The organism is Planococcus sp. ANT_H30, assembly GCF_008369335.1.
Taxonomy (GTDB): domain Bacteria; phylum Bacillota; class Bacilli; order Bacillales_A; family Planococcaceae; genus Planococcus; species Planococcus kocurii.
On record NZ_VOBJ01000007.1, the window covers coordinates 1 to 57,671 of the forward strand.

The 57,671-nt window shown below is 39.3% G+C and carries 50 protein-coding genes and 1 riboswitch (1 of these 51 running past the window's edge); of the genes, 21 read left to right on the plus strand and 29 right to left on the minus strand.

The features are described from left to right. The first annotated feature begins 326 nt into the window (after positions 1–326). Complete coding sequence (locus FQ085_RS13695; RefSeq protein ID WP_058383986.1) at positions 327–1,553, plus strand: dicarboxylate/amino acid:cation symporter; 1,227 nt, start codon at positions 327–329, stop codon at positions 1,551–1,553. Between the two features lie 86 nt (positions 1,554–1,639). Here the strand turns inward: FQ085_RS13695 and FQ085_RS13700 are convergent, their stop codons facing one another. Continuing rightward, complete coding sequence (locus tag FQ085_RS13700; RefSeq protein WP_149456866.1) at positions 1,640–2,209, minus strand: class I SAM-dependent methyltransferase; 570 nt, start codon at positions 2,207–2,209, stop codon at positions 1,640–1,642. Positions 2,210–2,368: 159 nt separating this feature from the next. Here FQ085_RS13700 and FQ085_RS13705 point away from each other — a divergent pair, with 159 nt between their 5' ends. Continuing rightward, on the plus strand, positions 2,369–2,962 hold the full coding sequence (locus FQ085_RS13705; RefSeq protein ID WP_149456867.1) for a histidine phosphatase family protein: 594 nt from the start codon (positions 2,369–2,371) through the stop codon (positions 2,960–2,962). On the opposite strand, the gene FQ085_RS18330 is transcribed toward FQ085_RS13705, so the two are convergent. Both FQ085_RS18330 and FQ085_RS18335 read right to left on the minus strand, forming a co-directional pair. Beyond that, positions 2,956–3,477 carry a protein phosphatase 2C domain-containing protein gene (locus FQ085_RS18330; RefSeq protein WP_262499804.1) on the minus strand — a complete coding sequence of 174 codons (522 nt, stop codon included), beginning with the start codon at positions 3,475–3,477 and terminating at the stop codon, positions 2,956–2,958. The genes FQ085_RS13705 and FQ085_RS18330 overlap by 7 nt on opposite strands. Beyond that, a complete protein-coding gene (locus tag FQ085_RS18335; RefSeq protein ID WP_262499805.1) occupies positions 3,464–3,769 on the minus strand; it encodes a hypothetical protein in 306 nt (101 codons plus the stop codon). The genes FQ085_RS18330 and FQ085_RS18335 overlap by 14 nt, the downstream gene beginning before the upstream one ends. Positions 3,770–3,928: 159 nt before the next feature. On the opposite strand from FQ085_RS18335, the gene FQ085_RS13715 reads away from it, so the two are divergent. Together FQ085_RS13715 and FQ085_RS13720 are read left to right on the plus strand one after the other, a co-directional pair. Beyond that, a complete protein-coding gene (locus FQ085_RS13715; protein ID WP_149456868.1) occupies positions 3,929–4,273 on the plus strand; it encodes a heme oxygenase in 345 nt (114 codons plus the stop codon). Between the two features lie 99 nt (positions 4,274–4,372). Next, positions 4,373–5,572, plus strand: coding sequence for an MFS transporter (locus FQ085_RS13720; protein ID WP_149456869.1), 1,200 nt, complete (start codon positions 4,373–4,375; stop codon positions 5,570–5,572). Between the two features lie 157 nt (positions 5,573–5,729). On the opposite strand, the gene FQ085_RS13725 is transcribed toward FQ085_RS13720, so the two are convergent. Further along, positions 5,730–6,779, minus strand: coding sequence for an NAD(P)/FAD-dependent oxidoreductase (locus tag FQ085_RS13725; protein ID WP_149456870.1), 1,050 nt, complete (start codon positions 6,777–6,779; stop codon positions 5,730–5,732). Between the two features lie 131 nt (positions 6,780–6,910). On the opposite strand from FQ085_RS13725, the gene FQ085_RS13730 reads away from it, so the two are divergent. The 4 genes from FQ085_RS13730 (at position 6,911) to FQ085_RS13745 (ending at position 10,725) form a co-directional block, all read left to right on the plus strand. Further along, entirely contained in the window at positions 6,911–7,702 is a 792-nt protein-coding gene (locus FQ085_RS13730) for an ABC transporter ATP-binding protein (protein ID WP_149456871.1), read from the plus strand. A gap of 5 nt (positions 7,703–7,707) precedes the next feature. Further along, entirely contained in the window at positions 7,708–8,634 is a 927-nt protein-coding gene (locus FQ085_RS13735) for an iron-hydroxamate ABC transporter substrate-binding protein (protein WP_149456872.1), read from the plus strand. 88 nt (positions 8,635–8,722) lie between these two features. After that, complete coding sequence (locus FQ085_RS13740) at positions 8,723–9,721, plus strand: FecCD family ABC transporter permease (RefSeq protein WP_149456873.1); 999 nt, start codon at positions 8,723–8,725, stop codon at positions 9,719–9,721. After that, positions 9,718–10,725, plus strand: a complete 1,008-nt coding sequence (locus tag FQ085_RS13745) for a FecCD family ABC transporter permease (RefSeq protein ID WP_149456874.1) — start codon at positions 9,718–9,720, stop codon at positions 10,723–10,725. The genes FQ085_RS13740 and FQ085_RS13745 overlap by 4 nt, the downstream gene beginning before the upstream one ends. 47 nt (positions 10,726–10,772) lie before the next feature. On the opposite strand, the gene FQ085_RS13750 is transcribed toward FQ085_RS13745, so the two are convergent. Further along, the gene (locus FQ085_RS13750) at positions 10,773–11,132 is read right to left on the minus strand and encodes a potassium channel family protein (protein ID WP_149456875.1); all 360 of its coding nucleotides are present in this window, start codon (positions 11,130–11,132) and stop codon (positions 10,773–10,775) included. Between the two features lie 120 nt (positions 11,133–11,252). Then, a complete protein-coding gene (locus FQ085_RS13755; RefSeq protein WP_149456876.1) occupies positions 11,253–12,245 on the minus strand; it encodes an EAL domain-containing protein in 993 nt (330 codons plus the stop codon). A gap of 228 nt (positions 12,246–12,473) precedes the next feature. On the opposite strand from FQ085_RS13755, the gene FQ085_RS13760 reads away from it, so the two are divergent. After that, complete coding sequence (locus FQ085_RS13760; RefSeq protein ID WP_149456877.1) at positions 12,474–13,010, plus strand: dihydrofolate reductase family protein; 537 nt, start codon at positions 12,474–12,476, stop codon at positions 13,008–13,010. Between the two features lie 328 nt (positions 13,011–13,338). Beyond that, the gene (pepT, locus tag FQ085_RS13765; protein ID WP_149456878.1) at positions 13,339–14,574 is read left to right on the plus strand and encodes a peptidase T; all 1,236 of its coding nucleotides are present in this window, start codon (positions 13,339–13,341) and stop codon (positions 14,572–14,574) included. A 434-nt stretch (positions 14,575–15,008) separates the two neighbouring features. On the opposite strand, the gene FQ085_RS13770 is transcribed toward pepT, so the two are convergent. The 5 genes from FQ085_RS13770 to FQ085_RS13790 form a co-directional block, all read right to left on the minus strand. Next, positions 15,009–15,860 (minus strand): sensor domain-containing diguanylate cyclase, encoded by an 852-nt coding sequence (locus FQ085_RS13770; RefSeq protein ID WP_149456879.1) that lies wholly within the window; start codon positions 15,858–15,860, stop codon positions 15,009–15,011. Between the two features lie 6 nt (positions 15,861–15,866). Beyond that, positions 15,867–16,649 carry a PAS domain-containing protein gene (locus FQ085_RS13775; protein ID WP_149456880.1) on the minus strand — a complete coding sequence of 261 codons (783 nt, stop codon included), beginning with the start codon at positions 16,647–16,649 and terminating at the stop codon, positions 15,867–15,869. Between the two features lie 411 nt (positions 16,650–17,060). Then, positions 17,061–17,549 carry a hypothetical protein gene (locus FQ085_RS13780; RefSeq protein WP_149456881.1) on the minus strand — a complete coding sequence of 163 codons (489 nt, stop codon included), beginning with the start codon at positions 17,547–17,549 and terminating at the stop codon, positions 17,061–17,063. Between the two features lie 199 nt (positions 17,550–17,748). Next, positions 17,749–18,942: a chromate efflux transporter gene (gene chrA, locus FQ085_RS13785; RefSeq protein ID WP_058386815.1), complete on the minus strand. Its 1,194-nt coding sequence runs from the start codon at positions 18,940–18,942 to the stop codon at positions 17,749–17,751. Positions 18,943–18,965: 23 nt separating this feature from the next. Next, positions 18,966–19,274: a PadR family transcriptional regulator gene (locus FQ085_RS13790; RefSeq protein ID WP_058383971.1), complete on the minus strand. Its 309-nt coding sequence runs from the start codon at positions 19,272–19,274 to the stop codon at positions 18,966–18,968. Between the two features lie 288 nt (positions 19,275–19,562). Between FQ085_RS13790 and FQ085_RS13795 the strand changes: the two genes are divergently transcribed. Further along, on the plus strand, positions 19,563–19,862 hold the full coding sequence (locus FQ085_RS13795) for a hypothetical protein (RefSeq protein WP_058383970.1): 300 nt from the start codon (positions 19,563–19,565) through the stop codon (positions 19,860–19,862). Positions 19,863–20,374: 512 nt separating this feature from the next. On the opposite strand, the gene FQ085_RS13805 is transcribed toward FQ085_RS13795, so the two are convergent. Beyond that, positions 20,375–21,058, minus strand: a complete 684-nt coding sequence (locus FQ085_RS13805; RefSeq protein WP_058383969.1) for a hypothetical protein — start codon at positions 21,056–21,058, stop codon at positions 20,375–20,377. A 261-nt stretch (positions 21,059–21,319) separates the two neighbouring features. Between FQ085_RS13805 and FQ085_RS13810 the strand changes: the two genes are divergently transcribed. Then, positions 21,320–21,679, plus strand: a complete 360-nt coding sequence (locus FQ085_RS13810) for a hypothetical protein (RefSeq protein ID WP_058383968.1) — start codon at positions 21,320–21,322, stop codon at positions 21,677–21,679. Between the two features lie 346 nt (positions 21,680–22,025). On the opposite strand, the gene FQ085_RS13815 is transcribed toward FQ085_RS13810, so the two are convergent. Next, positions 22,026–22,274: a hypothetical protein gene (locus tag FQ085_RS13815; RefSeq protein ID WP_058383967.1), complete on the minus strand. Its 249-nt coding sequence runs from the start codon at positions 22,272–22,274 to the stop codon at positions 22,026–22,028. A 468-nt stretch (positions 22,275–22,742) separates the two neighbouring features. Between FQ085_RS13815 and FQ085_RS13820 the strand changes: the two genes are divergently transcribed. After that, complete coding sequence (locus FQ085_RS13820) at positions 22,743–24,092, plus strand: transposase (RefSeq protein ID WP_149456882.1); 1,350 nt, start codon at positions 22,743–22,745, stop codon at positions 24,090–24,092. Positions 24,093–24,507: 415 nt separating this feature from the next. Here FQ085_RS13820 and FQ085_RS13830 read toward each other — a convergent pair whose 3' ends face one another. Further along, positions 24,508–26,220, minus strand: coding sequence for a sensor histidine kinase (locus tag FQ085_RS13830; RefSeq protein ID WP_058383965.1), 1,713 nt, complete (start codon positions 26,218–26,220; stop codon positions 24,508–24,510). Next, the gene (locus FQ085_RS13835; RefSeq protein ID WP_058383964.1) at positions 26,207–26,923 is read right to left on the minus strand and encodes a response regulator transcription factor; all 717 of its coding nucleotides are present in this window, start codon (positions 26,921–26,923) and stop codon (positions 26,207–26,209) included. Before FQ085_RS13835 ends, FQ085_RS13830 begins: the two co-directional genes overlap by 14 nt. 176 nt (positions 26,924–27,099) lie before the next feature. Between FQ085_RS13835 and FQ085_RS13840 the strand changes: the two genes are divergently transcribed. Both FQ085_RS13840 and FQ085_RS13845 read left to right on the plus strand, forming a co-directional pair. Further along, a complete protein-coding gene (locus FQ085_RS13840) occupies positions 27,100–27,789 on the plus strand; it encodes an ABC transporter permease (RefSeq protein WP_058383963.1) in 690 nt (229 codons plus the stop codon). Continuing rightward, entirely contained in the window at positions 27,789–28,694 is a 906-nt protein-coding gene (locus tag FQ085_RS13845) for an ABC transporter ATP-binding protein (RefSeq protein ID WP_058383962.1), read from the plus strand. The genes FQ085_RS13840 and FQ085_RS13845 overlap by 1 nt, the downstream gene beginning before the upstream one ends. A 300-nt stretch (positions 28,695–28,994) precedes the next feature. Here the strand turns inward: FQ085_RS13845 and istB are convergent, their stop codons facing one another. The 4 genes from istB to FQ085_RS13865 form a co-directional block, all read right to left on the minus strand. Next, the gene (gene istB, locus FQ085_RS13850; RefSeq protein ID WP_149456883.1) at positions 28,995–29,768 is read right to left on the minus strand and encodes an IS21-like element helper ATPase IstB; all 774 of its coding nucleotides are present in this window, start codon (positions 29,766–29,768) and stop codon (positions 28,995–28,997) included. Further along, complete coding sequence (istA, locus tag FQ085_RS13855; protein WP_058383960.1) at positions 29,765–31,297, minus strand: IS21 family transposase; 1,533 nt, start codon at positions 31,295–31,297, stop codon at positions 29,765–29,767. Before istA ends, istB begins: the two co-directional genes overlap by 4 nt. Before the next feature lie 393 nt (positions 31,298–31,690). After that, the gene (locus tag FQ085_RS13860; protein WP_149456884.1) at positions 31,691–32,728 is read right to left on the minus strand and encodes a hypothetical protein; all 1,038 of its coding nucleotides are present in this window, start codon (positions 32,726–32,728) and stop codon (positions 31,691–31,693) included. A gap of 406 nt (positions 32,729–33,134) precedes the next feature. Continuing rightward, positions 33,135–34,001 (minus strand): helix-turn-helix domain-containing protein, encoded by an 867-nt coding sequence (locus FQ085_RS13865; protein WP_058383952.1) that lies wholly within the window; start codon positions 33,999–34,001, stop codon positions 33,135–33,137. Between the two features lie 538 nt (positions 34,002–34,539). Here FQ085_RS13865 and FQ085_RS18475 point away from each other — a divergent pair. The 3 genes from FQ085_RS18475 (at position 34,540) to FQ085_RS13875 (ending at position 36,504) form a co-directional block, all read left to right on the plus strand. Next, positions 34,540–34,662 carry a DUF5412 family protein gene (locus tag FQ085_RS18475; protein WP_169793191.1) on the plus strand — a complete coding sequence of 41 codons (123 nt, stop codon included), beginning with the start codon at positions 34,540–34,542 and terminating at the stop codon, positions 34,660–34,662. 21 nt (positions 34,663–34,683) lie between these two features. After that, entirely contained in the window at positions 34,684–35,544 is an 861-nt protein-coding gene (locus FQ085_RS13870) for a polymorphic toxin type 44 domain-containing protein (RefSeq protein WP_058383951.1), read from the plus strand. Between the two features lie 507 nt (positions 35,545–36,051). Further along, a complete protein-coding gene (locus FQ085_RS13875; RefSeq protein WP_058383950.1) occupies positions 36,052–36,504 on the plus strand; it encodes a DUF5412 family protein in 453 nt (150 codons plus the stop codon). A gap of 1,104 nt (positions 36,505–37,608) precedes the next feature. Here FQ085_RS13875 and FQ085_RS13885 read toward each other — a convergent pair. Beyond that, complete coding sequence (locus FQ085_RS13885; protein WP_058383948.1) at positions 37,609–38,352, minus strand: amidohydrolase family protein; 744 nt, start codon at positions 38,350–38,352, stop codon at positions 37,609–37,611. A gap of 1,096 nt (positions 38,353–39,448) precedes the next feature. Next, on the minus strand, positions 39,449–39,799 hold the full coding sequence (locus FQ085_RS13895) for a hypothetical protein (RefSeq protein ID WP_058383947.1): 351 nt from the start codon (positions 39,797–39,799) through the stop codon (positions 39,449–39,451). Positions 39,800–40,910: 1,111 nt separating this feature from the next. On the opposite strand from FQ085_RS13895, the gene FQ085_RS13900 reads away from it, so the two are divergent. After that, positions 40,911–44,108: a hypothetical protein gene (locus FQ085_RS13900; protein ID WP_149456885.1), complete on the plus strand. Its 3,198-nt coding sequence runs from the start codon at positions 40,911–40,913 to the stop codon at positions 44,106–44,108. A 105-nt stretch (positions 44,109–44,213) separates the two neighbouring features. On the opposite strand, the gene FQ085_RS13905 is transcribed toward FQ085_RS13900, so the two are convergent. After that, positions 44,214–45,083 (minus strand): amidase, encoded by an 870-nt coding sequence (locus tag FQ085_RS13905; RefSeq protein ID WP_149456886.1) that lies wholly within the window; start codon positions 45,081–45,083, stop codon positions 44,214–44,216. Positions 45,084–45,130: 47 nt separating this feature from the next. Further along, positions 45,131–45,218, minus strand: a riboswitch (cyclic di-GMP riboswitch). Positions 45,219–45,348: 130 nt separating this feature from the next. Here FQ085_RS13905 and mgtE point away from each other — a divergent pair. Together mgtE and FQ085_RS13915 are read left to right on the plus strand one after the other, a co-directional pair. Continuing rightward, a complete protein-coding gene (mgtE, locus tag FQ085_RS13910; protein WP_058383945.1) occupies positions 45,349–46,707 on the plus strand; it encodes a magnesium transporter in 1,359 nt (452 codons plus the stop codon). Between the two features lie 136 nt (positions 46,708–46,843). After that, the gene (locus FQ085_RS13915) at positions 46,844–47,257 is read left to right on the plus strand and encodes a DUF4395 domain-containing protein (protein WP_058383944.1); all 414 of its coding nucleotides are present in this window, start codon (positions 46,844–46,846) and stop codon (positions 47,255–47,257) included. A gap of 49 nt (positions 47,258–47,306) precedes the next feature. Here the strand turns inward: FQ085_RS13915 and FQ085_RS13920 are convergent, their stop codons facing one another. From FQ085_RS13920 to FQ085_RS13950, 7 genes are all read right to left on the minus strand, one after another. Beyond that, a complete protein-coding gene (locus FQ085_RS13920; protein WP_149456887.1) occupies positions 47,307–48,584 on the minus strand; it encodes a glutamate-5-semialdehyde dehydrogenase in 1,278 nt (425 codons plus the stop codon). A gap of 28 nt (positions 48,585–48,612) precedes the next feature. After that, positions 48,613–49,383 carry a glutamate 5-kinase gene (gene proB / locus FQ085_RS13925; protein WP_058383942.1) on the minus strand — a complete coding sequence of 257 codons (771 nt, stop codon included), beginning with the start codon at positions 49,381–49,383 and terminating at the stop codon, positions 48,613–48,615. Positions 49,384–49,928: 545 nt separating this feature from the next. Next, the gene (locus FQ085_RS13930) at positions 49,929–51,326 is read right to left on the minus strand and encodes an alkaline phosphatase (protein ID WP_149456888.1); all 1,398 of its coding nucleotides are present in this window, start codon (positions 51,324–51,326) and stop codon (positions 49,929–49,931) included. A 174-nt stretch (positions 51,327–51,500) separates the two neighbouring features. Beyond that, positions 51,501–52,706, minus strand: a complete 1,206-nt coding sequence (locus tag FQ085_RS13935) for a multidrug effflux MFS transporter (RefSeq protein ID WP_058383940.1) — start codon at positions 52,704–52,706, stop codon at positions 51,501–51,503. 211 nt (positions 52,707–52,917) lie between these two features. Further along, on the minus strand, positions 52,918–53,991 hold the full coding sequence (locus FQ085_RS13940; protein ID WP_058383939.1) for a branched-chain amino acid aminotransferase: 1,074 nt from the start codon (positions 53,989–53,991) through the stop codon (positions 52,918–52,920). A gap of 142 nt (positions 53,992–54,133) precedes the next feature. Next, the gene (locus FQ085_RS13945) at positions 54,134–54,748 is read right to left on the minus strand and encodes an NUDIX hydrolase (RefSeq protein ID WP_058383938.1); all 615 of its coding nucleotides are present in this window, start codon (positions 54,746–54,748) and stop codon (positions 54,134–54,136) included. Positions 54,749–54,834: 86 nt separating this feature from the next. Beyond that, positions 54,835–57,671, minus strand: partial view of a DEAD/DEAH box helicase gene (locus FQ085_RS13950; protein WP_149456889.1) — the 3' portion only. Its footprint extends 316 nt past the window's final position; the window shows 2,837 of its 3,153 coding nt (coding positions 317–3,153); its start codon lies off the right edge, out of view; the stop codon is at positions 54,835–54,837.

Genomic DNA, 57,671 nt, shown 5'->3' on the forward strand with positions numbered 1-57,671 from the left:
TGAGTTTGAGCCATAGATAAACCTCCGTATCGATTGATGTTTCGTCGACTTAATCATACACGGTTTATCTGTGGCTTTTTCTGTTTTTCTAGCAAGTTAGCTGTTGCATTTGATTATACAACTAGCCGATTCAATTTTTATGAACTTTTACCGAAAAACAATATCATTGAAAATCGTTAGTGGGTGTCTCCGTGCTTGTCAGTCACAAATTTTAGTGTTTAGGCAAACAGATGCTTTGACATTAAGCTATAGACTGTTATAAATTAATGAAATGAATCCCGATAGATTTTATAAGGATTAAGAGTAATTGAAATAGGAGTGAAAATATGAAAGCTGTATGGAATCGATACCTTACGACATCATTGATTTTAAAAATCACAATTGCACTTATACTCGGCGTTGCCGTTGGACTAATTTTTGGAGAGCAGGCGGCTGTTTTGGCTCCGCTTGGTGATTTGTTACTGAACTTGTTAACTTTCTTAATCATTCCGTTAATTCTTTTCACAATGATGGTCGGCATTAACCAATCATCCATTGGGGATCTTGGACGAATGGGTGGAAAAGTGTTTATTTACTACACATTGAGTTCTGCTTTTGCCATTATTGTGGGCCTCGCAGTGGCTAGCTTGCTACAGCCTGGCATGGGGATGCAATTACAAGGCAATGAAACCTTTGATGTTCCAGAAAACCCAGGAGTCATCAATGTGCTATTAAACATTGTTCCTTCTAATATTTTCACAGCTTTTACTGAGCTTAACTTGCTCGGCATTATTTTTACCGCTTTTGCTTTTGGTATTGCATTGTCTTACATGCGCAATTCCACTGAATTGGGAAGCTTAGGCGAACATTTGTATAAAACCGTTAATGCATTAAACGAAATGACGTTGATTGTACTGAAAGCGGTTCTGCAGTATGTACCGATTGGAATTTTTGCTATTATGGCAAAAACCGTTGGAAGCCAAGGCTTAGATACGTTGTTTTCCCTAGGTGAGATGATTTTAGTGTTATATGCCGCATTACTTGTTCAAATTCTGCTCTATGTATTGCTTCTATTCGTGTTTAAAGTGAATCCGTTAGAATTTTTCAAACAAGCACGTACGCCGATGCTGACTGCGTTTGTGACACAAAGCAGTTCTGGTACGTTGCCATTAACTTTGAATGCTGCTAAAAACTTAGGATTATCAAAAAGTTTATACGGCTTTAGTTTACCGCTCGGTGCCACGATCAATATGGACGGCGCAGCAATACGAATTGCCGTTTCTGCCGTTTTCGCAGCAAATCTTGTTGGAGACCCACTGAGTCTTTCTGAAATGCTGATGGTTGTCCTTGTCGGTACGTTGGCATCTATCGGAACTGCCGGCGTTCCAGGTGCTGGGATTGTCATGATTGCTACCGTATTCGTCCAGCTAGGATTGCCAATAGAAGCTGTCGCATTACTAACAGCTATTGATGCAATTGTGGGGATGGGTGCTACAGGGCTTAATGTTACGGGAGACCTAGTGGGTACGACAGTGATTGATAAAAATGAAAAGAAACGACAAACTGTATCATGACTGCTAAATAGATAAAATCCCCCGAACTGAGCTAGTGCTCAGTTCGGGGGATTTTTTAATGTATTTCTATAAGTTGCTAGTATGTTCTACAAATTCTTACTAGGCTTTCCTTTTTTAACAGCAAGCAGATGATATTCCACACTCGCTTCACGATAGTCTGTATACTCATCGATAAGGATTTCCCATTCAGATGGCGACTCGTCAATAATTTTCTTTAAAATCTTTTCACCTTTATCGCCTTTAATGATACAGTTCACGAAAACTCCGCCTTCTTTAAGCTGAGTTAGGATCATCTCTACAAATTCGGTTTCTTTTTTTAAATCATTTTTGTAAAAATGCAACATCGAATCTAGTAACACCACATCGACATCTTTTGAAATTTGATATGTGTATACATCACCAACTATTCCTTCTACAGTTAACTCTCTCTTCTTAGCTTCTCGATTCAACTGTTCGATACCAACAGCCGAATGGTCAACTCCAATTACGTTGTAACCAAGCTCGCCTAGTGACAATGCATCTCTTCCTTGCCCACAACCTAAATCAACAACAGTTCCTTTAGGTTGAAAAGTCGAGAAAAATTCCAGTAGCCCCGGATAAGGGTTTCCAAAATAGTTTTCTTCTTTATAATAACCATCATATGCTACTTTTTTCATCTGAACCCACCTCTATTAAAATCTTTTTTTCACTTAGAAAGCAACAAGTCATTCGCTAGGATAAATCGACTCTTAATCTTTCTCCTAACCTATTCGCCTTGTTGTATCCAATCTTTTTCAGTTATCCTATTACAGAGTATAACAAAGGAGTTGGCTTGAATGACAACTATTGGATTTGTACGGCATGGTATCACAGATTGGAACATACAAGGCATCGCGCAAGGTTCTGCAGACGTTCCCCTCAATGAAACCGGCAGACAACAAGCCGCGTCACTTGCAGAACGACTCGTTTCTGAAGAAAAATGGGACGTCATCATCTCTAGTGATCTAGCACGTGCTAAAGAAACAGCTGAAATTATTGGTAACACGCTTGGTTTACCCGTTCATCATTTTGAACCACGGCTGCGTGAGCGAAGTGGTGGCAAAATCGAAGGCACAACAGAAGAGGAACGTCTTGAAAAATGGGGAACCGATTGGCGTACCTTAGATTTAGCGATGGAAAACTTGGAAGACGCTGCTGAAAGAGGACTGGCCTGTGTTCAAGATGTCTTAGAACATTTCAATGATCAACGTGTATTGCTTGTCAGCCACGGCGCTTTGATTGGTCTAACGTTGCAAAAACTGATGCCTGAAACGTTCCAAAAAACGTCTATGGATAATACCTCTATCACGTTATTAACGCATACTGAAACTCAATGGCGTTGCTCTCTATTTAACTGCACGACGCACTTAGTAAAAAGCGAAAGCTATTGATTGCTAGCGTAACTTGCTGCTTCTGCAATAGTTACTTTCCACGAAACCACTGTCGTGCTGTCACGAACGTGGTTTTTTTGAATTGTAGCGAGTAGAGCACTTACGCTATCAGTGGTAGCGGTGTCCTTGCATTGTTGCCAAATACTGTCGGGTTCAGAAAATACGGCGCCAGGACATTCTACCAGTCCATCTGTCGTCAGCAAGAGCTGATTTTCTCCTTGCCGTAATTCTCGGACACCGCTACTAAAACAGGGCACCGCTTGTTCAAAAGTATTTACTTGACCAATCCATTCATAAAACTGTCGTTGGTTAAGTTGATACTGTCCAAAATCGATCAATTCGGGATGAAACAAGTATAGTAGGCAATCACCGACAGAAAACCAGTAAAGGTACTTTTCTTTTCTCACCGCAATTAGACAAGCTGTCTCGCCTTCAACACGACGACATGCCTCTAAAAAACTGTCTTCTTGAAACAGTTGCAGCAACCTTTTTTCTAATTCACTAAAAAACCCCAACACTAACCTTACCAGATAGTAAAGAAGCGACAATACTCATATTTTTTTGAAATTGCCTAACAACCAATTCAGCACTTTCAGCTGAACGATGGGCATCCAAAATCATAACAAATTCCCAATCTTCTTTTTCGTCCATCCAAATCAAGCAACCGTCTTCATTTTTAACTTGGCCAGCTGTAGAATTTCCACCGAATCGGCCGAGTACCAAATGGTTGAATTGCTGAATGTCTAGTTGATCGATATAAGCGTTATTGCTCCCTATCCAACTGATGATTTCTCTTTGACGTGGCATGAAAACCCTTCTTCCCCTATTCTTTCAATTATAAATGACGGCTAGTAAATTAAATAGAAAAAGAATTCGGTACTAACAGCACAGACATTTATATCCAAAATGTGATAAAGTGAATAGCAGTGAGCAACTCAAATTCGAACGCAAAAGGAGAGATTCTTCATGTATATCGTAACCAACCGCATCAAAATGAAATCCGGATTCGCAGAAAAAATGGCGCCTAACTTTTCACGACCTGGTGCTTTACAAGAAATGGACGGATTTATAAAAGTTGAAGTCGCAATTACACAAGATTCGACTGAGTACGATGAATTGAATGTCAGTATGTACTGGGAGACTCTTGAAAATTATGAAGCATGGAAAACGAGCGACGTCTTTAAAGAAGCACATAAACGTCCTGCAGCAAGTGCTGACAGCAACGAACCGAAAAAAGAATCGCCAATGCTTGGCAGTCAACTGACTATTACGAAAATCGTTGGCCTACTTGAAGCCAAAACTTCAAACTGATAAAAACTAACAGATAGCCTCGAGTTGGCTGTCTGTTTCTTTTGTGCCTATCTACCTCCCAGCCTTACGAATTATTTTACTTAGCAAGGAGCATTTCTATTGAACACTTCAAAACCTACTTTATGGACAAGAGATTTTATCCTCACTTCGTTAGTGAATTTCTTTTTAATCCTTATTTTTTATTTATTAATGGTAACCATCGCAGTTTATGCGGTTGCAGAATACGGCGCTTCAACAAGCGAAGCTGGACTAGTGACAGGAATATTCATCTTAGGTGCATTGACGGGTCGAATTTTTATTGGCCGCAGCATCGATAAAATTGGCCGTAAAAAAACGCTGATTATCGGCACGACCTTGTTTACATTGACAACTTTTTTTTACTTCTTAAATTTCGGACTGCCGTTTTTAATGGCCAACCGCTTTCTTCACGGCATGACTTTGGGAATGGCGAGTACGGCTGCAGGAACGATTGTCGCACAAATTATTCCCATGACCCGTAAAGGTGAAGGCATCGGCTATTTTAGTATGAGCTCAACATTGGCAGCTGCTTTCGGACCATTTATTGGCTTGATGTTGAGTCAATATAGCAGCTATGAAATGATCTTCTCTGTTTGTCTAGCTCTTGGTGTGGTCAGCCTAGTCGTCTCTTTGTTAGTTTATGTACCACCAGTTGAAGTACCACTAACAAAGAACGTTACGAAAGGGTTTAAAATCTCGGAATTTGTTGAACTGAAAGCAGTTCCTATTGCCATCGTTTGTTTAGTGGTTGCGCTTTGTTATTCAAGCGTCCTATCATTTATCAATTTTTATGCGATGGAAGAAAACCTTGTACAAGCTGCTAGTTACTTCTTCTTGGTTTATGCAATTGCGATTTTGCTATCTCGTCTATTTACAGGACGACTTATGGACCTAAAAGGTGCTAATTTTATTATGTATCCAGCGTTCGCTCTTTTTGCAGCGGGATTATTTTTATTAAACGTCTCGAGTAGCAGCACCGGATTATTGGTCGCAGGTGCTTTAATTGGATTGGGATTTGGTAATATGCAGTCAACCACTCAAGCTGTCGCGATCAAACTGACACCCACGCATCGTATGGGGCTTGCCACTTCAACATTTTTCATTGCGATGGACGCTGGATTAGGTTTTGGTCCCTATCTTCTCGGCTTTATCATTCCGGTGATCGGCTATAACTCACTCTATGGAATACTAGGGTTTGTGGTACTTGCAACTGCATTTTTATATTATGTATTGCACGGTAAAAAAGAACGAGCTGATGCAGTAGCATTAGGGTATAAATAATTAAAAAAGAGGCTGTCACATAAGCATCTAAAATAGAACAGACGGAGAAAAAGAATACTTTTTCTCCGTCTGTTTTTTGAATTGTTGCCGAGAATGGATAAAATAGCTGTTTTCCAATTTAACGATGAAAGATAGACGTCGACTAACTTCTACCTTCTCATACTAACAGTTGCTTAACCAATTCTTTGTTGCGTTTTTTGAACACTTCATTGTGAGAAGAAACCATTGCGATTTTATTCGCATCCGGCTGAATATATTGCTTGGCTTTGTTGACTGCATTTGCCGCATCGTGGAATGTCCCAGCAATCAAATTCAATTTCCCTTCATGCTGCAGAATGTCACCGGCTGCAAAAAGACCTTCCTCTGAAGATTCACTATTCGACGTACCTGCGATGTAATAATCATCGGCAACTTCAATGTTCAATGGGCTGTTGCCGAGTAAACTAATGTCGCGTTCATACCCGTGGTTGATAATCATTTCATCGATTGGCAACAGCTGTATTTCTTTTGTTTCCTGATGAGTGAGTTCAACAAATTCAATGACATCTCGATCGTCTGAAGCGATCAAACGTGTAATATTCGTATGAAGGCAACAAATAGCCGATCCATTCATCAACTGTGTCACCTGTGCTTCGTGTCCGGCAAGCTCTGGTTTCCGATAAGTGACATACACTTGTTTGGCAAGTGGCTCAAGCTCATTGGCCCAATCGATTGCCGAATTTCCACCGCCCGAAATGAGAACGGTCTTGTCTTTGAATCGTTCAAGGGATTTGACCGTATAATTCAAGTTCGACACTTCAAAACGTTCGGCCCCTTCAATCTTCAGCTTTTGAGGGTTCAAAATACCTCCACCCACAGCTACAATAACCGTTTTTGATAAATGAATCTGGCCGGAAGAGCCAATTAGTTCAAAAAAACCATTCTCGTTTTTCGCTATAGCCTCTATTTTTTCATTCAATACGACTTCTGGTTGGAAGGTTAGCCCTTGTGCAACTAGTTGATCAATAAGCTTTGCTCCTTGAATTGGTGGCTGTCCTCCTACATCCCAAATCATCTTCTCCGGGTACACATGAATTTTACCGCCCAATTGTGACTGAAATTCAACAAGCTTGGTTTTCATTTCTCGTAAACCACTATAAAAGGCTGAATATAAACCCGCAGGACCTCCACCTATAATCGTTACATCAAAAAGCTCTTTTTCCACCATCTATCTTCACTCCTATCGCATTGTATTTCTATTGACAACCTTATAATTTAGTCTTATAGTGTTGATTGTACTGAAAATGATAATCATTATCAATGAAAAAGATAATAAATTTAAATTAGGAGGTTTTTTGGATGGTGCGTTTGTTCGCCGAGGAGCTAACTATTAGCTATGGAGACCGCTTGATTGTCAAAGATTTGACTGTCCAAATTCCAGACAAAAAAATTACGACGATTATTGGTTCGAATGGCTGCGGCAAATCAACGCTGCTAAAAGCGATTACTCGTGTGATTCCGCATCAATCCGGAACAGTCGTATTAGACGGTAGTAATATTGCACAGGAGAATACGAAGTCGCTAGCCAAAAAAATGGCGATTCTTCCTCAAACGCCGGATAGTGCCGCCGGATTAACCGTTGGCGAGCTAGTTTCTTACGGACGATTTCCTTATCAGAAGGGCTTTGGCCGACTTTCTAAAAGAGATTATGAAATCATCAACTGGGCGCTTGACGTCACCGGCACGCAATTTTTCAAATATCATCCGGTTGACGCTTTATCGGGTGGCCAACGCCAGCGTGTCTGGATTGCCATGGCTCTGGCACAGGAAACCGAAATGATTTTTCTAGACGAGCCTACCACATACTTGGATATGGCTCACCAACTGGAAATTCTCGAACTGCTTCAGCAGCTAAACCGGGAACAAGAGCGGACCATTATCATGGTGCTCCACGACCTGAACCAAGCAGCACGTTTTGCAGACCACATCATCGCCATGAAAGACGGACAAATCATTAAATCTGGCAACTGCCATGAAGTCATTACTCAACCTGTTCTAAAAGAAGTATTCCGCATCGACGCTGACATCGGGCTCGATCCGCGAACACAAAAACCGATGTGCATAACATACAACTTAGTTAAAGGAGTTTAACCAACATGAAAAAAATCATTTTACCGCTATTCTTATTTACGTTACTGCTAATCCTGGGTGCCTGTAATTCTGACTCAACCACTGAGGAAACGACTGCTGGAGAAAATGACAAAGCTCCTGACACAATTACATATGAATCTGAAAGCGGTCCTGTTGAAGTTCCTGCGGATCCACAACGCGTTATTGTTCTTTCCACGTATAGCGGTGATGTGATGTCTCTAGACGTTCCTTTAGTAGGCGTCGATTCTTGGTCAAAAAACAACCCGCGTTTTGAAGAAAAGTTAGTAGATGTAGAAGAAGTGGCAGACACAGACCTTGAGAAAATCATTGAATTAGAGCCTGACTTGATCATTGGTGGCTCAACCATTAACAACATCGACAAATTAAGCAAAATCGCACCGACTGTCACGTTTACTTATGGCAAATTGGGTTATTTGGAGCAACACCTTGAAATCGGTAAAGTCCTCAATAAAGAAAAAGAAGCACAAACTTGGATTACCGACTTCCAAGAACGCGCACAGCAAGCGGGAGAAGACATCCGCGCTGAAATCGGTGAAGATGCAACCGTTTCGGTTATTGAAAACTTTGATAAGCAACTGTATGTTTTCGGAGACAACTGGGGCCGCGGAACAGAAATTCTTTATCAAGAAATGAAACTAAAAATGCCTGCAAAAGTGGAAGAAATGGCTTTAGCGGACGGTTATTACATGTTGTCTCAAGAAGTGTTACCGGAATACATGGGCGACTACGTCATCTTTAGCAAAGACAGCACACAGGATAATTCGTTCCAGGAAACAGACCTGTACAAAAATACACCTGCTGCCAAAAACGGACAGATTTTTGTGGCCAATGCCAAAGAATTTTATTTTAATGATCCGATTACACTGGAATACCAATTGGAATTCTTTATTGAAAACTTTTTAGGTAAGTGATGGAACATCGATGGGTTTAACGTATCTAACAAAAAAGAGGGATTCTGCTGAAGAATCCCTCTTTTATTCTTAGGAAAAGATGATGACAATGACACTTAAAATTCCCTTCCCAATTAAATTAACGTTGAGTCTAGCCTTACTTGTACTAACCTTAATTGTTTCATTGATTTTCGGCGCAGCAGATATTAGCTTAAAAGAAGTCGCACTCGCTTTGTTTTCGACTTCTTCTAGTGATGGCATCGGGGTAATTCGCGAAATTCGACTGCCTCGTGAAATTGCTGCTGTTTTTGTTGGCGCAGCACTCGCCGTTTCGGGTGCCATGATGCAAGGCATGACTCGCAACCCGCTCGCTGACCCTGGGCTACTCGGCTTAACAGCTGGTGCTAATGCTGCGCTTGCATTTACTTTAGCGTTTGTTCCTGCTGCTAATTATTTCGGCATCATGATTGCTTGCTTTATCGGTGCGGCAGTCGGTGCAGCGTTAGTGTTCGGGATTGGTGCTGCTAAAAAAGGTGGGTTTTCGCCATTTCGTATCGTGCTCGCTGGTGCGGCCATATCTGCGTTTCTGACAGCGATTGCGGAAGGCATTGGTCTTTACTTTAATATCTCTAAAAACATTTCACAATGGACAGCAGGCGGTTTGATCGGTACCTCCTGGGGACAACTGCAAGTAGTTGTTCCTTTTATCGCTGTGTCTTTATTGATTGCTATATTGCTGTCACGGCAATTGACCATTCTCAGTTTGAGCGAAGAAACCGCCATCGGTCTTGGGCAGAAAACAGCACAAATCAAAGCCATTCTCTTTGTTATCATCACATTACTTGCGGGGGCTGCTGTTGCACTTGCTGGTAATATGGCCTTTATCGGCTTAATGATTCCTCACGTCGTAAGAGCCATTGTGGGGACTGATTATCGGTTTATCATCCCCATGTCTGCAGTAGCTGGAGCCATTGGGATGCTGTTGGCTGATCTGATCGGCCGAACAATCAATGCACCGTTTGAAACGCCAGTCGCAGCAATTATTGCGATTATCGGTTTGCCTTTCTTCCTCGTTATTGTCCGTAAAGGAGGCAAAGCATTCGCATGATTCATCCAAGCTTACGAAAAAAACAACGAATTTCGTATTACCTATTACTGACGTTAATCTTGTTGACTGCCATCACGAGTATGGGCTTAGGTTATTCTCCTATCTCCTATGACCGCTTAGTGCCTGCACTATTGGGAGAAGGCACTTTTAAAGAAGAATTTATCCTGTTTTCCATCCGGCTGCCACGTATTTTAATCACCTTGCTTGCCGGAATGGCATTGGCTTTGTCTGGAGCTATTTTGCAAAGCATCACACGCAATGACCTTGCAGATCCTGGCATTATCGGTATCAATTCAGGTGCCGGTGTCGCCATTTCAGTGTTCTTCTTATTTGTTCCTGTAGAAGCTGGTGCTTTTGCTTATTTGCTTCCTATCGTGGCTTTTGTTGGGGCACTTTTAACTGCTGTCTTGATTTATGCATTTTCATACTCTCGCAGTACGGGGCTGCAACCTATTCGTTTAGTGCTCGTCGGAATTGGGTTTTCGATGGCATTGTCTGGCGTCATGATTGTACTAATATCTTCTGCTGAACCGGAAAAAGTCGATTTTATTGCCAACTGGCTGGCCGGTAGTATTTGGGGGGCGGATTGGCCATTCATCTTGGCTATTCTCCCTTGGCTAGTCGTCTTAATTCCTTTCACTTTATACAAAGCAAATCGCATGAATGTTCTTGGTCTTAGTGATTCGGTTGCTGTAGGCATTGGTGTCTCTATTGAAAAAGAACGCATAATCTTGCTACTGGCTGCTGTCGCTCTAGCCGCATCTGCAGTTTCTGTTACCGGTGGAATCGCATTTATCGGCTTGATGGCACCACATATTGCGAAAGCCATTGTCGGACCGCGGCATCAACTATTCTTGCCGCTCGCCATTTTAATCGGTGGCTGGTTGCTGCTGCTAGCTGATACCATCGGACGGAATTTGCTCGAACCTTCTGGTATTCCAGCAGGTATTATGGCTGCGTTGATCGGAGCTCCTTATTTCGTTTATCTGTTACTAAAAAAATAAACACACAGCAAGCTTCATAAACGAAGCTTGCTGTGTGTTTTTGTGATTTATTTTGGAGCTATTGTTTCGTCTTTTACAACTGGTCGCTTTTTTTCATTGCGCATTTGAATAGACAATTGCAAAATCAGGCTCAACATGACCCCGATTCCGGTAATCGTATAAAAAATCGTGAAAATTTTACCGAAGTCCGTTGAAGGCTCTAGCGTCGCCGAACCAACTGTTGTCAAAATCGTTACACTGAAATACAATGCATCCACTACAGAGAATCCTTCTACAGTTGAATAGAAAATAGTGCCCGATACTAAAATCATCATCGTTAATCCGAGTAGTACTTGGAACTCTTTGTTTCGAATTAATTGAAAAAAAGTTTTTAGCATTCGTCTTAACGTTAAAACAAACGATATCATCCTCGTGTTCCCTCTTTCTATTGCTAAGTTAAAAATTTAGCATTTCTACAGTATACGTTTTTTTTTTTATAAAAGCCCAACAACCACATACGGTTGTTGGGCTTTTCATTAAGGTCTTGTTCATAGTTTAGACAAAGGTTTTGCTGCTGGCTTACCAAAATAATAGCCTTGGAACAATTGATAGCCGAGCTTTTTCAGCCATTCAAAATCCGCTTGTGTTTCAATTCCTTCTGCTAACGGAACAGAGCCGATTTCTTGAGCTTTTTCTAAAAATCGCTTTGCGACTTTTTGCTTTTCTGTATCTTCAGCGACATTAAAGACATATTGCATGTCTAACTTCATGTAATTTGGCTTTAAGTCGGCTAGTAACTCAATCGTGCTATAGCCTTCACCCACGTCATCTAATGCGTAATCAAATCCTCTATCTCTATAGTAGCGCAAGATTTTCTTTAAATGATTAAGATCGTCTACTTTCTCAGTTTCCACCACTTCAAACACTAGAGATTTTGGATTTACATCCAATTGCTCAGCTAATTCAATAGTTGAACGTAAGCAAAATTCGGGCGAATAAATCGAAGTCGGAATAAAGTTAATGAATGCTTTTTCTCCCTTGAGTGCTGCTGCATATTTTACCGCAGTCATTCTACAGACTCGGTCTAATGCATATAAACGTCCACGGGTCTTAGCTGCTGGAAAAATTTCGTTTGGATAAATCATCGACCCGTCTTTGTTTTGAAAACGCGCCAACATTTCATAAGCAAAAATGTTTTCATCTGCATCTACTATTGGCTGATAATGACAAATGAGCCGCTCTTCTTTAATGACCTCGTCGATCCATTCAGTTGCAAACACCGCAGGCATGCCTTCTAACGGCTGCCATGTCTCTTGGTTAATACGGAACACCACTTGATTTACATCTAGTAAATCACTGCAAAAATCGAGAAATTCTCTAGCACCTTTTTCATCTATTTGTAGCTTATTTTTTTTTTGCACAACTTCTATTTCTCTTCTGTTCAAATGATCTACAACTATCTGCAACGCCGAAAGATTAGTTTCTCCTTCCAGCTTAATTTCAAATTTGATGGCCGCCACTGCGCAGCTATTGCATTGCATACCTTATCACTCCTCTTTTACAGTAGTTATAGTTTACTTTAAAAACACTAAAAACTGTTAATATTTTATAAATAAACCCAATTTTTCTTTATTATAATGTTTTCAATCGTTTGGTAAAGACAGTCTACCTTTATCAGTTTAAAGGAGATTTTCGATTGAGCTAGAATTATTTCTAATACATAGATTTTTGTTCACCCGCTCTTACTTCATTCACAAAGGAGAATGATTATGGGAAAAATTGTTGTCGTGATGTATGTAACACTTGATGGAGTTATGGAAGAACCTTCTTGGACTGCACCATACTGGGACGATGAGTTAGCTAAATTCCAGTTGGAACTGTTATTTAGGAGTGACGCACTTCTGCTTGGCCGAGTCACATACGAAGGATTTGCTGCAGCATGGCCAGCAGCAGAAGATGAAGAGGGATTTGCAGAACGAATCAACAAATTACCAAAGTATGTGGTTTCTACTACCTTGAAGCGCACAGAGTGGAATGCCCGCTTGATTACCCGCGACATACCGCAAGAAGTCAGCAAATTGAAAAAAACAGGTCAGCGTTTAGTAGTCTACGGCAGTGCAGAACTCATTGAATCTTTGCTCAAACACGATTTAATTGATGAACTACATTTAATGACATTCCCGCTCGTGTTAGGTGAAGGCAAGCGGCTGTTTAAAGAAAATGCTGATCAGAAAATGTTCAATCTCAAGAACATCCGTTCAACAGATTCTGGTGTCTTAATTGCCAGTTACACACCGGATAAATAGTAGACTGTTCCTTTAGGTGCTATTTCGCACATGTTTTAAGCAGCATTTTGCATGCGATTGAAAAACCCCAACGAACCTGTTGATAAAGGGGCGTTGGGATTTCTAATTAGATGTGGGATTTCCAATAATGTATCCTATGTAAACTTCTAGATATCCAATCAAAAACTATATGAATACCTCCTACCAGATACCAAACTGTTTTGTTTATTCACCCGTAGCAACACGTAAGCCATCCTGCTAGAACTTTTTCTTCCTGATTCTCAATCAGTCACCAGAAATAACCTATACTAAGATAAAAGAGACATTGATAAAGAAGGGATTGAATCTTTTGAAAAAAGAACTAGTAGATAGATTTATTACATACGTGAAGGTCGATACCGAATCGGATGACAGCGTCTCATCTACACCCTCTACTCCTGGTCAGCTCGTACTGGCAAATATGCTGGTAGATGAATTGATTGAACTCGGGATGGAGGATGTAACCATTAATGAGTTTGGCTACGTAATGGCAACATTACCTGCCAATCTAGAAAAAGACCTTCCTACTATTGGATTTATTGCTCATTTAGACACTTCAGAGGATTTCACAGGAAAGAATGTCCAGCCTCAGATTATTGAAAACTACAACGGAGAAGACATCCTGTTGAATTCAGCTTTAGGTATTGTTTTATCAACGAACGATTTTCCTGAATTGCCTAGCTATAAAGGGCATACACTAGTAACTACAGATGGCACGACCCTCTTAGGCGCTGATGATAAAGCAGGAATCGCAGAAATCATGACCGCGATGGCTTACTTGATTCAGCATCCTGAAATTAAACATGGACCCATTCGAGTTGCATTTACGCCAGATGAAGAGACCTCAAAAGGTCCACGTGAGTTTGACGTGGAGGCTTTTGGCGCTCAATTTGCTTATACCGTAGATGGAGGCCCACTTGGAGAATTAGAATGGGAAAGTTTTAATGCAGCGGAGGCGAAAATTACCATTCATGGGAGAAATGTTCATCCCGGCACAGCCAAAAATAAACTGATCAATTCAAGTAAAATCGCGATGGAGTTAGATCGCATGCTTCCTGTGGGAGAAGCTCCTGAAACAACGGATGGGTATGAGGGATTTTATCACTTGATCACTTTTGAAGGAAGTGTGGAACTTACCACGTTGGAGTACTTGATCAGAGATTTTGATCGAGATAAATTTACTGCGCGTAAAGATTTTCTCACGCAAAGCGTCAGAAAGCTGCAAGAAAAATACGGGGAGCATTGTCTCCAAATTGACATCACGGATGAATACTACAATATGAAAGAAAAAATAGCTCCTGTTTACGAAATAGTGGAGTTGGCCGAACAAGCCATGAAGAACTTGGACCTCAAACCCGATATCAAAGCCATTCGCGGCGGAACGGATGGGTCCGTTCTTTCCTATATGGGGCTCCCGACTCCCAACATCTTCACCGGCGGGGAAAACTATCACAGCAAATACGAATATACCTCCGTTAACAATATGGTAAAGGCTACCTCCGTGATTATCGAGATTGCACGGTTAGTTGCAGAGAAGAACAAATAACCTATTTTCCTCACAAAAATCTAACACCTATCTTTTCATTGTTAGTTTTTTGTTAAGCAGGAACAGAGAATTACGAACTGAACCCTTAATGTATGTTGCAGAAAAAGCAACCTCATATGGGGTTCAGTTATTTTCAGTGTTCTTTCTCTTCCGATAAATTCATAATATGTAATCCAGAATTAATCTCAAAAGCAAATTATTCTTTTGCGAATTTCGAAAGGAACATTAACAGCAGAAAAGAAACTACGCCGATAGTGTTATTAGTGTACTGAGTTTGAGGGAAGAACCCTAAAAAAAGATATATAAAATAAGAAGAAAAACAAATCCTTCAAGTGAAAGACTATGTAAATGATTCCCTAAGAGCAAGCTTTTATGGAAAGAATTATTAGGCTCTCTGAATACGGGCTTTTAAAAACGAGGATCTGTTTTACATCTTATTTTGACTTCTTCTCTTCATACATCGTTCGATCTGCTTCATTTAACAATGAGGAACTCGTTGCTTGTGGATGAGGCATGGCCAGCCCTATACTGGTCGAAACAGGAAGTACCATCTCTCCAATCGCCCATGTTTGCTTCATCTCTTCTCTGATTTTCTCGATGATAGTTAGTGCGCAATTTTCGGAATCCACGTTAGACAAGAGGATCGTAAATTCATCTCCCCCTAAACGGGCCACAACATCCCCTTCGTAAACTGACGCTTTCAATCGTCTACCAAATTCCTGGATAGTCGCATCGCCTGTTTCGTGTCCCCACCGATCGTTAATCTGCTTAAATCCATCCACATCGAGAAGCATCACCGCAAAACGAACCCCATTTTCATGATAATTACTTAGTGCTTGTTCAAGTGATTCTTGAAAATAGCGACGATTTGGTAGGTTGGTTAATGGATCATGGTAGGCTAGCGTTTCTAATTCGGCTTCATATTTTTTCTGCAAGGTGATGTCCCGAACGATAATCACTATATGAGTATAAGACTGTACCTCATCAAAAACCGGTGTCGCCAGTAATTCCGACCATATCCAGTGACCATTTTTATGTTTAATACGAATGCGCCTTTTACAAATCCGTTTCGTGAGGATGGCTTCATTTAACGCGCTTTCCAGCGCTCTTTTGTCTTCCACATGGACTCTGTCAAACGGATCATGAAGCGTGTAATGCTCAGGTTTAATGCCGTAAAGCGCTTCCACAGAAGACGAAATGAACAAATACTCTTTCTGTCGATTGATTAAGATAATGACATCATGAGAGTTCTCCGCAATAGTTCGGAAGTTCTTTTCACTTTCCATATACAATTAAACCATGTGATCCAGTTCGCGCATGTCTTTTAAAATGACATAAAAGCCCGTCGTTCGATTCTGTATCTTAATGGGGATACATTTCACTAGGACGCTTAGTTGTTTGTTTTCTTTCTGAAGGACATTGACTCGGAAATCTATGTAGATGCCGACTGTTGCTTTCCGAAAATTGATCAGCGCTTTCCGCTGATCTTGAGAGGCAACAAAACTTAAGACCCTTTGTTTATACAACTCTTCTTCCGGTAATTGTCCGACAACGAGTCCCATCGGATTGGCCCCCGTAATTCGACCATTTAAATCTACTGTAAAAATAGCATCCGCGTGATGTTCAAACAGCGACTGATAATAAGAACGACTGGTCTCAAGATTCGTTAACGCTTCTGCGCTTACCTGCTTGGCTTCGACTTCTCCCGTGATGTCCTGCACAATGCTCACAACGTGTGTACATTGTCCATCCGGATCAAACATCGGTGTGAGACGCGTTTTGGAATGCCGAAGTTTCTCATCTGGATCTATGTAACTGTCTTCATAGGAAATAGGTACTCCGCTTGTTAACACCTTTGTATATTGGAAATGAATCATCTCCGCTAACTCGACTGTTTGGGTTTCAAAAAAGGTCTTGCCAATCGAATCGTGCGTTAAGTCCGTTTTATCCATGGCGGCTTGATTGACAAATTCGTAAAAAAGCCCATCCTCATCAACCCGGACAATAAATACCATTTCTTGTATTCCGTTCATTACTGCCCGATCAATAGATAATGATGCCTTATTTCGAATCATCTGTATGCCCCCACGCTTCTGTTTGGTGAATCTTTGGCTCTTGATTCATTTCTATCATATTACCAGAAAAATCAATTAAAATATACAATATTTTCTATTAAAACCCTTTAAATAATGTCTTTATATACTGTTCATAATTTGATTTGAGAGCGTAAACTGTCTGTTGTAAACTGAGTCATAGGGAAGGTCTCTTTTTTGTGGTTTTTTGTGGTAACTTACTTTTACAAGAATAGGTCTTCCTTTTTCTATTTATTCATTTACACAAGATATTTTAAGCTCTCGTTTGGCCATTCGGGGTTGTCTTTGTTTTGGACTGTAACTTACTTGCTAATAAGTTACAGTCACAGCCAGAGAAATTTAAACTAAAAAAGAACGCTATCGAAAGTAATCGATTAAGCGCTCTTTTTTAGTTTAAAGTATTTTCTTTCTTCGGTTTTTACTACTATTCCAAATCACACCGAAAATATAGCAAACTAATATAACCAGAATAAAAGTCAATGGATTAAAAAAAACAGAGTTGGAAAAGGTATTCCATAAAGAAATCTGAGAAACATCATCAAAATTCTCTTGTCTCTGTGTGATTTCGTTTCGTAAAGCTTGAGCTTTAAAAAAAGTGTAAACACCTATGCTTACTGCTGCTATAACACTGAATACTAAGCTAATAACAAGAGTTCGCCTCTTTTTATATCTTTCTACAAACCGCATGGAAAGTTCTGTAGTGCCATATAAAAAATAAAAGAGAAATGGCATGAGGAAAACTAGAATAAACAGTGCTGGGTTACCATTACCACCGCCAGTGCCGTCCTCTTCAATAGATTCAGTGAAGATGTTCATTCCATAGAATCCAATTAAAACTGCCAGCAAAGAAACAATATACAAAAAAAGCAGCAACTTTCTCATAAAAACTTCCCCATTCTTGAATGTTTAGAAGAGAAAAGCCTATTAGCTCCTTCTCTTCCGATAATCTGATGATATGTAAACTAAGTAATCGACTTTAGAAAATAAAACATCCTTTTTCTCAAGTAAAGTTGAAAAATAAATTCGAATACTTAAAGAATGTCTTTTTAATCGATTATTTACTCATTTTCTAGGTATTCGCTTAGAATAAAGTAAGCAAAGAACCGCCTATTGCTCCTGTGACAACTACCAGCCATGGTGGCAATTTCCAATAAGCCAACATACTGAATAAGACAGCTGCCAAAGCGAAATCCTTTGCTTCTATGATGGAACTTGTCCAAATTGGCGTGTAGAACGCAGAAATTAAAATCCCCAGAACTGCCGCATTGACCCCCATGATTGCACCCTTTACTTTCCGATTTGCGCGCAGTGCATCCCAAAAAGGCAAGGCTCCCACAATCAACAAGAACGCCGGTAAAAAGATAGCGAAAGTAGCGAATAGGCCACCAATCCAGCCATTCATGACCGTTCCTAAGTAAGCTGCAAAGGTAAACAAGGGTCCCGGTACTGCTTGAGTCGCCCCGTATCCAGCCAGAAAGGCTTCTTCACTCAACCAGCCTGTCGGGACAAATTCCTGCTGCAAAAGTGGCAAGACCACATGTCCCCCACCAAAAACCAATGAGCCAGCACGATAAAAACTATCGAACATCGCTACCCAGTATGAGCCGGTAACTTCTCGGAGAATTGGCAGAAAAAAAAGGAATCCAAAAAATAACACCAAGCAAGCAGTTCCTATCTTTTTCGTAATTGGAAATTGCATCTGTCCCTCTGTTGTTTCGGCAGTGTTTTTATACAGAATATAACCAATTAAAGCTGCAATCAAGATGACACCCACTTGCGTAAAAGCAGTCTGCCAGAAAAGCGTCCCAATCAAGGCAAACAAGACAATCGCTTTCCTCTTCAAGTCGGGTGCAAGATTTTTTGCCATACCTAAAACGGCATGAGCCACTACTGCGACAGCAACAATTTTCAATCCTTTTAGCCATCCAGCATCCGATACATCAAAACTTTGTAATAGCAACGCAAATAGAATCAACGCGATAACCGATGGAAGGGTAAAACCAATGAAGCTCACGATTCCCCCTGATACGCCTGCACGCATCGCTCCAATTCCGATCCCTACCTGGCTACTAGCAGGTCCAGGAAGAAATTGAGCTAGCGCAACTAGATCCGCATAACTTTTCTCATCCATCCATTTTTTTCTTCGTACGTACTCTTCATGAAAATAGCCTAGGTGCGCAATAGGTCCTCCAAATGAAGTAAGTCCTAACCGGATGGAAACAATAAAGATTTCCAGTAATGATTTGAAACTGACAGTCGATTTTTTTCGATTCATCATTCTCTCTTCTCTCCTTTGATTCAGTCTTTTATCTCCTTAAACAGTTCATAGGCTTTTTTTTGAGCCTCAACTAAAACGTGTTCCCCTTTTTCCGTAATACTATAGTACTTCCGGATTTTACCTTCTACGTTCCGGTCTTCTCTCATCAGCAAGCCATCGGATTCCATAGAATGAAGAATCGGATAAAGCGTTCCCGGTCCGATGCTGTAGCCATGTTCCTGAAGTTCCTCCAGCATCCAAACGCCATAAATCGGCATCACTTTAGCATGATGCAAGATATGGATATGAATAAATCCCAAAAAAAGTTTGCGAAGCACTTTGTCTTCCATTCTACTTCTCCTTTTAATAACGGTTTCCAATATTGAATTCCGATATTAGTGTTTGTTATTAAGATAACATAAAACTTTTATACTATCAGCGCAATTCCATAAAATTTACAGTCATTTAACATTAAAGAAATAGGGGGGAATACTATTTCGATGAAGCGTTCGTAAAAGTACAGTTTTCTGAACGAATATCAAAAGTCTTACTGACTTAATACATTTTCAATTTTATAGATAAATCAAAAAGTCTTTTAAAAAGTATATAATGCACATAACTTAAAGGAGTGGATGGAAATGGCGATGAGAATACTTGATATCCCCACAACTTCGATTTCGAATGTCAAACGGTCACCCATGGAAGTTTTTCAGAAAGCCGATCAAGAAGCTGCTGGCGTGTATGTCTTCAACCGTGAAAAGGTTGTCGGTGTGATGCTCACCCAAAAACAATACGAGTCCTTGAACAAAGAAATAGAAGAACTTTACGATCAGCTGGCTGATTTGATGGCTGAAAAACGGCTGCTGACAGAAAATGTCTCTACTTTTTCAGACGTGGAAGTTCGCGGTGCGATTGCTACTGAATCCCCCTATCATTGATGAAGAAGACGGGTGGGAATAACCGTTGTATCAGCTTGAACGGAAGATTATGAACAACTTGATGGCAGCCAAAAGATTTTCGTCAATAAAGCGCTGAATCGAATCAAATTGAGAGGGATGGAAGCGGGCCAATCCCTTCACGGCAATTAGGCGCAATTCAACAAGCTGAAAACCAAGAAGATGGGCCTACGGATTATTTTCAGAGAAGCCGAGGCGACCATCCAAGTGATTCAGATTGTAGCCATTGGGAAACGCGATAAAGAAAAGATTTATAAGTTGGCTGAAGAGCGATTAAGCTAATTGAAATGAAGAACAGGTTTTCCCGACTAAAAAGAGTCCGGCAAAGCGAGCACTTCTACAGTGCTCGCTTTGCCGGACTCTTATTTTGTTGAAACAGATATTCTTTAATTTGATGACTACAACTTCCGATAATCTGGAATATGCAAACTCATAAAAACCTTAGCTAAAAGCTTAAGAAATTAACGGCTAGTGACCCTTTGCACTTGCATGTGTCAGTACAGTCCCGTACCACTCAATTGAACCAGGGTTTTAATGATGTACCTTTTTCCAAGCTCCTCATCATTAAAATTCTTTTCGTCGAATGTCTGGCCTCTCTCCCTGAAAAAAGTGTGCCATTTGCCGTCTTTTTTGTAATAATGGAAGCCTTCAATTAGCATATCGTCGCGTGTCGAGCCACTTTGCGGAAGACCCTGTTTCAATGCATAGTCATAGACTTCATCCATGCTTACTGTAAAAACTTCAGCGTATTCACGAATTCGCATATCTTTCACACCCAATGTTTCACAAGCAAATTGTAAGGCATTTCCCCGGAGCAAGATTTGTATTTGGGTTTCTTTATCAACTAAAACTTTGCCTTTCTTTTTTGACGCCTCCTCGATCCAATTGCGTTCAGGTAAGGCACTTTTTATGAACAAGACTCTTAGATGTTCAATCGCTTCACTCCGACTAGAAAATACCGTAAAGGGATAGGGCATGTCTCCTTCTTCTTTCCACACCGCCCATTGACCATCAGGAAGCTCTGTCGCAAACCACCAGTCATCCACTTCAGTAAAGAACATGGCATAGGTATTTCCTTGAGCTTCTTTCCATGTTTTATAACCCATTAGTAACGCAAACTCTGTTGATGACAGCCCGTAATCTCTAGAAAATAATCTCTTAAAAAGTTTTTCAATCATTCTAAAAGCCCTCATTTCATTTTGATGCATTTTGTATGAATGACGAAGGAGAATGTTCAAGTACAAACAATTACACATGAAACTGGGACAATTAACATGCACGATTTAAACTTTGCGAGTCTCCTTAAGTTTATAGGAGTTGATTCCGTTATGGTACTGTGTACTTATCAGTGGAAGTCCCTATTTTGAACAACCCATTTCGTATGATGTGAACGAAATGCATGAGTAACTACACTAATAGAGCTTTAAAGGAGGATAATGATGAACTTATTTTCAAAATTCAGTGAAGCGAACGTTAAAAAAATGACGAATAAGAAGTTATATGAGCGACTGACACGATTAAACAATGAAAAGTGTCCGGATTTGAAAGCACTAACGCTAATTCAAGCCGAAATTGCTCAGCGAGATCCAGCAGAGTATGAATTGGGGAAAATCGAAGCCGAAGTGGAAAAGTCCCACCGGCATGCCGTTATGGAGACTACGGACATTCTCTACCTGGAAATCAAGTATAACGAGGACTATCTCGCCAAGCCAGAATCCGAAACGGACCCATACGAGCGCAAGCTTCGAGCCGCCCAGCTTGAGATGATTCAGAAAGAATTAGGCCGTCGGACAATTTAGGACAGTGGCTTAACGAAGATAAAGAAACATGCTGAAAAAGCACGTGGCGTTAAAAAATATGCATTCTATTTGAAAATAAGAACGCGCTTAATTCTACTTTTTAAAAGAACTTGTCAAAGTTCACTTTTCCAGATGAAGAGAAAGAGAAAAGCTCACTTCTCGCTTTTCCCTTTCGATAACTCATCATATGTAAATTGTAAACTATGAAGCACGTTCAGTATAACGGTTTTGGATCTCTGCTTTCATTCCAAGGGTAGTAGATTAATAAATTTTTGACAGATGATTTCGAGATGAAATTGAAAAACATTGTATACAATTCGATTCTTCCTATTAAAATAGTTCTAAATTATAGTTTACTAAAATCTGTTCCGATTATTAGTAGATAAGCCATTCCTAACATGGCCATATTTGATATAGTGCCTATAAAAACATACCACAGTTCTTTGGAGGCCAAAGCAAATCCTATTCCTAATAACGAAATTAAACCAATTATAATTGCATCTATTTCATTATCTATTGGTGAAAAGAAAAAAATCACACTTGTTAATGCTGTAATTATTGATAAATATCCTAATACATTTCTTTTTTTCTTCATAATGATTGCCTCCCAAAAAACAGAAAAAGCTTGTTTTTATATTTTGCGATTTATCTTAATAGTTTTACTTGCCTTATGTGTAAAATATGGAGCATCCCATTTTTTCCATTGTGGCGAATCTTTCTCCTCAACAGGGCGAATTGCTAATTCTTGATTTCTCTACATATGAATTCGCTTTCCAATTTTTTATTCGTACTGCTGAAAAGAAGATTAGATTATTCTGCTTTTCAACCACCTTATCTATTTTTGAGTTTTCATATCTATCATGCCTTGCTATGTAGTGGTTTAATTCTATCATTAAGTCTTTTTAAATTATTGTTTTTTTCGAAATACTTAATAAATGAATCAATTTCATAACTCCGAGCCCTTGCGGCTCTAAGGGTAAAATCCTAAGAAAATAGAGCACCTCCCCAAATCCTGTATAATGAGAGTTACGACACAAACATTAACAGACTGGAGAGTTGCCCTATGCCTATTATACGACAAGAAAGCCTGTTTGACATGCAAGTTTTATATGACTTGGAACCTACCCACCGGTTCAACTCAATTTTATCGGGAATTGATATCCATCCAATTCTTAATGTTGTGACGAAAAAGTCTCGTTTCGGACCACCGCAAACCTTGAATTACGCGGCGATGATCTATTTGCTGATTGTGCGGATCACCGAACGGATTCCCTTCATCAAAGATTTGGTCAAACGCTTGGAAAGTGATTTGCGCTTCAAAGTGGACTGCGGCTTTTTGGTATCGGACGAGATTCCTTCGGAAGCTTCTTATTCACGTATGATTACGTGGGTCAGCGAATCGGATGCCTTGGAAATTGTCCAGGAATGCACTCTTTTGATGGCCATGTCTGAAGGGTTCATCTCAGATGAAATTGTTGCCATAGACGCCACCCATGTCGAGGCACGTGACTGTGCGCCACAAAAGAAAGAAGCGGTCGAAAAAGAAACGAAAAAGCGTGGCCGCAAAAAGAAAGAAGAACGGGAACAATGGCTGGCGGAAAAGGCGGAAGAAGAAGCGAGTCTTCCCTTATATGAAAAAAAAATTGCCGATCAGCTGGATATTCTGCTTTCGGAACTGCGAGCTTCAGTTCCCATACACCCCGAATGGGGAGTGAAAAAGAATAGCGAAGGAAAGAACGTGTTCTGGTTTGGATTCAAAATCCATCTCGCCGTTGGGGCAGAAAGCCAGTACATCCTTCAGTCTCTATTTTCTTCGGGCAATCTGAATGACGGAAAAGCCGCCATCCCGCTACTTAAAGGAATACAGGAACGGTTGGCTTCGCTCAAAATCGCTTATGCCACAATGGATGCCGGATACGACTACGCTCCGATTTACGAACAAGTTTACCGGATGGGCGCCCAATCAGTCATTGCCTACAATAAAAAGAACGAACCAGAACCAATTGGATTTGATCGTCATTTTGCGCCAACCTGCGTCCGCGAACATAGCTACCGATATGACAGTTTCGATAAAAAGCACGAAACCCTTAAGTATACGAGGCCAAGCGAATGCGCGGACTGTCCGTTAGCCCACGACAGCTTGTGCCAAAAAGTATACAAAAAGAAAATCACGGACGATCTCCGCAAATACACGGCGCCGGCAAGAGGCTCGCTGAAATGGAAACAGCTCTACAAGGCACGAAGTGCCGTTGAAAGGGTCAATGCCTATTTGAAAGGGTATTTCCTCTTAAATCAGATTTATCATCGCACTGGAAAGAAAGCCAAATTGCATGTCGATTTGGTTCAGTTAGCGTATAACGCATCCAAACTCGCCATCGACCGTTTAAAAGTTCTTCAAACAATCGCAGCGTAATTCACCATTTCATTCGTTTTTTTAAGGAATCATCGATTTTCGGCTCTTCTATGATTTTTTAAAAGTGCGCATTATGAAATTGATTCGAACAGATAAGCGTTCGTAAAAGTACAGTTTCGCAAACAAAAAGGAGAAAAGATGCGCTACGTACAGCCCCTTCTCTCCTTTTCACTATAAGTAGCTTCCGATAAGGTGTCATATGTAAACTCTACCTTAGTTCTTCTCAAGATTCTTAAAAAACAAGCACAATATTTTGCTATACAGTTCTGGTTGTTCAGAATGAAAAAAGTGAGAAGCAAAAAGGAATAGTAGATGCATGGACATTTTATTCCATTGAGAGATGAGATATAGCCACTTTTGTCTCATTGAGATTTCCCTAATCTACTGTTAGCCGTATGCAGAATGCTTTTTTCCCTTAAACCGGTACAATAACCCGCACTGCAGTACCTTTTTCCGGCATACTTTCTACATGGATTGAACCATCATGCAACTGGATCAGCTGTTTTGTAATTGCCAGACCAAGCCCTGTACCCGTACTCGTGTCATGGGTATTAGTGCCGCGGTAATAGCGGTCGAAAAGTTTTTCCATTATTTCCATTTCCATCCCTTTTCCATCATCTTCAATTAACACAACAAATAAATGCTGTTCAATAGTTGAGACGGAAATTTTGATTTCTGTTCCTGACGGATTGTATTTCACTGCATTCGCGATTAAGTTATCGATGATACGCTGAAACCACATCGGGTCAATATTCACACGAATGCTTTGAGGAGCCGCCACGAATGTAAACTTCAGCTCTGTGTTCGAAGGATCATTGATGAAATGAATGACAATGCGGCGAATGAATTCATTGATGTCTATTTGTTCCTTAGCCAGCGGCAGCGCTTGATTTTTCAAACGGAAAGTCAAGGTCAACTCCTCAAGCAATTCCATCATATAGAAGGATTTTTCATTCATAATTGAAGCGAATTCCCGGGTCTCTTTTGCTGACCATTCGTAATCGGATGACTCGAGCATTTGGGCATATCCTGAAATGGATGATAGCGGCGTTTTCAAATCATGCGACAGTCCGCTAATCCAGTCTTCACGGGTCCGCTCTAAGGTTTTCTGCTGATGCTGATGAATCTTCAATGTTGCAGTCAACTGTTCAAGCGTGTCGATCAGGTCTTTATAAAGACGATACTTCTTTTTGATCTTTCCTTTTTTATTGGTGATCAAAGAGCCTTTATTCTCATTTGTGGGCTCCTCGTATTGACCATTCCCTAAATTTTGGATCCACTGCATCATCACAAGGAGTGGGGCACCAAATTTCCGTGCATACCAAAAAGTCCCTATAGCTAAGAGAATCAATGTTGTTAAAGCGAACAAGAAAAGATTCTGATTTGAGAATGTTGTTCCCCAAGCTGTCGATGGTACGTTTTTGAGTCCCGTGACTACCGTCAGTCCCGTTTCCGTATTTGTCAAAGATGCAAGCCACTGATTCTCACTTTGCAGCTCTCCTAACTGTTGCATTGTATACAGGCTACTTTCACTAACTTCTCCATAGGTGTCCAGGACCTTGCCTTCAGGACTGAGTAGCTGAATCCATGCTTTTTCTTTCTCGAGCTCCTCTTTAGTTCCAAGCGTTAAATTCAAGTTTTCCTGTTGCCAGTCGATAACTGGTACCGCAGACTCCAATAAATCTTCAGCCATGTTATTCCTACCGTATAACAATAAAAGAGGGGCCATGTCCAAAAACTCAATTTCCCAATAAGTAAATTGTTGGTTATCTTCTAGGCTTCCCCATAGCCGATCCGTAAAATCACTCACAGTGAATTGGGTCGGCAGCACTTCTGGTGCGTTAAAAGAATCAAGGATAGCTCCGTCCGAATCCAATAGAATCAGCCAGCCATTTTGGCTTTCCGCAAGTTCCTCCAAATTCTTTTTAAAGAAATGGTTATTGTCATCCAGAATGATTCGATTGGTAAAATAGCTAGCATCAGCTTCAGCCAGGTCAGTTTGAATCTCGTCTTCTGAGATGGTGAAGCCAATCACTGCCCAAACTATAAGCATCCCTACAAGGAAAATCAGCGACAGCAAGAACAGCTGAATGAAGAACTGAACCATAAAGCGCTTATAAAGATTCATGGGTTCCTCCTTCCGGAATGAACTTGTAGCCCAGTCCTCTTACTGTGACAATAAACTTCGGATTGCTCGGACTTGCTTCGATTTTTTCTCGTAACTTTCGGATGTGGACCATCACCGTATTATCTTCTCCAAAAAACTCTTCGCCCCACACCTTTTCGTAAAGCTGGCTCTTGCTGAACAATTGATTAGGGTGCCTGCAGAAAAACAACAGCAACTGATACACTTGGGCTGGGAGTTCAACGGGCTGTCCATGAAGTCTCACTTCTCCAGCATTCGTATTGACGGAGAGTGGACCAAATTCAAATAAGTTCGCTTCGACCCGTGGTACGCTTCCAAGACGTCTTCGAAGGTGCACTTTGATGCGGGCTGCAACTTCTAGTGGATTGAACGGTTTGGTGATATAGTCATCCGCCCCCACTGCAAATCCCGAAAGCTTATCCAAGTCCGTCGACCGTGCTGTCAGAAAGAAGATTGATGCATCGGAGATTTCTCGAATAAGCGGACAGACTTCAAAGCCGCTGCGACCGGGCAGCGTGATATCTAGTAAAATCAAATCATATGATTTCATCTTGCACAAAACCAAAGCCTCTTCTGCTGAGCTTGCTGCATCAATATGGAAGAAATTCTCTTTTTTTAGAATCGTAATCAGCATATGTAAAATCGCTTGCTCGTCTTCAACAATCAATAATTGCGGTTCTTTCATTCTGCCCCCCCTTTCCAAATAGTTTCCTGTTAACTATAATATCATTCACTAACTTTTAAAAAAGGAGAATTAAGGAAGAATTAAGGTAACGTTTCTTTCTCCTTAAGGAAAAGGTTCTATAATAAAAGCAGGCCTCACTTAGAGGGCAACGAAAAGAACCTTGGAGGGAATCCACTATGATCGCAATCGGAAAACGAGAGTTTATCAGTATGTTTAAAAGCATCAAATCTATTCTTATCATTGCTATATTGCTCACTACTTCCTATTACTCAGCGAAGTACTCGCAAGTTTTGACTACGGGCATCTCTATGACAGAAAAAGAAATGTCCGATATCCATACCGGTGGACTTCTACTTTTGCTACTGTTATTCGGCCAGCTGTTCGTGATGGGACTTTCACATGACAGTATCAACAAAGAGAGCCACGAACGAACTATGCGTTTTTTGGTTACCAGGACTTCTCGGCTTCGTATTATACTTGGTAAATTTGCCGGCACCTGGCTTTTTTGGTTTACCTGCATCCTCATTTCATTCTTGTTGATTGGTATGTTTTCATTGAAATTCAATTTTTTTATCTTTTCACAAGTGATTGCTTTATCAACATTCCAAATTGCTTTGACAATTTTGTTGTCCATCATGATTCCTAAACCTTCTATAACAATGTTCTTGGGTATATTGGTTGGACTGCTGTTTCCAATTCTTAGCTTATGGCTTGTGTTTACAGACAACAATTGGATTAGCTGGCTCAAGTTTGCTAGCCCCTATTACTATTTGGTTGCAGACAATTACCTGTTTTTGATTATTTTTGGTTTGGCTGGATTGATACTGGCAGCTGCAATGGCGATTTTTAATAGGAGGGAATTTTGATGAAAGCAATTGAAACGAATATGTTAAATAAAACCTATGGCTCTACCCCTGTAGTCAACGGGATCAGCCTAGTTGTGGAGAGAGGAGAAATTTTCGGCTTTCTTGGCCGCAATGGCGCTGGCAAATCTACATTCATCAATATGCTGACAGGTATTACTCACCCGACGAGCGGAAGTTTTTCTCTCCTTGGCGTCGATGGTCCCAATGAACGCATTAAAAAGCACATCGGTGTGATGCCGGACTATTCTACACTTTTTAATTCAATGTCGGCAATGAAACATTTGAAATTTCTTTCAGCTCTGTCTGGTAAATCAGTCTCTGAGACAGAGTGCCAGCATGTCTTAAAGCTTGTGGGTCTGGAAAATGAGGGCAAAAAGAAAGTCAGTAAGTTTTCATTCGGGATGAAGAAAAAACTGGGCATTGCACAAGCCATCATTCACAATCCAAGTCTTGTTTTTCTAGATGAACCAACTTCGGGGCTGGATGCTGAATCTGCTTTACACATACATAAGCTGATTGGTTCATTGAAACAACAAGGAAAGACCGTTTTCATGACATCCCACAACCTTGATGAAGTTGAAAAAATCTGCACCACCATCGCTATCATGAAAGACGGAGGCATCGTCAAAAGTGGTACGATGGATGAACTGCGTGCATATTATCGGTCTGCGATCACCGTTCAGCTAAAACATGATCCAATTCCGACTGGCGAAGCTCAAAAGCTGTATGCTTGGCTGGAAACTGCCGGGACAGAAATACAACAAACAGCATCCTTCACCACTATCACTGTTGACAGTGAACAGAAAATAGCTGAACTCATCCGCGCTTTCACGAATTGCCATGTGAACATTTTTCGTGTGGAAGTCAATGAACCTTCTTTAGAGGAAATGTTCTTGGCTGAGTAGACATTGAGTTATTGAAAACACAGCCACAACGAAATGGCTCCATTCATTTCCTTGTGGCTGTGCTTTTTTTGATTATGAAGGAGAACACTTACGCTCATGAGTTGCAGTTTTTGGGATGAAATTTCCCACTATTATTTATTACTTGTTCAGGAAGTAATTTCATTAAATGCTTTCACTCAAAGACTGGTCAATATGACTCTACTTATACTCTACTTATTGATTATAGAAGCAAAACTCTACTCTTCCTTCTCTCGTTAAGGTCCTTGTAACCGTCAAGTAGAAACAAACAGTTTTTCACAATTAAGATTCAACACCTTGATTGCTAAATAACGTTTTTCTGTATCTCATTCGGATGCTGTCTTGCTTCTCGTCAAATGTAAGAATCTCACTTCGATGAAGTAGGCGGTCTAAGATGGCGGTTGTTAAGGTCTGATCGCCTAAGAATTTCCCCCATTCGGCTGGACCTTTATTTGAAGTCAAAATGAAGGCCGCTTTGTCGTACATTTCATAAATGAATTGGAAGAACAGATGAGCCTCTTGAGGCTCATAAGCCATGTACATGACATCATCAATGATGATTAGATCAGAAGTGGTAATCCGCTTATATCTCGTTTTTGACTTGCTCGTGTATTCTTTTGATTTCAACACATAGATAAGGCGCTCCATCGATACAAACGACACCTGATACCCACGCTCGATGGCGTGGATACCTAAAGCAGTCGATAAATGAGTCTTGCCCGCGCCTGTCGGCCCCATCATGATCAACGTAAAACAGTCATCGACCCAAGACAGCTCCTTTAACACATTCAGCTGCTTTTCACCGATAGCTGTCTGTTCTTCCAGGCGAAACTCCTCGAATGTAAGTAATTCAGGGAACTCTGCCCATTTCATGAGCTTTTCGCTGGTTTTGCGTTCGCGACAACGCATTTCATAACTAAGCACTTCATGGATAAACTCATGATACGTCCATCCCTTTGCCTCGGCTTCGCGTAGAAAACTTGGCAGTTCTTTGGCCGTTTCTGCCAACCGCAAGGTTCGGCACTTTTCTTGTAATTCTTCGTAGGGAAGACTCATTGGTTCTCACCTCCTTGAAGGACGGAGAGGTAAATATCCGCTGTTCGTTCGGGTGCCACGAAGTCTTTGTACTTCTCGTTGATCGTGCCGGCTTTCTTTTGCTTCTTTTGGCTTTCTATCTCTAACGAGATAGTGATGTCCCGTAAATCATTGGCGCTCGTTAGCTTGAGCCGTTTCATCTCATCCAGCGCTTCATCGACAAAGTGAGGGTGATTTCCAATGACAGATTGCACGACTTTCAATTGGTCGACCAAATGGCGGGGATACCGTTCGGTCAATTGCTCAATGAACCAGGTGCTTGTTTCTGCATCTGCTAATTGGTCTTGAATTTGCTGGATTAAATCATCTCGTTTGGTCTGATTTCGTTCACGATGGGTAGGGTCCGAAATGACTTCTCCTTTGCCCTTCGCCAATCGGTGTTTCGCTAATATCTCCCCATGTTCCTGGAGACGTATGTACAGGTAGTGGTTATCCGTCTGAACATAAGCGATATTTGGCGCACCTTTACGGTAAGTGCCACGGGGCACACTGTAACGGTTTGAGTCGAAACGAATGACATTGTCATGCTTGATATCTCTTGTTATACTCGAAGTGAAGACTTTTTCAAAAATGTAAGTACCAGAGACCTTTTGCAGGTGTTGCTTTTCCAGGGCGTACACCTCGAAGGGTCTTTTTTTGATGTTGTGATGAACTTTGTAATTACCGGTTCGTTCCAGCCACTTCATGCAGGCAGCTTGCCAATCCATCAAATTATCAAAGGTTCGGTTTTTAACAAAGTTGTTTTTGACGTATTTCACGACTTGTTCGATTTTTCCTTTCGATTGCGGATCCGACTTCCGACAAAGATAGACTTTGAATTTTCGTGTCTGTTGGTATTTGGTGAATTCCGCTGTCATGATCAAATCTCCCGAATTCTCACTAACCATTAAGAGCCGGTCTTGGTCATAGACGATTTCTTGGCACATGCCCCCAAAATGGCGAAAGGCATTCTCATGCATATGTATTAAGTCGCTTGCCCGGAAGGGTCGATCCAGAAACTCCACATACTTGAACCTCGAATGCGCTAACACAAAACCAATGAAATACACCTTTCGGTATGTCTCTTCAGTGGTTAATACCTTCTTCTCTCCAAAGTCTACTTGCATCTGTTGGCCCATCGGAAGTTCTGGAACTGCACTGAATGTGCGCTCTGCAGCCTGCTTAGGAATATGATAGACTTCCCGCAATTCGTTCACATAATTCCTGACGGTATTTTCAGCGATGGACTTTACACCCAATCGTTCCTCCAGCCAATCAAAAATCTGTGCACCTGTCAGATCGGGATGCTCTTTTAGCCAGCTGACAATCTCCTCGTGGTAAGGATCCAATTTCTTGCTTCTGCTTTGCAGCGAAAGAACGAATTTACAAAAATCATCAGGTGTCATATTTCCGTAGTCAATCACACGATTTCTAGATATCTTCAGCTTTTTCGCAATAGCGCTATTTGAAAAACCCGCGCTGCGAAGTTGGTGAATCTCGTTGTAAATCATAAACTTTTCCACTCCTCATTCCTCACTTTCAATAGACTCTCTCAAGTATATTAAAAGTGAATCGGTATCGGTAAACTGTTGAGTCTTATTTGGTGGAATCTGTTTACCGTTATTTGTGGAAAACTGTTTAGTCTAGTTTAGCGTTTACAGTCCTTTGTAGTTTAAAACGTTCTTAAAGAATGTAGTAATCGAGAAACAGCATTCGTAAAAGTAGATTGTTATAGACAAAAGAGGAAGTTAAGTGCCAATCGGCATCCATCCTCCTCTTTGTGTTTTGCTATTGAAATTACCGCTACTTCCGATAACTTATGATATGTAAACTAATTTTTATGAATTCCTTGCTGTAATACCTAAGTAGATAAAAGCGATTACCTACCATTTATATTGTATCTATCATAAATGTTTCTTCGCTAAATTATTTGAATTGGATAATTGAATGTTTTCAATGGATTCCACAAGTTCCCTCGAGTCATCCGCTCTAAATACGATCGAATTGACATAGGTTTTCTTTCCATAGGAACCTTTCATCAATGCAGGTTCTTTTAAAATAATTTCATATTGGGGCGAATCTATCGTTAATAATGAATAGTAGGTGTCTTTAGATACTTTATCCGTGATACTACGTGCTTCAGCAACTTGTGTACGTTCAATATTATGAATATCCACTTTAATGCTGCTCTGATACCCTAGACGAATAATCAAATAGTTCTCTCCAATAACATGCGGCAAACACTTTACCGAATTATATAACCCTATAATATAGAGCAAACCGTAAGCATTTAAGACAGTAAAGATCCAAGCAACAACTTCACTCCACCTTTGAAGAAGAAAATGAAACAGTATTCCTTCTGCAACAATTAATACGGAAAATAAAATAACAATTGTCTTTATCTGCGAATCTTTATGATACGTAAAAGTATCATTTACAATGACACTTGGTTTTTTAAACCATACAAATAAAGAATAATAAAAAACACTAAGTTCTGTTAAAACGGCATGTAAAATAAAACCGTTTCCTAATTTGGGTTTAAGTGCATTTTCCACTACTTCTAGAAAATTGAGTTTTTCATCTGACTGTACTGAGCGATGACTCCGAACACTCTTAACTATTCCATAAACCACAATTAATACAACACTAACTTCTATTACAGGCAGAAGCCAAAATAGGATGGTGTTTAAATAGCCTTTTTGTGATGATGGAATGATCAGGTAAGCAGCACCTAAACATGCTAGAAACGAGAGGTAAACCCATAGTTTTGGCATCGACCTTGGTCTTATAAATAAAAAGTAAATTAGTGTTGGTCCAACTATAATCATTGCCAATGTTAAGGTAATAGTTAACCAATCGGTAATAGTTTCTAACCGTAATGTATAGTAACTTACACCCATCAGTGCTGTTAACAATAAAAATAAGATAGATAATCGTTTCAACCCTGTTCCCCCTACTCTGTGATACCTCTTTCAACTTATTACTATTACCAGCCATTTTTCTAAATGGCAGATGTAATGGACTAGTATCTAAAAGTTCATGCTTATTAAATTCAGTCCCTTTTTCGTCTAATAATTTTTCCTATTAGTTCATATACTAATTTTACCATCTACTACTTTTAATGATAGGAACATATGCAATAATTTGTAATTAAAAACCCGTTCGTAAAAGTACACCTAAATGAACGAAAAAAGAAGATGCTTAGGACCAGCATCTTCTCCAGTTTGCTTTTATAGACTTCCGATAAGCCACGATATGTAAACTGCATACCTAATTAGGATTCTCTTCTAGTTCATTTATACAAGATATTTTAGGCTCTCAATTGCACCTTTCTATAACAAAACACTGTCATTCAAATTTTACTACTGAAGTATAATAGTTATATTCTTTCCGTATACGCTCCCAATATTCTGCATCTTCATAAAGCAGCGTTAAATTTTTTGCTTTTTCTAAAAAAATGATTGAATCTTCTTTTCCAAGGTGAAAGCTACATATTGCTTTTCTTGAAAAGTATAAGGCTAATATAGTGTAGTTCATTTTTTTTTTGTATTTTTCAAGTGAACCCTCAATAATTTCAAGAGCTTTTACATAATTTCCTTCCTTTATTAATAGTAGTGATAAATTTATTGCAAATGAAGTTTTAAGAAGTTCTGCTTCTCGAAAATCTTTATACTTATTAAGCCTGGTTAATACACTTTGAGTAAATTCAGTAGCTACATTAACTGGAAATAAAAATAATATAGTATTAATCATACGAATATCATTCAAATACCATTGTTCATATTTTGATATACGGTTCCAAATTGGCTGGATTATCCTTTTTGTAAGTTCGATGTCTCTCGTTAAATGTAGCTGCAAAAATGCATTGCAGACAATCTGAATTTCTTCAATATCTAAATCTTGTTTCTTTTTTAAAAATTTTGCTATTGCTATACTCATTTCTTCTAATTTTTCAATATTATTATAATTTAAGGTGAAGAACTGTTTGATAATCAGTTGCTTCGCTTCATAATTATAACTATTTCGAATAAAAATTACCTCTTCAAAATCAATGTTCAAGTTATTTAGAATCTTAATGTAGACATCTGTCTCTAAATTATTTAATCCTGCTTCAAATTTAGAATAGCTACCTTGAGAAATAATATTTTTAGAGACACTTATTTGGGTAAAGCCTCTATTTCTTCGAATACGTTTTAAAACCTCTCCTAAATACATGGCAATCTCCTCTAAAATATTCTATCTAGAATATTTCGTTATCGATAGTAAATTATCCTTTACGATATAGAAAAAAGGGGGGATGAAAATGGAAATTTTTCAAATACTTATAGATATTTGGATTATAGTAGGAGGTTAAACTTCACCTTAATTAAATGGTATAATTGCTTGCAAATTCGAAGGTGTGAATGTGAGTAATGAACTGTTTAATTTATAAACAATATTATTTCTATTTATTTTATTAGTATCTGTAATACTTTTTATGATTCTTTTAATTCGAATCGTTAAAAACCTTTTTTAAAAAGGATGAATTTTCCAACAAAAAAATAGGCGCAATTCTTATAGGTATACTTTTAGTTTCTATATACCTGCTTAACTGGCAGTTTAATTTGAGATTTTTACCTGAGGGCTATCTTATTCAGGAAATATCATCACTCGATGAAGAGTATGAAGCAAGAATATATTACTATTCCGGATTTATCGATTACAAAAATGTTAGAGTTTCAATATTTGATAAAGATAGCGAAGATTAAGAACTATATATTACAACTTCGTAGATGGACCATTAAACGTTGAATGGATTAATGAAGAAACAATATCAATTAATAACATGGAACTGAATATTCGTGAAGATAGTTATGATTTTCGGAAGGAAAAATAAAACATTACTTTGGAGGAACTTATGAAGAAATATCATCTGATACCAACTTTATTTATTGCGTTTCTATTAAGCTTTTCTATTTCTCACTCTGTAGATGCATCTGAAAAAACTAATAATATTCAAGAATTGCATGATTTGATTATTGAACAAAATTTAGTAAGGTTAAATGAAAAGGGTCAGCTTGAGATAAACGAAAAGGCCAATGCAGAATATCTAAAAGTAAGTATGAGTCTATTTAATGATTATACTGCTGATTTGAAAAAAATGAACACACTTGTTGAAGATGATCTATTAACATTTGATGAAAATTTCCAACCAGTGATTTACAGCCCAGAAGAAATATCTCAAATAGTATATGAGAAATCTTTAAGTAATCCTTCCGAAAGAATCATCATTGATAATCAACCTGTTACCATATTTGCAGATCCAAGTGCACCACCTTCAAGGAATATAAAAAACCTAGTTATTGCTAATAGAAATAACCTTGAATCGTTTCTTAGTTCCCAAAAATCCCTTGTTAAGTGGGGTGGAGGAAATCCATACACAGCAACAATAGGATATTTTGTAGGAAAAGTAAAACCAAAAGGTTCTTGGGATTATAAAACTGTTTCCGGCTATGCGCCATGGTATAAGAAATTTTTAGGGACTTTTTTTGATGGAACTAAAGTCATTGATTCCGCTTATATTGGCAATTACAATTACGGTTATACAGGGGAATTGTTGTTTAGTAAAAAGGATCTGCTTGCAGCTGGAGACGGAGTCTCGATTATTACTTCTTTTATGACTAATATTCAAAAAGGAGAGTTCAAGGCTTCGCTTGATAGTGAAGGAGATAAAGCTCCTGTTAGAAGAGGTTTTGACAATGCTGTAAAATATGACTAGTTTTTAAGTTACGCCGATTGTAAAATTAAGCTAATGAGTACAGTATGGAAAAACAAATTTCCTTTGAAATATAGAATGTGAAATTATGTATCTTCGTGAGAAATATACGTAACCGTCCAATAGTGAACACATTCTAATAGAAAATTTATCATGAGATACTCTTTCCAGAATTGAATTTCTGGGAGGAGTTTTTTTGTAAGAAAAAAGAAAAAGCACTGTATTGTGAATTGAACTCCAAATGGTAGACACTTTGAAAAAAAGCGCCCCATTTATTGATGGCCCAATTCATTTATAAGTTTGCAAAGGTTTGTTAGGTTTATTTAACTTCCGATAAAGTTTCCTCTTGCCTTCTATACTATTGCTTGTTGCAACTTTGCTTCAAAAGCAAGCGTCTAGTTTAATAAGAAATCTTTTAAAATGAGTATGAGGGATAATAAAACAAAAATGGTAAGTCAGGTGAAGAAGAGAGTAAGAAACACAATTAAAACTTGAAGGATGTGAAGGAATATGGTGAAAATCCTCAAAGTAACTTTAGTTCTGGCTTTACTATTTTGCCTATATTTAATCTACACACATTTTACATATGAGTTTTACTATACGAACGGTGAAAAAGATGGAGATATAGTCACTTCACCAAATGAGGCATATTCTGCTCAAGTTTATTACCAAAATTATGGTGGAGCAGCAGGTGGAGTCAATGCGTTTGTTAATGTTGTATTTCATTTAGAGGGCGATTTAGAACGAACAGTTTATTTTAGTGATGCGAAAGGGCGCGTCCAGTTAAATTGGCTTGACGATGATTTACTTTCTATCACCAATTTTGATGAATACGGGGATAGAAGTATTGAATTGGTTGTAGAGAAAGAAATTTATGATGAAGATGGCGGGGCATGTGATACATACAAAATTAAACAAAACTATGTATGTTTCAGTAGGGATCACGTTAAAAACGGTTCATAAACACGGCATTTAAAATAACTGTTGCTTTAGTTTAAGGAGCTATTGAAAATAAATAATAGAAGAAAAATCTCGATTTAAACTGAATTGAGATTTTTTAATTTCTATTACTACAATTGTCAGCACGATATGCCGCGTCCGATAACTTCATGATATCTAAATTTAAATTCAATACTGAATTTATTCGAATAACGAGCTGCAAAGGAGTATTCCTTACCACAATCTAAGCATCTGCGATCTTTGTTATCTTCGCCGTAGATCCTAAGTTCCTTTTGTTGTCCACAAACCTGGCAACTTTCGAAATATATTTACGGTAAAATACCTGCTGTTGCTAATGGAACCTACTCATTATCATATAGTTTTTTGTCATCCCCTAATCAATCAGGATTAAATTTCCATCTTGATTCAATCCATAGTTCCCACTGTCAAGAAGATCGAAGCCATCATATTTTTTATCTATTTCTTCGATCACCTCTCTCAGTTCATTTGTCAAACAGTTATCGGTTTCAAGTTCAAGATTATAAGTTTCATCCCTCTTTAGAGGTAACGGCTCATAAAATGGCTGAATTGACAGCTTTTCGTCTGTATGTAATACAGGTACTAAAAATTGTGTCTTTCCTTTTCGGTTCAATTCTTTGTATATTTCTTTTTCTTTTATGCTTTGCAAATGTCCTATTTTATGTAAATGCTTTTTAACGACTAAATTTTTGTATTAGTAAACTTTTCTCGTAGACCCTATTCCAATGCAGTTTTGACTGTTCATTATTTCTGATGCATTATTTATCACTTCTTCTATTTGATTCATCTGACTCTATTTCCTCCCTGTCCTATTCAATGCTTTATTTTATGAATTATTATATTTTGATTTTATTAATTTTAACATAATTTCCCTTTATGTAATTCTACTAGCAAAAACAAGATTTATTATAACCGTTCGTAAAAGTACACTTCCATGAACGAAAAAAGAAGATGCTTAGGACCAGCACCTTCTCCAGTTTGCTTTTATAGACTTCCGATAAGCTGCGATATGTAAACTTATAATTTAAAAATTTCTAGTATAGATAATCGTTAGCTTCATAATATTTCATTAATTCTTAATTTAATTTTTCATTTTAAGTACCACTTGAGTGCATTTCTATAGAGTACGTTTTCAGCTTGGTCTTGTTCAAGTGCCTGATGAATTAAGGAGACATCGGAATGCTGGAATGGCACTTTTGCTCTTGTAGAAGGTAAATCTGTTCCGAACATCAGGGCGTCAGGGTTTATAGAATAAATAGTTCGAATGGCTTCTGCTGCATCAAAATCGATTCTTCCAAAGCCAGTGGCTTTTACTTTGATTCCTTTTTCAACTAATGATAAAAGAGTTGAAAATCCCTCTTTGGATAATCCAAGATAATCAACGGAAACAGCCGGAAGCTTCGCTACTTTCTCTTCAATTTCGGTTAGATCCCGGGAATTAATGTAAAGTTCCGTATGCCAGTTAACCAGTTCGTGAACTCTTCTCGAAAAGTAATCCAACCGTGAAAGGTCCTCTGAACCACCCCGATTCACATTAAATCGCAATGCCCGAACCCCAAGTTTATTTAATTCGATGATTCTATCGTCTGAAGTATCATGAGTGAGTTGAGTAACTCCAACGAAGTTGTCTCCTAATGTTTTTAAAGCGTCTATCAGGTAAGATTGATCAAACGCTTGAAACGAACCGGAAACTACAGCACCACCAACTACATCAAAGTGCTCGACGCTTTTTAAGTAATCATTTCTAGTAAAAGCCTCTGGCATAAAACCTTGATTTTCTATCAAAGGAAATCTTGAATCTATAATATGTAAGTGCGCATCAAAAAACTTCATTTCCATATTCCTCCTTTTCTTCTAACCCAAGCATATAACTTAATGTACTATAAGTAAAATTGATTAAATTAATGAATATACATAATTTTTACTTATATATTTTTGTTTTGAAATTTATTCAAAATTACTGTTGTAGCATTTTAAAACTGCATTGAATTTAACCGTTAGTAAAAGTACACTTAAACGAACAAAAAGAAGGAAGGAAGCTTAACCTAACACTTCTCCCCTTCCTATAATTCTCGATATGTAAACCTACACCTTTTGAGATTCAAGTTTGAAAACCTTACAAAACAGCATTCTGAATGTATCATTTTTTCTAATGAAATTAGTTCGGAATGATTTTCTGGGGAAGCCAGTAGAATCAAGAAAATGAATGTAACTTACTTACACTTAAGTTACATTCAGTTTGAGTAGAAAAATCCATATGAAGTTCTTTTTTAGAAAAAACGAAACCTTACTGGAAATAAATAGGTATAACAAAGTGCATTATTATTTCTTTAGCGTATGTATGAAAGGTGGAGAAACCAATTGTTCATTTATTTTCTAGTAACGTTCGTTGTCGTCTTTTTAGCTATTTTAATCATTAATTTTATCGTGAATAAACTTTTAAGAATAACGAACAAGACTCATTGGGTAATGTCCATCGTTGCAAGTTTCGTGTTCACATTAATTTTCATAGCAATACTTGGCTTATAAACATTCAAATTCATCAAAACATCTTCTCTAAATTTCTCTTTTTTAAGAAATGAAACTTTACTGGGAATTAATTGGTATAGTAACTCTACGGATGATTTAAAAATAAAGAGTACCGAAAAGGAGGATCTGATGGGAAAATATGTAAGTACCATAACGATACTTTCAATCCTTTTATTGCTATTAGTTGCTACTAATCAAATTACTTTAGAAGTATTTTTTCTAATATTTTCTCCCTTAAGCATCGGAATGTTAGTTATAGGAATTGTAGAGTTGAAAAATACGGTCCAGAGTAAATGATTAAAGCACTCAATCTGCCATTTTCATTAAGAACGAATGTAACTTAATTCACATTAAGTTACATTCAAATCAAAGAATTTATAAAACTAAAGTTGAACTGAAATTACTTTGCAGCATCGTTTTTGTTGTATAAATGGTTATAGCTAATGACCAGAAAAATGAAAATAAATACCAGTAGCATAAAACTTCTAGCATTGAATCCATCAGTCGCTGAAGTTTCATCAAGTATAATGCATACCGCTATAGCTAATATGCTAATGACACCAAAGAGAATAAATAATGGCTTGCGTGTTGAGAAATACTCTTGCTTTACTTCAATTACTAAATAAACAATTGTGAAGATAAGTGAAGCAATACGAGTTAGAAATAAAACTTCATACTGAAGAAAAAACGTTGCAACTAAAAAGCCGATCAATGCCAAAATCACGATTATAGTACTGATATTTTTTTTCATCCTAAACTCCTCATATTCATTCTTGTCTAAACAATATTTTTTAATACTTTAACTAAGTGTGAATGTAGCTTAAGTGCACTTAAGCTACATTCACATTCCAGTCTTTTCAGCAAAAAATCTAATTAAATTTTTTCGGGAGTTTCACAAAATCCTCCAGATCAGTTTGTAGCTCATTGATTTTTTGATTATGACTCATGCTCAACTCGATACTCTACTTAAAAGTCAGTGGTAAAACGAAAAATTAGTAACTACACGTTTAGGAGTTTGAAAACCTTTCAAGTTATTGTTTTCCCTCAAGTTGCTTTATTCTTTTTTCTAGCTTTTCAACTTTGGAAGTATTAAGTACTGCTATAGCTAAGATTATCATCATTAAAGAGAATAAAAATATCGTCTCCATCAGTTCTCCTCCTTGCATATCATTATTTTAACTAGATATAAATTGATAAAAATGAATAATTTGTTAATTGAATTATAACAATATTTCTTAAGTATAAATACCTGAAACTAAAATCAATGCAGTACAAATAAAACCGTTCGTAAAAGTACACTTTTACGAACGCTTTAAAAAGAACTAAAAATGACCGGAAAAAGCGTTCGCAAATGTAGTAAATCAATTTACGAACGTTCGGGAATTGCAGACGCTTTTACGAACGCTTTTTAGTTAGAATAAGAGGAAAGAATCGTTTACTGAGATGAATTATGCACCATCGCAAATTTGATTGCATACGCGTCAAATTGGAAGCACTGATCGGAATATTTATTTAGATAAGCAGCATAGTAAAAATTTCGAGAGTTCCAACTACCAATTACTCAAACACGTTATTCGAAAAGTCGACATAGTAGTGATAGATATGCGATTACTCGGTACGACTCCATATAAAGATAGTGTGTAGAACCTTTATTGCAGACTCTTTCGTCAGCGTCTTTCTACGTCCGAATGGCTAGATCATTCGCCTTCTTACGTCATTGATACATTCTCAAGCAGTGTCCCAATTTTCTTGTGATAAAATTTGGCTCTTTAAAAAATCAGGTAATTTCTTTCTATTTATAGTGACTTTTAAGCTATAATGACTTGTGAGTTATATTTTGTAAATAGAGAAGAGTGGTATGTATGAAAAAGACATTTCTATACTTATTCGGAGTCATTATTTTGTTGGCACTCCCTATTATCATATGGTTTTTTAAAGATGAAAAAACAGTCACTATTGCAATCATTGATAAAACGGTTCCTACTGAAAGCTACCGGGAGCATAAAGGCCTGACTTGGCTATTAAATCATCAACGTTACGTAAGTGAATCTGGAGAAGCTTATCTGGCCGACACAGATTATTATGGCTTCGTCCCTAATGAAAAAGAAGAAAGCTACACTACTCGTGATTTACCCGGAGACTTGTCTGGAACTGACCTGATCTATCTTGCAGATTCCTACGGAGTTTACGAAGAAAATTTACCATGGCAAACGACCGAGAAAAAGCCTGGCAGTTCATCCATGATTACCGGCGGACTGAGTATGGCTGAGTGGAACACGATTAAGCAACAAGTTCAAGCTGAAGGCACTGATTTGGTAATGGAGTTTAATACATTTGCTTCTCCAACGCCTAAAGAAGTCGCAACAGACATAAACAAATTTCTTGGCTTGGAGTGGAGTGGCTGGAGTGGTCGTTACTTTGTCGATCTTGACTCTTCTGACAGTGAAATCCCTCAATGGATTATTGATAACTACGAGAAAAATGAGGCCAAGTGGCATTTTAAAGGTGCTGGATTTATATTGGTTAATGACGATACCGGCGAAATTGTAGTTCTTTCTGAAGAAGCAGGTGAAATCGGTTCTGACGGTCTTCATCTTACCTTTACTGAACAAGGCACCGCTCAATTCAACTTAACGGATAGCCCTTCTTTTGGTTATTGGTTTGATATTAATGAAGCCACTGAAGGAACGGATGTCTTAGCAGATTATCAGTGGGACCTGCAAGCTACAGGTAGTGAAAAGCTAGAAAAAGCAGGAATTCCACAGAGCTTTCCAGCTGTATTCCACCAGTCTAAATACGGTGCAGATCTATACTATTTTGCAGGTGATTTTGTCGATATTGACGATGTTCCAAACTTTTACCGTTATTCTGGTTTTGCAAAAATGCGCTCATTCCTTTCCATGGAATCGTTAGATGCTGAAAAGAGTTTTTATTGGAAGACCTATGTACCAATGATGGAAGCTATTTTAGCAAATGCAGAAGACAAAGAATCACAAGTTACAGCAGTTAAAGAAGTTGCTAAGGAAGAAGGTATTTCTTATCCTTCCCGTGTAAACGGACAGACATTCGAAGTGTATGAAGATGGCGAATGGCAGCCATTTACGATTAAAGGCGTTAATATGGGCATGGCTAAGCCCGGAACGTTTCCTGGAGAAGCCGCAATCTCGCGTGATGAATACGACCGCTGGTTTAAAGCAATCGGTGAGATGAATGCCAATGCGATTCGTGTGTATACGCTTCACCCGCCTGCTTTCTATGAAGCATTTGCTGCTTATAATGCAAGTGCTAAACAGCCACTTTACCTGTACCACGGCGTCTGGATTGATGAAGAGCCACTAGTTGAAACACTCGACGCCTTTACTCCTGAGATTACTGAGCGTTTCCAAAATGAGGTTCAGAAAATAGTAGACGTTATTCACGGTGATGCTGTTGTCGAACAAGAACCTGGCCATGCATATGGTACCTACAAAACTGACATCTCCTCTTACGTTATTGGTTGGATGATTGGTATCGAATGGTATCCGTTTACGGTTCAACAAATGGAACTTGATTATCCTGAGCTTGGTGATTTTCAAGGTACGCATGTATACACAGAAGAGGCCAACCCGATGGAAAATTGGTTGGCACAGCAGCTGGACTTGTTAGCATCGTACGAACTAGATACCTACCAAAGTATGCGTCCTTTGAGTTTTACTAACTGGGTAACGACAGATAATGTGGACCAACCAGCAGAGCCAAGTGAACAAGAAGATATGGCAACTGTCGATCCAAATCACATTAAAACCAAAGGCATCACGGATACAGTTGGCATGTTCGCTTCTTATCATGTTTACCCGTACTATCCAGATTTCTTGAATTTAGAAGAACGATACACTGAATACGTAGACCACCGCGGGGAATTCAATAACTACGCCGGCTACTTGAAGGATTTGAACGATTCTCACGATATGCCAATTGTCATCGCCGAGTTCGGTATTCCTTCTTCTCGCGGCATGACTCATGAAAATCCGTTCGGTTGGAACCAAGGGTTTATCTCTGAACAACAGCAAGGCGAAATCGTCAGCCATATGTATGAGGATATCCTTGAAGAAGGACTGATGGGCGGTATGGTTTTCACATGGCAAGATGAGTGGTTTAAGCGTACGTGGAATACGATGGAGTATGACAATCCAAACGAACGGCCATTTTGGTCCAATGCTCAAACAAATGAGCAGCAATTCGGATTGTTGAGCTTTGATCGTCATAAAGTGAAAGTCGATGGTGAAGATGATTGGCAAGATGGGCAAAAGCTATACGAAAAAGACAACGGTGCCCTCAGAACCTTGACCATGGATTCAGATGAGCGCTACGTTTACATCAAAGCCCAATTCGATCCTACCGATAAAACCTGGTGGACTGAACAGGATTTCAATTTGTACTTTAGTATTCGTGAAGACCAAGGCATTGCAGTTGATGCGTTGGGGAAAACAGAATTTCTCGCAGATTTTCAGTTGAAGATGAACGATTTAAAACAAGCACAAATGCAAGTTGCAGGCGATTACGACAGCTTCTATTATGATTATCACAACCGTTTAAAGATGATTCCTGCAGAAGAAAATATTGAATCGACTTTCCATCCGATTCGACTCGCATTGAACAAAGAATTTGTGCGTCCCGATACTGGAGAAACACTGCCATTTTCTTCTTATGAAACCGGTGTTTTCCGATTTGGTATTGCCAATCCGGAGCATGAAAACTATGATTCTTTGAACGATTATTACTACGATGAAAAAACAGGCATCATGGAAATCCGAATTCCTTGGATGTTGCTGAATGCTAAAGATCCGGCAAAACGAGAATTTACAGGGGATCTTCAACAAGACGGCATTGAGGCTTCGAGAACAATTGAAGGAATAGATGTCGCTGCTAGTTTAACGGATGATAATGGTAAAGCAACTGAAACCTTTACTGCAACTCAAGCAGCCCAGTATTCATGGGACACATGGGGACTGCCACAATCCAAAGAACGCTTGAAGCAATCGTATTACATTCTTCAAGAAACTTTTGGCAACACTCAGTGATATAAACCGGACATGTTAGTAGCGTGTCCGGTTTATGGTTTTATAGATGAGTAAATCATAAAAAAACAGCAAGGTTGGCCGGTATGGCTCAACCTTGCTGTTTTTTTAGGGTGTCATCGTTTTCCAGCTATCTACGTGGTGAATCGCGACGCCGCCAAAACCAGTTATCCCTGCATAGTGTGCAGTTACTGCAGCTAATTCACCTTCCATGAAAGTTTCGCCCTCTTCGTAGAAAGAAATGTTGTCGCCTTCATCAGTCTCACCAGTTTCAACTCCGACTACTACTGATTTGCCGTATTTTTCTGCATAGGCCACTTCGTTCTTTACAAGTTCTGTAATCAAAGCAGCAGAATCTCTATAAGCCATCAAGGTCACACTATGTGTGTTAGCAATCACCCACTCTGCAAGTATCCCTTTGCCATAAATATTTTTATAAGTGATTTCATCAAACCAAAAAGGCAAATCTGCTTCAAGGGGTAAGTTCATTGCAGCTGTACTAGCACTAGCTTTACTCAAAAGGGCTTGATAGGATTTTACAGTGGCCGCTCGGTTCGTATTCCAACCGCTATAAAGGTAAGGCTCTACATCCAAATGAACACCTGCAAATTTTTGAGCTTGCAAAGCACCTTGTTGATAAGACGATAACCAGTTCATCAACCGATCTTGCTTGGTAAAGCCCTTTGGTGCTACCCAGTCACTAGCACCGTCCAATGCGTAAATCGTCATTCCTAATAGTCCCGCTTTTTCAATAAACCTTTTATAGACATCCACGGGAATATCCGCGTCAATCTGCACGTAGACTTTATTGACATCCTTACTGTCTAAAAAAGCAAGGGTTCCCGCTTCATCGCTATAAATCATCCACGGATTCCATAACCAGGTAGCTTTGACTTCCGTCTCAGCTGCTTGTGCACTCACTCCACTTTGTGTCAGCATAATCAACAAACACACACCTGCCATTATTATTTTTTTCATCTTCTGATATCCTCCCATTCTGTAAGCCGGAGCTCAAAGAACGAGACCCTGGCAACCAGACGACCTTGCGTTTTTCAACGGGTAGGCTCATGGCTTTGCGTCCTCCTCTTTCGATGGAGTTTGCCTTTTTCAGATTTTCATTATTATATGTTAATTTATGAGATTTTACTACCTTTTTTAAATAGCCCTTTCAAATTGTGAAGTTTAAGGCAATAATCAACAGTAGGATTTGTCTACATCTTTTATTACTAAGGAGTGACCTACAATGTCTACAGCAATACGTGAAGACGAAATTACATTGGCATTAATTCAGTCTTTACAAGAAGGCAATAGTAATGAATTTCAGGCAATATTGAGTGAACTCCAACCTTACGATATGGGTGTTCATTATCGACATTTGCCAGAAAAACATCGAAACAAATTTTTGTTGTATTTAACGATTTTTCAACTCACAGATTTAATGCAAGAGCTGCCTAAAACAGAGCAAGCCGAAATTCTGCAAAAATTGGGTGTAGAAAAATCAAAAAAAGTGTTGGATCGTATGGATAACGATGATTTGGCTTTATTCTTAGATGATTTAGAGCCTGATCGCATTAACGAATTGTTATCTCAAATTAACCAAGACGATTCTAAATTTGTTCAAAGAACGATCAATTATCCGCCAGAAACTGCAGGACGTCTTATGAATAACCGTTACGTATGGATTCCACGGCATTATACAATTCGAGATGCTATTGATAAAATCAAGCATTTTGCAGAAATAGCGGAGTATCTCAATTACCTTTACGTAGTAGACGAAGATAAAAAACTACGCGGCGTGATTTCCTATAAGGATTTAATTCTTGGAAATCTTGAGGATAAAGTAGAAGACATTATGTACAACCGCGTCGTCAAAGCTGATGTATTGATGGACCAAGAAGATGTGGCACACATCATTAGCCGCTATGACTTTGTGACATTGCCCATTGTGGAACATGACAATACACTCGCAGGGGTTGTAACGGTTGATGACGTCATTGATGTCGTGATGCAAGAAGCCAATGAAGACATTGAAAAACTTTCGGCATCTGGTAAATCGATTGATTTTAATACTCCGGCTTGGACGGCAGCTTATCGTCGCCTTCCTTGGCTAATCCTCCTGCTGTTCATTGGTCTATTTTCAGGCAGCATCATTAGCCGTTTTGAAGATACGTTGCAAGCAGTTGTCGCATTAACCTTTTTTATGCCGTTGATTGCTGGGATGACTGGAAATACCGGCACACAATCCCTATCTGTTGTTGTTCGTGGACTAGCTTCGCAAAAGCTAGATTTCAAGCAAACCGTTAAACTGATCATCCGAGAATTATGGGTCGGCATCATTATTGGCGTGATTTGTTCTGTTCTTATTTTATTGATTGCTTATGTATGGCAAGGTAGCTTTATTTTAGGAATTGTCGTGGGTGGCTCTCTATTAATGACTTTAATTATTGGTACTTTAGCCGGAACTATTATCCCACTGATTCTGTACCGATTCAATATTGATCCAGCCGTTGCTTCCGGTCCACTGATTACTACCATCAACGATATTCTATCTCTGCTCATTTATTTTGGAATGGCCACACTGTTCATTTCACAATTGATGTAAGAAAAGTCCCTGAATAAAACTTTCACTAAAAATAATTACTGACTCAACGTATGGTGATTCGCACTTTTTCAGGCAAATAACTTTATACCAAGTAAGACACTAGGTATAATAGGTTGTAATCGAAGGAGGCGCGCTTATGACCATTCCAAAACCCCTTGTTCAAACCAATCAGACGTTTGTTGTCGTTACTGTCGTAGCGGCGTTGTTGTTCCATCCAGCCATTTTACTGTTGCCGTTTGTTGTTGGAGCTTATACATTAGTGACAAAGAAAAATCCAGTGATTCAATTGGGCCATCTCTTTTTGAAAAAGCCGGCGGCAAGTTATCAGCAAGAAGATAAAGATCAGCAATTGTTTAACCAGTGGATTGCGACAATTTCCTTAGGACTGTCCTTGATTTTCTTTTCTTTTGGCATACCATCGTTGGGCTTTGTCTTCAGTATTATGGTCATTATCGCAGCAGGTGTTGCGTTGATGGGCTATTGTATCGGCTGTACGATTCGCTTCCGGTACATGATGTGGAAGCATAATCGAACAAAAGTGCAGGTATAAAAAAGACAGGGAGCAAGTTGCTCTCTGTCTTTTTTCGATGATAGAACCTTTACTTTACTTGGCCATTGCCACGCACGATGTACTTAGTCGATGTTAAAGCAGGCAAGCCCATTGGTCCACGTGCATGAAGTTTTTGCGTACTAATACCAATTTCGGCACCAAAACCAAATTCAAACCCATCTGTAAATCGAGTGGATGCGTTGTGATAAACAGCGGAAGCATCGATTTCCATAAAAAATTGATCGACGTTTTCCGAGTTTTTCGAAATGATTGCTTCGGAATGCTTTGTACCATACGTATTGATATGCTGAATCGCTTCACTGACATCAGCTACAATTTTCATCGCTACCTCTAATCCCAAGTACTCCGTTCCCCAATCCTCTTCCTTTGCAGGGATAACATCCGGAGAGCGTTTTTGTACGGATTCGTCCCCATGAATAGTTACTTGTTGAGCCAGTAGCGCACTTAGCAACAGTGGCAAATGCTTGTCCGCCCAATCTTTATGAACCAAAATACTTTCACAGGCATTACAAACAGAAGGTCGCTGTATTTTAGCATTTAATGCGATATCAATCGCCATTTGAACAGTTGCTGTCTCATCAATATAAATATGGCAATTCCCTGCTCCCGTTTCTAATACTGGAACTGTAGCGTTTTGAACGACCGTCTGAATCAATTTAGCGCCTCCACGAGGAATGAGCACATCTAAATATTTGTTGAGTTTGAACAGATGAGAAGCTGCTTCTCTACTTGTATCTTCCATCAATTGTACCGAATCAATAGGCAATCCACTGTTCTCAAGAGCTCTGTGAATCACCGCCACGATGGCTTTGTTGGAGTGTATTGCTGTAGAACTACCTCGCAGTACCACTGCATTGCCGGTTTTTAAGCACAAACTAGACGCATCAACAGTAACATTCGGACGTGCTTCGTAGATCATTCCCACAACGCCTAAAGGCACACGAATTTTAGACATGGTTAAACCGTTTGGCCGTTCCCACTTTTCTAATACTTCACCAACAGGATCTGCTAGTTTTGTCAATTGAATCAAGGCATCAGCCATTTCCGTTAAGCGATCTCCATCTAATTTCAAACGGTCTAGTAACGACTCACTCATGCCATTTTGACGTCCTACTTCAATATCTTTGCTGTTTTCCGCCAAAATAAAGGCTTGTTCTTTTAGTAATTGCGCTGAAATAGAACGCAATGCATTATTTTTTTGCTTTGTTGTCGATTTTGCTAATACTGCTGAAGCTTGTTTTGCTAGTTGCGCTTTTTGTATCAGTTCACTTGTAGACGTTTGCTGTTCTTGGAGAAGTTCAGTCATTCTGATGCCCCTTTCGATTTTCCATGCTTTAAACACTCATTGTCGTTTTTACGCCAATATAAGTTCCATCGCCTTTGCCTTTGAAAATATCAACTAATTTTTCACTGCCCGTTCCCGAACCGATAAATACTTGAACTCCGAAAGCTAACGCCGTTCGAGCTGCTTCAACTTTTGATTTCATACCGCCTGTACCCACAGTGGAGCTATCTGAGGAAGTGGCATCTATTAATTCATCGGGGATTTCGTGAAGGTGAAGGTATTTTTGCGCTTGCGGATTTGTTCTTGGGTTGTCCTGGTAAATGCCGTTAATATCTGTCAAAATCATTAAAATATCTGCATGCACAAGACCACTGACCAATGCTGATAACATATCATTGTCACCAAAAGTCAGCTCTTCTGCGGAAACCGAATCATTCTCATTGATGATAGGTAAGACGTTGCGTTCTAATAACTTGGAAATTGTCGCATTGGCGTTTTTATAAAGATCTTTCGTCAGCAGTAACTGTGCAGCCACAATACGGTGTTTCTTGCATTCGTCTGCATATGCCTGCGATAATAGGCTCTGCCCCACTGCTGCTGCTGATTGTTTGTCGACCACTGTGTCCGGTCGCGATAAATAGCCCATGCCCATACATCCCGCAGCGACTGCTCCAGACGATATCAATATGACTTCATGTCCATGTGTTCTTAAGCTGGCCAGCGCATCCACATGCTCGCGTAACTTCTCAATCGACAGTTTGCCTTCATCGTCCGTTAATGAGCTGCTGCCGATCTTCACTACAATCCTTTTCTTCTCCATGTGCAGTCACCACCCGTTTTTGATAAATAAAAAAGTTCTTCCATTTTACCTAAAAGCGGAAGAACCTTGACTCCATGACTCTTTCGACAAGTTTGTGTGAATCTCTTTAATAGAGTTATTATGCACTCTCTTGTATTTTAAGTCAATAAAATAAAAAGAATATTTAAAGTTTATTCTATTTAACAGTATTCGCTTAATATTCTTTATGTATATTTATGCATAAAATAAATAACTCTATAAACTTTTTAGATTAAGGGAACTTTAATTACGTCAAGACAATTAAAAAAGCATGGAACACCAACTCCATGCTTCAGACTATAGACAACGTCTTATCAAACTAAATAGTGATGTATAATCTCCAACTGGGCTGGCCACTTCGCTTGGTGTGGAGAATCCTAGATGCATACAAAAAAATGAATAAGTATTCTTTTGTCTACAAGCTGAAACAGACTCATTGAGATGAGTCTGTTTACATAGATCACTTAAGCTATCGCTTGTGGCAATCTTTTGGTCGCTTTTATGGGCAACAATTCTTCCATTCGATTTTACTTGTCATCAATTGTGACTTTTGCTTTTAGTAAATCAAAAATGATTTTAGCGTGATCTGTATTATCGAGCTGTCCTGCAAACTTTCGACTTGCCGGACCGTATGCATAAACGGGTACATCTTCTCCCGTGTGACCACTAGTTGTCCAGCCCGTGTGTGAGCGTTTATCAAAAATCTTTTCAATAGAATCATCGATAACTGTAACGTCATTACTCTTTTCCACTTTTTTTACCATGTCCACTTCTTCAGCAGTTAGATCCAGATCAATGTACTCGCGTAAGGTTTCTTCAACACTAGCACCGTCAACAATTTGCTGCGCCATGAAGTCTGGTGTACGCTTTGCCGCTTTAATCGGTTCCGTAAGCCAATTGTAAACACCATCTGCACCTATCGAAAAACCGCCTGTCGAATGGTCCGCAGTTGCTACGACTAACGTATTCCCATCTTTTTTAGCAAATTCTATTGCTGCCTGAAATGCTTTGTCGTAGTCTTCCATTTCGCTCATTGCGGCTACGATATCATTATCGTGTCCTGACCAGTCGACTTGGCTACCTTCTACCATGAGGAAGAATCCATCTTTATCCTCTGACAAACGATCAATTGCGGATGTCGTCATTTCTTCTAATGAAGGGATGTTCTCATCACGGTCGATCATTTTAGGAAGACCTGCGGGTGCAAACAATCCAAGCACCTGCTCGCCATCGTCACTGAGTAATTCGTCTCGGTCAGTGACATAGCTGTAGCCGTCTTTTTGAAACTCTTTCGTAAGGTTACGGTCTGTTCGATCGAATAACTCGGTTCCTCCTCCTAGCAGAACATCCACTTTGTGCTCACCATCTATTAATTCGTCGTAATAGTCATCGGCAATCGCGGTCATATTTTTTCGTGCAAGATCGTGAGCTCCGAATGATGCCGGAGTTGCATGTGTAATTTCAGAAGTTGCAACCAATCCTGTGGCTTTGCCTTTTTTCTTTGCAGCTTCGAGTACTGTTGTCACATTACTTTCGTCGTTGTCGACAGCAATCGCATTATTATAAGTTTTGATACCCGCAGCCATAGCTGTTGCAGCCGACGCAGAGTCAGTAACATTTTCTGCAGGATCATCGGGATAAGTCGATTGCTGGCCGACTAAATATGAATCAAAAGAGATTTCTTCAACTTTTTTAGTAGAAACATCATCTTGTAAGTAGCGATATGCTGACGTATATGAAGTACCTACTCCATCACCAATCAAGAAAATAATGTTTTGTACGTTGTCCTTTTTATCCTCTTTGCTTTGGTTGCTACTCGAAGAATCGGCTTTAGTCGATAAAGTAAAGGTCGTGATTCCAGTAACGGCCAATACTGATACTAAAGCAATTGGCAGTACTTTTGTTTTCAACTTTTTACGTATCATTTTTTCTCCTCCAGTCAATTCTAGCTATAAGTTCAGTATAAGGATCGTTTATTAAGTTATGGTTGAGGAATTGTTTAGCTTTTGTAAAATAATAAATAAAGCATTTTAGGCAACACAAAAGGGGCTGCACTCAAAAGTCATTTGTTCATGACCTTTGGAGACAGCCCCTTCTACTTAATTAGCAGTAGATGAAGGTGTATTTTTTGCTAATAGTAAATACGCAAGTAGGGCGATTGTGCACATCGAAAAAATAACAAGTCCCATCGGAACAGCCGTATTTTCTCCGGCAATCCCTACTAACGGTGCAGTCGCAGCCCCTAGGATAAAAGGCAATAGCCCAAGTAACGCAGAAGCACTTCCTGCTACGTGACCTTGACTTTCCATAGCAAGAGTAAAAGAGGCTGTCCCCACTACACCAATCGACATGATGAAAAAGAAAATTGGAATCACCACTGCCCACAGAGGTCCTTGTATGAACACGACAGCTAATAACACTGCACCAGCAAGCGTTGCGGTATAGAGAGCCGTTTCTAAAAGTTTCTTTTCAGACCATCTATAAGAAAATCGGCCAACAGCGTAGCTACCCATAATCAGCCCAATGCCATTCATCCCAAAGAGCACACTAAACATTTGAGGGGAAGTCCCGTAGATGTTTTGATAGATAAAAGGAGTACCCGATACATAAGCAAAAACACCGCCGATTAAAAAGCCTTGTGCTAACGCATACCCTGTAAATTGGCGATTTCTTAAAATTCCTGCAAAGTTACCGAATGTTGATTTTAGATTACTTGGTACTCGTTTTTCAGACGGTAAACTTTCTGTTAAACGAAAAGCCGAAAGAAGTAACAGAACAATTCCTAGTGTCGTTAACAGCATGAAAATCCCTTTCCAATCTGCAAACAATAAGACGCCGCTACCAATAGAAGGCGCAATTAACGGTACTAAATTACCAATAACCATTAATAACGCAAACAACCGTGTCAGTTCTGGTCCACTACTGACATCCCGCACAATTGCCCGGGAAATAACAAGTCCACCAGAAGCTGCTAAGCCTTGTATAAAGCGTAGGAAAACAAATAGATAAATGTTCGGAGCAAATATACAAGCGATTGATGCGACAATATAAGCCACTAAGGAAATTAATAACGGTTTTCGCCTTCCGTGCATATCGCTAAGTGCACCAGCAATCAATTGGCCGATTGCTAGTCCTAACAAGCATGCTGTTAAGCTTAATTGAACAGAACTAGCATTTGTTTCATAAACGTCCGCTAAAATTGGGAACGCTGGTAAATACATATCAATGGTAAATGGCACTAAAGTAGTCAACGCACCCATCAGTAAAATAAATTGGTTGCGTTTTAGACCAGTTGAACTTCCCACTCGTTTTACACCTTCTTTTCTTCTATTACTTATCTATGCTAAGCAAGCTTTAGTCAGCTGCACGCAGTGACATTTTCTGTTTTGTGATAAAAACTCAGTTTGTCTCTGTAAGTTTTGTGAATGACATAACTAAAAAACCCATAGCTATTAGTTTATCACAATGGATAAGCTAACAGCTATGGGTTGAAATAGAGCGATTAAAAAGATTTTTTTATTTTACTTCTACTGTCCAACCAAGTGTATCTTCAATTTTTCCTGTTTGGATTCCCGTAATCGTGTCGTATAGCTTTTGTGACAACTCACCAATTTCATGGTTATTAACGATCATTTTTTTACCTTTGTAGTTTAGTTCTCCTACCGGTGAGATAACTGCAGCTGTACCTGTACCAAAGACTTCTTCTACGTGGCCCGCTTCATAAGCTTCATACAACTCATCAATAGAAACGCGTTTTTCTGTTACAGCGATTCCCCATGTGCCGAGCAATTCAATAATGGACATGCGCGTAATGCCTTTTAAGATACTGCCATTTAACTCAGGTGTTACGACTTCCCCATTTATTTTGAAGAAGATGTTCATGCTGCCAACTTCTTCAATGTATTTTTTCTCAACACCATCGAGCCACAAGACATCCGCGTTGCCTTCTTTTTTAGCATCTGCTTGTGCTTGGTAGCCTGACGAATAGTTTCCTGCTGTTTTGGCCATCCCCGTTCCGCCTTTGACAGCGCGAGTAAATTTCTCTTCTACATGAATGACTACTGGCTGAAGACCGCCTGAGAAATAAGAGCCTACCGGCGACAAAATGACCATATATTTATAGGTTTGAGAAGGTCCGACTGCCAAATTTGCATCTGTTGAAATAATATAAGGGCGGATATAAAGAGAAGTTCCAGGCGTTTTGGGTACCCACTCTTTTTCCAGTTTGACTAATTGCATTAAATGCTCGAGCGCTAGTTGCTCATCGATTGCTGGAATGCTTAGACGTTCGCTAGAAAGATTGAGACGTTCAAAGTTTTTCTCAGGACGGAATAATAGAATGCGGCCGTCTTCTGTATGATAAGCCTTCATGCCTTCAAAAACTGTTTGACCGTAATGGAAGATCATCGCTGCCGGATCTAAGCTAATGGGTCCATAGGGTACAATTTTAGGATCATACCAGCCCTTTTCTGTTTGGTATTCGAGCATATACATATGATCTGTAAAGGTAGTCCCGAATGGCACTTGGTCTTTCACCGGCTTTTCTTTTTTGCTGGTATTGTTAATAACTTCAAGTTGCTGTGTTGTCATTGTCAGGACTCCTTCTATCAAAATAATTATAATTATCAGTTATATGAATAATTATACACGTTCATTCTCTTCTTTAATAGCTTCTCTATGCATTATTCTAAAATCATGATAAAAGACCTGTTTTTTCAAAAAAAAAGACCATTCAGCGAATGATCTCAATAAAGTGTGCCAGAATCTTGGCAGTTAATCCCCAAATGACTTTGTCACCATAAATGTAAAAATACTCATCTACCTGGCGTGTTCGCCAATTGTAGTTTTCGCCTCCAGCAATCAGATCAAAAGGAAAACTTTCTTCTGGTTGGATATCAAAATTGACACGATAGATTTTCGGTTCCTTTTCCAAGAAAAAAGATAGTGGCACCGTAAAAATGCTGTCAACTTCCGGTGGATTAGGAGTGAATGCCGTTTCTGGATTAATCACACCAGCGAATGTGTAGACGATCATGCCAAAAGGCGAAACGATATAGTCCAACGGATAAATATCTGAGATTTCTGCTCGTTCTATTCCCAATTCTTCAATTGTTTCACGGACTGCTGTGTCTTCTTCTGTCTGATCCTGAAAATCAATTTTCCCACCTGGAAAACAAATTTCTCCGGGTTGATTTCTAAGATCGTAAGAACGAACTTCAAAGAGGACATGGATTTCTCCATCTTTTTCGATAAGAGGTAAAAGAATTGCGTATTTCGAAAATTCCTTATTTCCTAAAACTTCAGGAGTGCGGTTTTTTACTTTTTTCAGCATACTTTGTGGATCCATATCAACACCTCATCTCTTCTTTCCATTTTATCAAATTCAACTCGAAAATTCCTTTTCAGAAAAGACCTTGTGGCGATTCGAATTGACTATGTCATCAAAATTTCTCGGATATCCTCTGCCGACATCACCTTTAACGGTTCTTCCCCCGATTGGATTACATCATCAATCAAGTTTTTCTTTTTCATTTGCAGTTCATTGATTTTCTCTTCAATAGTCCCCTTAGCAATTAATCGGACAACTTGAACTTCCTTTTTTTGTCCCATCCGATGGGCACGATCTGCTGCTTGTTGCTCGACAGCTGGGTTCCACCAAAGATCATACAACACCACTGTATCCGCACCTGTTAAATTCAAACCGGTGCCCCCCGCTTTTAAAGAAATCAAAAATAACTCACCTTGACCCTCATTAAAACGTGTGCATAAGTCTACTCGTTCTACTGGCGGCGTTTGACCATCCAAATAAAAGTAAGAGACCCCTTCTTTTGTTAATTGATGACCAATCATGCCGAGCATCTTAGTAAACTGTGAAAAGACTAGCACACGCCGGCCAGTCAGTCGGCATTCCTCTATGAGCTCCATCAGTTGGTCAAACTTAGCAGATCCTCCATTATAGTCTTCCACAAATAATGCCGGATGGCAGCACAATTGACGCAACCTCGTAAGACCTGCCAAAATTCGAATTCGGTTTTTTTGAAAGCTATCTTTGTTTAAATGCTTCAGCGCATCTTGTTTTAATTCAGCTAAGTACGCAGCGTATAATTGTTTTTGTTCTTTTTGTAGTTCTGAAAATCGAATCGTTTCTACTTTATCTGGAAGTTCTGTTAACACCTCTGCTTTGATGCGCCGCAAAATAAATGGTCGAACTCGTTTTTTGATGCTGTCACGTCTCATTTCGCTAAACAGCCTACGATTTGGGAGAAGTTCAGGAAATATCACGTTGAAAATCGACCACAATTCGTCTAAAGAGTTTTCAATTGGGGTTCCGGTCAATGCAAATCGGTAATCTGCTTGAATCGCCTTAACTGCTTTTGCTGTTTGCGTAACCGGATTTTTAAAAGCCTGGGCTTCGTCCAAAAACAAAGTATGAAAGCGTTGATCTCGGTATAGCACTTGATCCATGCGCATTGAAGGGTAAGAAGTAATGATAACGTCCGACTCTTGCATTTTTTTAATCGACAAAGCTCTTTGTCTTTTGTCACCGTCTATAATGCCAGCTTTAATGCTTGGTGCAAATTTAGCTAGTTCGTTCAGCCAATTGTAAACTAGCGACGAAGGAGCAACTACGAGTACAGGTTGCCGCTGCTTCCGAATCTCGGGGAGTACCGATACGATAAAAGCGATGCTTTGCAAGGTTTTTCCAAGCCCCATGTCATCAGCCAAAATACCACCGAATTGGTATTTCGCGAGCAGCTTAAGCCAACGAAAGCCGGCTTCCTGATAATCTCGAAGAACTCCATTTAAACTTTCTGGTATATCTGTAGTCAATTTTTCTGGACGATTCAAGCTTTGCAACAAACTGGAAAAATCTGCGCCTGGATCGAGCAATTGTCCATCTTCTAGTGAAGCGACTACTTGCAACCCATGGATCAATGGAATTCGGATCTCTTCTCTTCCAAAATTAGTTGCAGTAACAGCCAAGTCACGTAAAAAATCACTCAACTCAAGGAATTGTTGTGTTTCTAAAGACATTAACGTTCCGTTAGGGATTCGGTAAAATGGTCGCTTCTCTTCTAACGCCTCCAAAATTTTCTTGATTTCAGATTCTGGAATGTCTTGTAAGTCAAAGCGGAACTCTAGCCAATCTGTACGTTCACTTATTTCCAACTTTACTTTCGGACCACCATAATTTTTTTGAACGCGCATTTTTACAGCAGTTGTTGCAAATACCTGCATCAATTCTTCGAGCACAGGCATAACGTGATAGAGAAAATGATACTCCGCTTCCTCGTCTTGCATATAGAAGCCGCCATCGGTTTGTGTAAACTCACTGTCTTTCATAATTTGTAGAATATCTTGTTCTTGGTGACGTTGTCTACGGATCCCCGGATAATGGCGAGGTCCACCTTCTGCTTCTTCACATGGATTAATAACTAAGTGGCCATAATGGAATTCCACTCCGGCTAGTAAGCGATGTTTAATGCGATCGAGGAATAATTTGGCACGAAGAGGCGTTTTCACTAATCGTTCTGCTACTGCGTCTGCAATATACACGTTTCCCAAACGTTCTAGTCCAGGTACGACTGTCGCCATGAAATGATCGATTTCTTGTGCTGAGATAAGCAACTGATCAACGGAGTTTGGCAGAAATTCCTTTAGTTCTGTTAAGTGTCTAGCGTCTTCTTCGGCCAAATAGAACAATGCCTCATCCGCAATTGCCATTTCATAATCTTTTAGAATTAGCACTTCTTCGAGTCCTTCAACATCTAGCCGGAACCCTCCAGAACGATGCTCAGCAAAATGAAAAGACAAAGGCAATTCTTTTTCCACGCGAATGCCGTCCGTAATGACTCGGTCTCTAACAAGTTTGACGTAAGGTGCGGCTTGAAGTAACGGCAATAACCGCTCCCAATCCGGAGCTGCCATGACTAGCAGTTCTGTGCCTTCTGTTCTTACTGCGCCAGCAAGTCGAGTCCTTGCTAAATAATCGAGCACTGTTGTGGTTTCGTCTTGCAGACGATGCTCTTCCGGTGAGTAATAAAAGCCAGTAGACTCGCTATAAGTTTCTTCCGCTCTGACCGCCTTTAAAAACGTGTCGAGATCACCAATAGTTGCTAAATGTTCAATACCCGCAGCGACTCGTAAGGCGAGTACGTGATCGTTTTCTCCCGACATCACCGGCAACAAACTAAATTCAATGTGAAGCAATTGCCGTTTATCAAAATATTGGCGTCCTTTCGTCCCATTCTTCTGTCGCGCAAACAAAT

Bases quoted from the DNA above. Each gene is read 5' to 3' on its own strand.
- FQ085_RS13705 (WP_149456867.1), top strand. From the start codon at position 2,369: ATGACAACTATTGGATTTGTACGGCATGGTATCACAGATTGGAACATA.
- FQ085_RS13830 (WP_058383965.1), bottom strand. From the start codon at position 26,220: ATGAATCTTTATAAGCGCTTTATGGTTCAGTTCTTCATTCAGCTGTTC.
- FQ085_RS13870 (WP_058383951.1), top strand. From the start codon at position 34,684: ATGAAGAAATATCATCTGATACCAACTTTATTTATTGCGTTTCTATTA.
- FQ085_RS13885 (WP_058383948.1), bottom strand. From the start codon at position 38,352: ATGAAGTTTTTTGATGCGCACTTACATATTATAGATTCAAGATTTCCT.
- mgtE (WP_058383945.1), top strand. From the start codon at position 45,349: ATGTCTACAGCAATACGTGAAGACGAAATTACATTGGCATTAATTCAG.
- FQ085_RS13695 (WP_058383986.1), top strand. From the start codon at position 327: ATGAAAGCTGTATGGAATCGATACCTTACGACATCATTGATTTTAAAA.
- FQ085_RS13725 (WP_149456870.1), bottom strand. From the start codon at position 6,779: ATGGTGGAAAAAGAGCTTTTTGATGTAACGATTATAGGTGGAGGTCCT.
- FQ085_RS13735 (WP_149456872.1), top strand. From the start codon at position 7,708: ATGAAAAAAATCATTTTACCGCTATTCTTATTTACGTTACTGCTAATC.
- chrA (WP_058386815.1), bottom strand. From the start codon at position 18,942: ATGAATCGAAAAAAATCGACTGTCAGTTTCAAATCATTACTGGAAATC.
- FQ085_RS13775 (WP_149456880.1), bottom strand. From the start codon at position 16,649: ATGATTCGAAATAAGGCATCATTATCTATTGATCGGGCAGTAATGAAC.
- FQ085_RS13740 (WP_149456873.1), top strand. From the start codon at position 8,723: ATGACACTTAAAATTCCCTTCCCAATTAAATTAACGTTGAGTCTAGCC.
- FQ085_RS13715 (WP_149456868.1), top strand. From the start codon at position 3,929: ATGTATATCGTAACCAACCGCATCAAAATGAAATCCGGATTCGCAGAA.
- FQ085_RS13820 (WP_149456882.1), top strand. From the start codon at position 22,743: ATGCCTATTATACGACAAGAAAGCCTGTTTGACATGCAAGTTTTATAT.
- FQ085_RS13730 (WP_149456871.1), top strand. From the start codon at position 6,911: ATGGTGCGTTTGTTCGCCGAGGAGCTAACTATTAGCTATGGAGACCGC.
- FQ085_RS13815 (WP_058383967.1), bottom strand. From the start codon at position 22,274: ATGAAGAAAAAAAGAAATGTATTAGGATATTTATCAATAATTACAGCA.
- FQ085_RS13750 (WP_149456875.1), bottom strand. From the start codon at position 11,132: ATGATATCGTTTGTTTTAACGTTAAGACGAATGCTAAAAACTTTTTTT.
- FQ085_RS13905 (WP_149456886.1), bottom strand. From the start codon at position 45,083: ATGAAAAAAATAATAATGGCAGGTGTGTGTTTGTTGATTATGCTGACA.
- FQ085_RS13755 (WP_149456876.1), bottom strand. From the start codon at position 12,245: ATGCAATGCAATAGCTGCGCAGTGGCGGCCATCAAATTTGAAATTAAG.
- FQ085_RS13760 (WP_149456877.1), top strand. From the start codon at position 12,474: ATGGGAAAAATTGTTGTCGTGATGTATGTAACACTTGATGGAGTTATG.
- istA (WP_058383960.1), bottom strand. From the start codon at position 31,297: ATGATTTACAACGAGATTCACCAACTTCGCAGCGCGGGTTTTTCAAAT.
- FQ085_RS13915 (WP_058383944.1), top strand. From the start codon at position 46,844: ATGACCATTCCAAAACCCCTTGTTCAAACCAATCAGACGTTTGTTGTC.
- FQ085_RS13700 (WP_149456866.1), bottom strand. From the start codon at position 2,209: ATGAAAAAAGTAGCATATGATGGTTATTATAAAGAAGAAAACTATTTT.
- istB (WP_149456883.1), bottom strand. From the start codon at position 29,768: ATGAGTCTTCCCTACGAAGAATTACAAGAAAAGTGCCGAACCTTGCGG.
- FQ085_RS13780 (WP_149456881.1), bottom strand. From the start codon at position 17,549: ATGAGAAAGTTGCTGCTTTTTTTGTATATTGTTTCTTTGCTGGCAGTT.
- FQ085_RS18335 (WP_262499805.1), bottom strand. From the start codon at position 3,769: ATGCCACGTCAAAGAGAAATCATCAGTTGGATAGGGAGCAATAACGCT.
- FQ085_RS13810 (WP_058383968.1), top strand. From the start codon at position 21,320: ATGAACTTATTTTCAAAATTCAGTGAAGCGAACGTTAAAAAAATGACG.
- FQ085_RS13875 (WP_058383950.1), top strand. From the start codon at position 36,052: ATGGTGAAAATCCTCAAAGTAACTTTAGTTCTGGCTTTACTATTTTGC.
- FQ085_RS13920 (WP_149456887.1), bottom strand. From the start codon at position 48,584: ATGACTGAACTTCTCCAAGAACAGCAAACGTCTACAAGTGAACTGATA.
- FQ085_RS13930 (WP_149456888.1), bottom strand. From the start codon at position 51,326: ATGATACGTAAAAAGTTGAAAACAAAAGTACTGCCAATTGCTTTAGTA.
- FQ085_RS13745 (WP_149456874.1), top strand. From the start codon at position 9,718: ATGATTCATCCAAGCTTACGAAAAAAACAACGAATTTCGTATTACCTA.
- FQ085_RS13895 (WP_058383947.1), bottom strand. From the start codon at position 39,799: ATGAAAAAAAATATCAGTACTATAATCGTGATTTTGGCATTGATCGGC.
- FQ085_RS13940 (WP_058383939.1), bottom strand. From the start codon at position 53,991: ATGACAACACAGCAACTTGAAGTTATTAACAATACCAGCAAAAAAGAA.
- FQ085_RS13845 (WP_058383962.1), top strand. From the start codon at position 27,789: ATGAAAGCAATTGAAACGAATATGTTAAATAAAACCTATGGCTCTACC.
- FQ085_RS13790 (WP_058383971.1), bottom strand. From the start codon at position 19,274: ATGGAAGACAAAGTGCTTCGCAAACTTTTTTTGGGATTTATTCATATC.
- FQ085_RS13945 (WP_058383938.1), bottom strand. From the start codon at position 54,748: ATGGATCCACAAAGTATGCTGAAAAAAGTAAAAAACCGCACTCCTGAA.
- FQ085_RS13770 (WP_149456879.1), bottom strand. From the start codon at position 15,860: ATGGAAAGTGAAAAGAACTTCCGAACTATTGCGGAGAACTCTCATGAT.
- FQ085_RS13805 (WP_058383969.1), bottom strand. From the start codon at position 21,058: ATGATTGAAAAACTTTTTAAGAGATTATTTTCTAGAGATTACGGGCTG.
- FQ085_RS13835 (WP_058383964.1), bottom strand. From the start codon at position 26,923: ATGAAAGAACCGCAATTATTGATTGTTGAAGACGAGCAAGCGATTTTA.
- FQ085_RS13900 (WP_149456885.1), top strand. From the start codon at position 40,911: ATGAAAAAGACATTTCTATACTTATTCGGAGTCATTATTTTGTTGGCA.
- FQ085_RS13795 (WP_058383970.1), top strand. From the start codon at position 19,563: ATGGCGATGAGAATACTTGATATCCCCACAACTTCGATTTCGAATGTC.
- FQ085_RS13865 (WP_058383952.1), bottom strand. From the start codon at position 34,001: ATGTATTTAGGAGAGGTTTTAAAACGTATTCGAAGAAATAGAGGCTTT.
- FQ085_RS13840 (WP_058383963.1), top strand. From the start codon at position 27,100: ATGATCGCAATCGGAAAACGAGAGTTTATCAGTATGTTTAAAAGCATC.
- proB (WP_058383942.1), bottom strand. From the start codon at position 49,383: ATGGAGAAGAAAAGGATTGTAGTGAAGATCGGCAGCAGCTCATTAACG.